The organism is Paenibacillus sp. J2L1-98, assembly GCF_056269405.1.
Genome location: NZ_JBWDNW010000002.1, coordinates 115,343 through 173,013, shown reverse-complemented (window position 1 = coordinate 173,013; position 57,671 = coordinate 115,343). Strand labels below are relative to the sequence as shown.

The window sequence follows — 57,671 nt, the reverse complement described above, 5'->3', positions numbered from 1 at the left end:
GTAACGCTCTGGGAAGGTTTGGATATTCCAGGGCCGTCTCTCTCGCAGGTCATCATGTGGGAGCTGCCGTTTCCGCCGAACGATCCTTTATTCGCGGCGAGACGGAATGATGCGGAATCACCCTTTGAGCAGGTGGACATGCCTTACATGCTGCTTCGTCTCAGACAAGGAATCGGGCGTTTGATTCGAACTCGGGAGGATAGCGGAAATATCGTTATTTTCGGCGAAAAAATGAATGACAGCTATGTGCGGGAACAGGTTGGGAGCGTACTGCCGAAAGGCGTATCGCTTAGTTATTGTTAATAAAAGTGAATAAAAAGATAATGCCAGAAGAAGGGATCCCCTTCTTCTTTTTTTATTTCATCGTAATTGCAATTATAGTGGTTTATAACCTTCTTTTTACGGCAAAAATGGTCGTAATTCGACAAAGCTTAGTGAGAAAAGGAGCAGATGGCCTTTGTTATACCGCGATATCATCCACATTCCTGAATGGTCCGTTTATCTGCAGGCTTTGATTTGCTTCTTGATTCCTCTCCTTATTTCTTATGTAACTAACAGGTTTCGTCAAACCGGGGATGAGTGATCCCGGTGCATGAAAATATGTTTGAGAAGCTTGCTGTCATTCGTGAACAAATGATGGACCACTCGGATGTCATGATTCGTGAGTTTTCAATTGGTAGCAAGGGCGTAGCGGCAGCTATTGTGTTTGTGAATTGCTTGGCTGATCACGAGCTTATCGATCAACATATTTTACGGACATTAATGTCCTTGCGTGACCAAGACCTGTCCCTTACAAAATCGTATATCAAGAATCAAGTATTATCCGTAAGTCATATATCGGAAACGAATGATATAGATGAGCTGATACCGAAGGTGTTAATCGGTACTACGGCGCTAATCATCGATGGCCTCCCGGAAGCCTTTATGATCAACACAGCAAAAAATAAATCAAGAAGCATAGAAGAACCGATATCCGAAGCGCTGGTTAGAGGTCCGAGGGCGGGTTTTGTGGAGACCTTGTCAGACAATACAGCTCTTCTGCGCAGACATGGTGAAAACGCCAGCTTAGCATTTATGAGTATGCAGGTCGGCGCAAGAGCCAAGAAGGAGCTGATAATTGCTTACATTAAAGATGTAGCCGATCCGGATTTAGTCGAAGAGGTTAGGCGGAGAGTCAGCAAAATCGATATCGATAATTTGCCGGAATCGGGGTATGTCGAGCAATTAATAGAGGACAATTTTTTAAGTCCATTCCCGCAGATTCAGAGCACGGAAAGACCTGATCGAGTAATCAGCGCATTGATGGAAGGGCGGGTCGCCATTCTGCTCGACGGTACGCCGTTCGCCTTAATCGCTCCTGTTACCTTTAGCATGCTGCTGCAATCGCCTGAGGATTACTACGAGCGTTGGCTGGCGGGCTCTTTGCTTAGAATATTGCGATTTTTCGCTGCATTAGTCGCATTATTGACACCAGCCATGTATATTTCCTTCATATCGTTCCACCCAGGCTTAATTCCAACCAAGCTGGCTATTACCATTGTAGGCGCTAGAGTTGGCGTTCCTTTTTCTTCGCTCGTAGAAGCTTTAATTATGGAGGTAGCCATTGAGATATTACGGGAAGCGGGACTTCGTCTACCCAAGCCTATCGGTCCGGCAATGGGCATTGTTGGCGGTTTGATCATCGGCGAAGCGGCGGTCCAAGCGGGTATCGTAAGTCCGATTCTTGTTATTGTTGTTGCTGTAACGGCGATATCCTCCTTTGCAATTCCGCAATATAGTGCAGGGATCGCATTACGTATGCTGCGTTTTGTTACGATGTTCTGCGCTGCTGTTTTCGGGTTGTTCGGCGTTGTGTTGTTTTTCTTATTGTTATGCACGCATATTGTCAAGCTGAAAAGCTTTGGGGTACCCTACGCGAGCCCGGCGGTTCCTTTTCGTGTTAGCGATTGGAAGGATTTGTTTGCTCGAATGCCTATTTTCATGATGAAACGAAGACCTGAAATGATGCATACAAAAAATCAGAGGAGAAAAACGAAATAAATATGGCGTTGAAAGAAGGCTCATCATGACAAATAGCACGAAGGATCGAATTACCACCGTCCAAACAGCTGTTATCGTATCGAATTTTATGCTCGGTTCAGGAATTCTGACGTTGCCGAGAGCGTCCGGGACAGAGGTAGGGACACCAGATGTATGGATATCCGTGCTGATTGGAGGAGTAATTGCGATTGCGGCAGGCGTGATCATGGCAGTGTTATCCAAATGGCATGTAGGCCGAACTTTATTTCAGTATAGCCAGGACCTCCTTGGAAAATGGATCGGAGGAGTCATCGGTATCGCGTTTGTTATTTATTTTTTTATGACAGCTGCGTTTCAGGTTCGTGCTCTGGCTGATGTAACAACTTTTTTCTTACTTGAAGGCACTCCGACGTGGGCAATCTTCATGGTATTTATGTGGGTAAGTCACTATTTGATGACTGGCGGCATTAATGCGATCGCACGTTTGTTTGAGATCATCCTTCCAATAACGATTGTCATCTATTTGTTAGTGATGTTAATGGCATTAAAAATTTTTGAGCTGGACAATCTGCGGCCTGTATTGGGACAAGGGATTATGCCTGTTTTAGCAGGCGTGAAAGCAACTTCGTTATCCTTTACCGGTTTTGAAATCATACTCGTACTGACTGCTTTTATGAATGAACCTAATAAATCGGTTAAAGCGGTTATTTATGGGATCGCGATCCCGCTATGTCTATATCTTCTAACCGTTGTCATCGTTATAGGATGCTTATCCTTGGATGGTGTTCTGAATAGAACATGGCCGACGCTGGATCTCGTCCGGAGCTTCGAACTTTCCGGCTTGATCTTTGAACGCTTCGAATCTTTATTGCTGGTCATTTGGATCATGCAAATTTTTTCAACCTATTCGATTGCTTTTTACGCAGCTTCCCTTGGAGTATCACAGGTTTTCAATATAACTATGAGTAAATGCCTGTACATCCTGATGCCGATTGTTTTTATCATTGCAACACTTCCACAAAATACAACGGTTTTATTTGCATACGGAGATTTTCTTGGCAACATTGCAATTTATTTATTCGTTATAGTACCTTTCCTATTGTTGCTGACGAAATGGAAGAAAAGGAGCTAAGGATGATGGTATACCTCATTATTAACCGAGGTCGTTGGTTTCTAACTTGTCTTTGCCTTCTTGCGCTGCTCGTCCAAACGGGTTGCTGGAGCAAAGATGAGATTGAAGATCAAAGTATTTATGTGGGCATGGGACTGGATATGGCGAATGAAACGGCTTTAGAAGCTAAATTGGACAAATTAGGATCAAACTACAGGAAAAAAAACTTGATGACATATACCGTGCAAATCGTTGATAAACAATCGGAAGCAAAGAGCGGAGATACCAAAAGTAATATAAACGCCAAGCCTTATTTAAATGTTTCTGTCACGGGAGATTCTCTCTTTGAAATGATTAGAGAATTTTCTATTCGTATGGAGCGTCCTGTTATTGGTCATCACCTGAAAATCATCGTCATTAATGAAGAGCTGGCACGACGTAACAATATGAATAATCTGCTCGATTTCATTTTAAGGGATAACGATATACGGCCCAATTGTCTCGTCTTTATGAGCAGCGGCTTGTCGAGAAAAGTGCTGGAGGCAAAAGGGAATTCGATTATTCCTTCCTTTCGCATTATTGGTATGGTCGATAACCGCTACCGGTCATTAAAAATATTGCCGTCCATGTCGCTGATAAAGCTTGAAGCTAAAATGAACGGCAAATCCAGTTACTTGCTGCAAAATATTATTGCTGCTGACGGTGAAGTAAAGTTTTCAGGAGCAGCGGTTATTAAAGGTAAAACACAAAAATTTAGGGGACGGTTATCAGAAGAGGAGTTGTTAGGCGTAACATGGCTAAGCGGAAACGGTAAAGGGGGAGTCGTCAAAGGCTATGAAGAAAAGACAAAGCAGGTCATGACATACGAACTGAAATCCATGAAAAGTAAAATCCATTCTTATGTGGATGGCGATAAAATAAAATTTCATGTAAACATACAATCCGAAGGGCGTTTGATCGAAGAATGGATCAACTTAAACGAACCAATCCAAGCTGATTTAAAGAAGAGAGCTGAGCAAGCAGCGGAGAAAGAGGTCAAGAGAGTAATAGAGCTAGGATTGAATAAAATACAAAAAGAATATAAAACCGACGTCGTCGGCTTCGGCACCCGATTAAGCATTGAACACCCTAAGATGTGGCAGAAGGTAAAGAAGAATTGGGATAATGTTTTTAGTGAAGTTCCAATCACCTATAGCGTAAAGCTTACCATTACAGATACAGGTGCGAAGCAGTCCCGTTAAACCGGTCGTTTTTATACGAAAATGGGCGGATTTTCGCTTCAAAAAAACTGCGTGAAATACATATTTCACGCAGTTTGCATTTATATCGGTTTTTCAGCTATGATACTAGAGTAGTTATCATATAAATAGAGTACATAGAAGCGATTTTGATGGAGGATTTGCCTTGCGAAAGAGACAATATGAGGTGACGGATTGCTATGGAATCGAAATAGAGCTCTTTTCCATTTGGATGAAAAATAAAGGGATGACCAAGTCTACGCATCAAGCCTACATAAGCGACGTAAGTGATTTTCTCCAGACTATGCATCCGAAGGAAACGAAGCATATTGCGAAAATGGATATTATGCGTTATATGGCCGTGTGCCGCGAGAAGGGAGCAGGGGATGAAGCACGCAATCGAAAGCTGTCATCCTTGCGTTCATTTTTTAAGGCGATGATTGAGATGGAGCATTTGGAAGCGAATCCTGCAGCGCTAATTGCGAAGTCAAAGCAGGAGAAAAACCGCATCCCGGTTTATTTAGAAGAAAATGAGCTGGAGGCGCTGCTTCATACGATCAAGGGCAAATATTATCTCCGTAATGTGGCCATCGTCCTATTGATGGCGTATGCCGGACTCCGCGTGGGGGAGGTACACCGGATGAACGTGCAGGACTTTCGCCAGGACGGTTCGATTCACATATTAGGCAAAGGGCGCAAGTGGCGCGTCGTTCCGCTGCCGGACGCCATACAAAGCGTTTTGAATGAAGCGCTCGCAGAACGCAAGGAATCCAGGCAGAATAAGGAGCAGCCGTTTTTTGTATCGCAATTCGGACGCAGGCTGTCGATTCGGATGATTCAGACCGTGGCCGACGATACGATTAAGCAGCTAAAGGAAACGATGCCGGCACTTGCGGATAAACGGCTGTCAAGCCATAAGCTTCGCCATTCATTCGCGACGATGCAAATTCGCAGCGGCACAGACATTCGGACATTGCAGGAGCTGCTCGGACATGCGAGCATCGAAACGACGCAAATTTATACGCATATCGACAATAAGCAGCTTCGGCATGCGATGAACAATATTTCAAGTAAGATTCCTCTGAAATTCCAAAAGAATTAACGTAATTATAATTATGTAAACAAATTAAAACGTAATGGTTTGCCATATATTCATTATGGAGAAATCGGAGATGTAAGGAAGTAAGTAACCAAGAAGCCAGAGTGAGATATTTCGCTCTGGCTTCTTTCTTGTGGATATCTGAATCGTATAAAAAACTGGAAAATAGATATGCTAAACAGATAGGTAATACATCGAACGCTTCTTTCGATGACACTATACACTTGGAGTGTTATAAGAAAATGAACAATGCATGGAAGCGGTTAACAAAAACGCAAAAAAAAAGAAAGCAGACACTACAGTATGAGGAAACAGAAATATACGCAAACAAACAGGAATTCAGTGAACACTTAGATGGAAACCTTACAAATATTAAAGAAGCTTTTGGAAACAGCAGCGATTTATTCATACGTGAATTTATAATGGGGGGAAAACCACCCCTGCATAAAGTTGCGATTGTTTATATAAATGGGTTAGCTGATAAACAGATTATTGGTAATTTTATTATAGAAAGACTAATGGGTTATGATGACAATACTGAAAGTGTTGAGCTGGAATCATCGATCCAATTATTTACATACATTAAGGAAAATATTTTAACAGTTGGGAAAGTTGAGAACATAACGGATTGGAACAAGATGCTGCACTTACTCATATCTGGACAAACGATTCTTCTGATCGATGGCTTGAATCAAGCCCTTAGCTGTGCGGCACAAGGCGGGGAATTAAGAGCCATTACAGAACCAACGATAGAACCCGCTGTCCGTGGGCCTAAAGAAAGCTTTGTTGAGTCACTTATAACAAATACAGCCATGGTTCGCCGTAGAATTAAAAGCCCTAATCTGTGGCTTGAAACCATGAAGCTGGGGAAGATCTCACAAACAGATGTGGCCATTATGTATGTAAAAGGGATTGTCAATGACAAGCTTCTTACGGAAGTCAAAGAGCGACTGGGTAAAATTGAAGTAGATGAGATTACTGGTTCCAATACGATTGAAGAATGGATTACTGACGACATATGGACACCTTGGCCAACTATGCTTACAACAGAACGACCGGATGTTGTGGCTGGAAATTTAATGGAAGGACGTGTCTCGATATTTGTTGACGGGACACCGATTCCTTTAATTGTACCAGCAACATGGAATCAGTTTCATCAAACGGCGGAAGATTATTACTTGTCTTGGCATGTTGCCAGCTTTTTGAGACTTCTGCGATTTGTTTCATTTCTAATTTCACTTTTTGGACCGGCGCTGTTCATTGCATTTATTACCTTTCACCCGGAATTGATTCCAACCTCTTTATTAGTAAGTCTGATGGCCCAGCGCCAGGGAGCTCCGTTTCCGGTATTTATAGAGGCTTTGTTAATGGAGATTACATTTGAGATTTTGCGAGAAGCCGGTGTTCGGATGCCGCGTCCGATTGGTCAGGCGGTTTCGATTGTTGGTGCGCTTGTATTGGGAGAGGCAGCTGTTGCGGCAGGAATTGTTTCAAGTTCCATGGTCATTGTGGTAGCCGGGACGGCAATCGCCAGTTTTACAATGCCCCATCATTCCCTAATGGATGCGACGCGTATACTTCGATTCGTAATGATGATATTGGCAGCTTCTTTTGGTCTGTACGGAATTGGACTCGGAGTCATTGTATTAGTGGCACACACTTGCAGTGTACGCTCCTTTGGTATCCCGTATTTGGCACCCTTTGCCCCGCTTATTATTGCTGATTGGAAAGATACCATTATGCGTATACCAAAACCGTATTTGTCAACACGTCCGCGATTAATCAATCAAACGAAAATCAAGAGGACAGGGAATATTCAGAACCGGGGGCCGTTACCGAGAGAAAATCAAACACCGGATATCGAATCAAAGAGGGACTCCAATGAAATATAGACCAATCATCATTGTTTTTATGCTTCTATCTACTGTATTGCTGTCAGGCTGTTGGGATCGTGCCGAATTGCAAGACCTTGACCTCGTAAGTGCTATCGGCATTGATGAGGGCCGGGATGATGTGAAAAACAGATATCGCGTTACGGTTCAAATTGTAAATGTAGGACAAATAGGTGCTGCGCGAGGGCAAGGAGGAAAAGCAGAAGCGGCTCCTGTTACGACCTTTTCGAATACAGGAAGCACCGTATCGGAGGCACTCCGAAAAATTACGTCAAAGACACCTAATGATCTTTTTTTCCCTCATGTCCAATTAATGGTGATAGGGGAGGAGTTGGCGAGAAAAAAAGGGATTCAAGATTTGTTTGATTGGCTTGAACGTGATTCCCAATTTCGTACTATGTTTCCCATTTTAATAGTAAGAGATGATACAGCAAGGAATGCTCTCCAAATCACTACATCTTTAGAGACCGTTCCTTCTGCCAATATTACTGGCAGCTTAGAAACTACAAAAAAAATGTGGGGTGAGTATGCAAGCACCCGCGCTGATCAAGTCATTCAACAATTAAGTGGAGATGTGTCAAATATAACGGGAGTTCAGATTATCGGCAACCCGGAAAAAGGGAACAGTTTGACAAACGTTCAACAAATATCGTCTAAAACAGCGATAGAGATAAAAGGGCTTGCCATTTTTAAAAAGGGTAAACTTATTAAATGGTTAGATGAAGACGAGGCACGCGGTGCTACATGGATTAATAACGAATTGAAAAAAACGATTGTGAATCTTAATTGTGAAAAGAAGAACCAGGGGATTGCCTTTGACATAATGCGCTCTAAAACGAAAATTAAAGTGGAAATGAATAACAAAAAACCCGTTTTTCATCTCACAATTCGATCGGAAGGTCATATCTCAGAAGCTCACTGTCCGATCGATCTCAGTAAACGTGAAACCATTGAAAAACTTCAGAAACAGATAGAGAAAGAAATAAAAGAGGAAATCATGATGGCCGTAGACGCAGCCAAAGAGCAAAAAAGCGATATTTTTCGATTTGGCGAATATGTCAACCGTGAGGACCCAAAATTGTGGAAGAAAATAAAGAATACATGGGATGATGAAATCTTTCCCGAATCAGAAGTCAACGTCAACGTACAAGTGTTTATTCGGCGGACAGGATTGCGGACGAAACCGTATATCAAATAAGGGAACACCAAGTTATAACGAAGAGAGGTTTTGAGACGATGGAGAAAGCCAAGATTAGCGTCATTCAATTATTTGCGATGATGTTTTTGTTTGACCTGGGAACCGCACTGGTCGTGAGTTATGGAATAGGTGCCAAAAAAGACTCCTGGTTGGCCATTTTATTAGGAATGGGCGGGGGGATAGTTTTATTTTCCATTTACTATTGTTTATTTCGTCAATATTCCAGCCTGCCGTTGACCGGTATTGTTAGAAAGATATTCGGTAAATACTTGGGGTGGATCATTGGTTTATTGTATATTCTATTTTTTTTATACATTTCTGCCAGGAATGTTCGTGAGTTTGGGGATTTGCTGCTTTCGTCGACCATGCCCAAAACACCTTTGTTGGCTCTCAATATACTATTAGTTCTTGCGATTTGTTATGTACTTTATCTTGGGATTGAAGTATTAGGGAGAACTGCAGAAGTATTTATGGTCACATTGATCCTGTTTGGGGCAGCAGGAAATTTGTTTGTTCTTGTTTCAGGTAATATTGATTCTCAAAATTTGCAGCCATTTCTTGAACATGGATGGAAACCAATCGTATCGACAGCCTTTCCTGTAATTATCTCATTTCCATTTGCAGAAATGTTTGTTTTCACCATGCTGCTTCCCTACTTAAATCGGCCTGAATTAGTGAAAAGAGTTTGGCTGTCTGCCTTAATTTCAAGCGGAATAGTATTAAGTTATACATCGGCTTTAAATATTGCCGTTCTTAGTGTCGAAGAAGTGGAAAGATCTACTTTTCCTTTGTTATCAACGATCGGAAAGGTCAACCTTTTCGAGTTTATCCAACGGCTGGATGCCATTGTTGTTTTTACTATGCTAATTACCGTTTTTTTCAAAGCTTCTATTTTTTTGTATGGTGCCGTAATCGGTATGGTGGATTTGTTCAAATTAAAAAATCATCAACAAATCCTTTTACCAGTCGGAGGTATTCTCATTTACTTATCAATGATAATTGCCTCCAATTATACAGAACATTTTGAAGAATGGTTGGAAGCAGCAACCTATTACTTTGTGATTCCATTGTTCATGATTATTCCATTGTTCATGCTGATTGTTGCCCTGATCCGTAACCGTTTCCGGAAGAAAGCTAATTAGAACCATTTTTTTTGTAAGCTTTATTTTTTATGATGATTACGATTTGTTGGCCAATTGTAAGCAATAGAAAAAATCCTAACATTACATATTCTCCAGTTTCTATTACCCAAAACGGGTTTAGCAAATGGAGCAATGCTTGAGAGAGCTTTAAGCCAACAATAAGGTCCAGCAATAAGCTAAGTGAAATGGTTAAAAGAAGAATGAATATAGATATTCCTAATACTTTCATATGTTTCTCCTTTTTTATCATGAGGTATATATAGGATTAGTCAAAAAGCAATCTTCTATGTATTTGCTTATCTAAAAGTGTACCTCCCTCATCCGATTCGCTAAGTGCTTTCCGAATGTAATAACGTAATTATAATTATGTAAACAATACGTTCGCAAAATGGCCATGATAAATATAAAAAGCTGTTGACGGATACGAGGGGTATCTGTCAACAGCTTTTTTGTCATTAGTGAGCCCGATCAGCAACTAGCTTGCTTCTTTCATCACGTTGTCGCTGTGAACGGCTCTACAATGCTTTTAACTCGTTCAAGCCCTTCCCACATATCCCCTGGACCATCATAAATGAGAACATAGGCGCCGTTGTAGCCTACTTCCTGCACCTTGTTCAGGTAGGAAATAAGCTCCTCTTTGTCGGGAAATCCAGCCGCATCATAGGTAGGCTTCACATGAACCGATACACTCAGATGGGCTGTCGCACCAATTTCCGTTATTTTTCCCGCACTGTGATAATTGCCGAAATCGGTTATAAACCCTACTTCCTTACCGGCTTTAGCAAGCAGCTTGAGGCTGCTCTCGGCTGTAGAGGTAAGAGATTTGAAATTTTCCGTAATGACGTGAACGCCTTTGGAAGCAGCATAGTTCGCGAGTTCAGCCATGGATGCAGCCGAAATTTGAAGCGCATTCTCATCGGTGGGCGCAGCTTCGCCGGCAATGACACGAATTTGCTTAGCGCCGCATAGAGACGCAATTGCTATCCATTCACGGACCAGAGAAAGGTCTGCCAGTCTTTTTGTTTCATCGCCTGCCGTTAAATCGCCGTAATCGAGAAGCAGCGTGTCGAATTTGACGCCAGCCGCGTGAAAAGAGCTGCGAAGCTGCTCTAAATAAGCCGGTTCTGTTGACGGAAAATGAAAATGACATACTTCGATCGCTTGGTAGCCTCTTTCAGCTGCTTCGGCAGGCAGCTCAAGCAGTGTCACAATTTGCGGCTGTTCCTGTTCCCTTGTCTGATGGCTGCCGGTTTCCGGATCCCACACCGTCCAGCGTAGAGGACCCAGTATTCGATGCAAGCTCCATGTGCTTATAGATAGGTATGACACTATTCATCCCGCCTCTTAATATAATGATTAAACTCATCAATAGCATAGCATTTAACGAGCCGAAAAAAAGTATCGCTTTTGGCTTATCATTCCTCTTGTTGGCGATTGTTGTCCAATAAGGCTTCATGCAGTGCAAGAATTATTGCTTATCATCATGAGAAACAAGAAGCAAGGGAGTGCTGGTCGACGATGGGGTTAAAAAGAGCGATCCAGGAGAAATTACTATTTCTGTATCATTTTTTTTATAAGCCGGGACAAATCGGAAGCGTGACGCCAAGCTCTAAATATTTGGCGCAAAAGATGGTCGAGAGTGTGCCCTGGCATGAGGTTAACTATATAGCGGAGCTTGGGGCGGGAACGGGAGCAATAACGAAACATATTCGAACGGCTGCCCAGCGTAATACGAAGGTTTTGCTTTTCGAGAAGGATCCGTCTATGTTAAAAACGCTAAAAGTTGAATTTCCGAATTTTTCGTGCTATCAGAATACGACGGAGCTTCAAGCGGCCGTGTATGAGGAAGGTATCGAACAGCTGGACTGCATTATAAGCGGTCTTCCGTTTTTTAACTTTCCCCAAACGCTTAGAGATAAGCTGATCGAACAAATAACTGCCACCTTAAAAGAGAATGGTTTGTTTATCGCCTTTCAGTATTCGCAGCAAATGAAAAAACAATTTAGCTATCATTTTCATTTGGAGGAAATTAAATTTGTGCCGTTGAATGTTCCTCCTGCGTTTGTGTACGTTTGCAGGAAGAAGGAGCCAATGAACTTTTTTGATACCGGATTGAACAAGACTGAACAGTAAAATGAAACTAGAAACCGTCAGCTTTTGCTTTCAGGCAATTAACCTTATAATAAAGCGTATGGGCTGCCCGTGCGCAGCATTTAGGGAAATTGCTATGGAGGGAAAGGGAAGCATGGAAACGAAACGTATAACGACAGAAGAGCAGCTGGATGAAGCTTTCCGAATTCGAAAAGCGGTTTTTGTGAAGGAGCAGGGCGTAGCGGAGGAAGCGGAGCTGGATGAGTTCGAGGATATCGCCAGCCATGTGCTTGTTTATTATGGGAACGAACCGGTCGGAACCGGCAGAGTCAGGATCGTTGATGATATGGCGAAGCTGGAGCGGATCTGCGTGCTGGCCACACATCGCAAGCACCGCCTTGGCAAAGCGATCATGGATGAGCTGGAGGCGATCGCGCTTGAGAAAGGGATGTCGAAAGCGAAGCTGCACGGACAGGTGCAGGCAGCTGCTTTCTATGAGAAACAAGGCTATGAAATAGCATCAGACGTATTTATGGAGGAGAACATTCCTCATGTTAAGATGGTTAAAGATTTATCACATTAAATAAAATATGCGGAAAGGAGCCTGCGGCATGCAGGCTCTTTTTTTAACCGTTAGACGATTTTTTTCGGTAGTGGGAGGGGGATACGCCCTTTATTTTTTTGAACATTTTCGAGAAGAGCAGCGGATCGGTATAACCGACGGAATGGGAAATGTCCGAGATAGACAACTGTTGATTGTTCATCAAATCGCAGGCTTTATCCATCCGATAATGCAATAAATACATTTGCGGCGAAAGCTGCTCGACCTCTTTGAATAAAGAAGATAAATAAATCCGGTCAATTCCAATCAGCTTGGCCAGCTCGGATATGCTCACTTTGTTGTAGTAGTTCATTTTTATATATTCGATCGCTTTGCTAACATATAGCTCCTTAGCCTTGGGCAAATAACCGGTTTGATTGGGGGCGGTCAGCATGTCGATCCATTCCGCAATGAGGCGGTACAGTAGGCTGTGAACGATAAGTCCGCTATTTTTCTCGAGCGATTGGGCGTCTTTAAACTGATCCAACCAAGGATCAAACCAGCCTGCCGGCGCAAATTGAAAATGAGGGCTTGATTTGCTTAAGTTAACTTGTGCAAGCAGACGATCGACGCTGTTGCCTTGGAAGGCGATCCACGAATAAACCCAAGGCTCGTGCTCATCGGCTTTCATCTGGCAAATCGTGTCCGGAAACACCATGAAGCCTTGCCCTTTTTTGAGCGCATACGTACAGCCATTAATATGATAGCTGCCTTTGCCCTCGTGGATAAACAGTATTTTATAATGATCCTTAACCCCGGGGCCCCAATTATAGCCTGGCACGCAATATTGTTTGCCATGATAATAATAAATCAGTTCATAACGCTCACACATCTATGTTCAGCTCCTGCTATCAGTCCGTTGGTATATTACATTATGCCATATAAAACTTGCTTGTGGACATTCCAATTATTTGAGCTGATAAGCTATACTTTGAAAGTGTTCATGGATGGCAGAAATCATAATAGCATGCTTCCAGCGATGAATCAATCCGATATTGCAAAAGGGGAATACTGACAAATGCCTTACGTTGCTGATCAAAACCGATATTCCGATATGAAGTATATTCGCTCAGGAAAGAGCGGTATCAAGCTGCCGGCCATCTCACTTGGCTTATGGCAAAACTTTGGCGGCAATCAGCCGCTGGAAAATTCTCGTGCAATGATTTTAAAAGCGTTCGATCTTGGCATTAATCATTTTGACCTGGCGAACAATTACGGACCTCCCGCAGGCTCTGCTGAGGAAACGTTCGGAGCGGTGTACAAGAAGGATTTGACGCCGTACCGGGATGAGCTGCTTATTTCGACAAAAGCAGGCTATTATATGTGGGAAGGGCCGTACGGCGAATGGGGCTCCCGCAAAAATTTGCTTTCGAGCCTGGATCGGAGCTTAACACGGATGGGACTTGATTACGTCGATATTTTTTATTCGCATCGTCCAGATCCGGAAACGCCGCTTGAAGAAACGATGGGCGCGCTTGACCAAGCCGTCAGACAAGGCAAAGCATTGTATGTCGGCTTGTCTAATTATAGTGCGGAGCAGACAAGCGCAGCGCTCAAAATTTTGAAGCAGCTTGGGACGCCATGCCTCATTCATCAGCCGAATTACTCAATGCTGAATCGTTGGATCGAAGACGGCCTGCAGGAAGTGCTGAATGACAACGGCGTAGGCTCGATTGCCTATTGTCCGCTCGGAAGAGGACAGCTAACGAATAAATATGTGGATAAAATCGAAGCGGAGTCCCAAGCTTCCGCCAGCACGATGAAGCCGGAGGCGATCACCGCGGAGCGTATCCAGAAATTCCGCAGCCTTGAGGCGTTGGCAGCCAGAAGAGGACAAACCTTGTCCCAAATGGCGCTGTCGTGGGTGCTGCGTGAGGGCGGAGTCACCTCGGCGCTCATCGGCGTCAGCCGCGTCAGCCAGATCGAAGAAAATGTGAAGGCGCTTGAAGGCGCGCCGTTATCGGCTGAGGAATTAACTGAAATCGACGCGATTTTGCATCAAATCGGCGATCTTCCATGGTAAAATCGAACCCAGGCACTTATGCCTGGGTTTTTTATATGGGCAGATAGCGGCAGATTAACTTCAATGCAGGAAATGAAGTCGCAGGCGCGCTGCAAGGCAGGGATTTGCAGGAGCACGCAGGAGCAATCGCTGCTGCCGGTGAAAAATAGTTTGTTTATTGGGTCGCTGCCGCCGTTGTGCGCTTTTCCGTCATAAAATGCAAGTTTCGACCATAAGTATGGTAACGGGAGACGTTTGTTAGGTTAGGTAAAACGGGAGGAGAGGCCGCAGCGAAGGAGCATTACCTGCAGCTGGGAGGGATTGCAATGAGTATCGAATTGCTCATTCAACTACTCGTGCTTATCGTAATGATCATCGATATGGCCAACAGATCGAAGGATTCTTAACCAATGTAGAAGACAAAGCATCCGGTAGGGGTGTTTTGTCTTTTTTTTAGTGCTTCATCAGTATTACAGAAAAAGAAACGATAGCGAAGCAACGAATTACTTAAATCAGTGTAATCAAGTTTTAGAATTTACAGGAAAAGTACGTGTAACTAAAGCGAGAAAGGAAGATAAAAATGATTGAATGTCCTTGGTGCAGCAGCCAGGTTCTATTAGATCAAAATGTTTGTCCGGCTTGTAAGCACGAGGTTCTAGCCGAGCATTTGGAGCCAGCCCTTCGTGATCAGGATAACTCTCCTTTAGAATCTGAAATCGCTCTGGACGAGCTTGACACGGAAGCTATTATCGCCAAAGCGTATAAATGCCCCAAATGTAAGCATGATGAGTGTGACATAAATGAAATTGCCATGACAGGTGCGGGACTAAGTAAAGTGTTAAATATTCAATACCATCATTATTTATATGTTTCTTGCTTGCATTGCGGATTTGTTGAGATATATAATCCGAACCTATTAAAACGTATATGATTGCCCACGGAGGTGTAACTTTTGTGAAATACGAGGTTATTTTGTTTGATGCAGATGATACCTTATTTGATTATTCGCTGGCAGAGGCGCATGCGCTTAAAAGTGTGTTTCTGGAACACCAAATCGAGCTGATGCAGTCTCATGTTGAGCAGTATCGCTTGGTGAATCAGCAGCTATGGAATGATTATGAGAAAGGGAAGGTTACTCTCGATTTTTTGCGTCATGAACGATTTAGAAGGCTATTCGCGGACATCCGGGTAGACCTGAATGCGGGTTATTTCAGCGAGCGATATGTGCAGTATTTGGGGGAGGGCTCTTTCCTCATAGAAGGCTCAGAAGTACTTATTCAGCAGCTGCTAAGCTGCGGTCACCGTACAGCAATTATAACAAACGGGATCAAGCAGACGCAGCATAGCAGAATCGGCAGATCGAGCCTGGCTAATTCATTCGAGCATATTATTGTTTCCGAGGAAACCGGCTATTCAAAGCCGCATACGGGCATATTTGATTACGCTTTTAATAAGCTGAACATATCGGATAAGTCAATGGTGCTTATGGTAGGGGATTCGTTAACCTCTGATATCCAAGGCGGGATTAATTATGGCATCGATACCTGCTGGTTTAATCCGAAGAATAAAACGAATGAATCCGCGCTTAACCCTACTTATGAGATCCAGCGTTTAGAAGAACTTCTTCGGATTATATAAAAAGAACAAATAATGGAGTGACTTTATATTTTGAAAAGGACGATCATGCCTCGGATGCGGGCGACAAAAATGCTGGAAAAGCCTTGAATCATCGGCGATGAAAGGACTGGTTTATAAACAAAACCCGACTCTGCCCAAATGAAGGGCAGCAGTCGGGTTTTGTTTTAATTCTCGCCGCCGCCCCTATTCTACTACAAAAATCGCAGGAACAGGTGGAGTCATTCCCTCGCCGAGGAAATAGCTTGTATGCGGGGGCTGATTATAGGCCACGTTCTGCCAAGCGATGCCCAGACGGTAAACGGGATCATGCATTAGAGTAGGCAGTCGGTATCCGGTAACGTCCGTAGTCGTATAAATGCGCAGTGCCATACTGTCCGCTGTACGCCATACAACTTCCTCCCGCCAATCTCCGAACAAATCCGCCTGGAGGCTCGGGGTGCCTTTGGTATAATTATTCGAGAGTGTTCCGTCCGCAACTAATAGAGTCTCAGGCTGGCTGTTTACGTAATCCCACTTTTCGATCTTGCCGACGCCAGTGGCGGTTGTAGCGTTCCAATTATGGTCAAGCAGCTCGCGCTGAAGATCGCCATCCCACCAAATTCCGAAGTTGATGGAATTCGGCTGCGTAGCGCTGATCTTAACTCCGGCTGCACTGAAAAGCCCGTATCCGCCAGAAGCCCACACTTCCTCGCCCGGATAACCGGGATGGATGTCCGCTGACATTCCGCGTCCGGTATCTTTACCGGTGAACAGACCCCAAATGGTTTCCCCGGAATCGGCATCACGGTATTCCAAGCCGTATGCAGCCGTTTTTGATTCATGGACTTGGAAGAATTCCATCCCTGGCCTGCTCGGATCAAGATCCCCTAGATGCATCGCATCGCCATGTCCAAGCCCCGTGGTATACAAGCCTTTGCCGTTATTATCAATGGCACAGGCGCCGTATATGATTTCGTCTTTACCGTCGCCGTCCACGTCGGCCACACTCAGGTTGTGATTCCCTTGACCGGCGTATCCGGACAGTCCAAGGGTATTGGAATCGAAAGTCCACACTTCGGAAAGCTGACCTTCGCGCCAATTATATGCGGTAATCACCGTCCGTGTGTAGTACCCTCGGGCCATGATCAAGCTTGGGTGCTTTCCGTCCAGATAAGCGATGCCAGCCAGGAACCGGTCCACCCGGTTGCCGTAGCTGTCTCCCCAATCGCTGACATTGCCGCGCGGCGGGTTGTAAGGAATGGTCACAAGCTCCTTGCCGGTGGCCCCTTCGAATATGGTCAAGAATTCCGGTCCCGACAAGATGCGGCCGGATGAATTGCGGTAATCGGCATTTGGATCGCCGATTGCTTTGCCGGTCCCGTCAATGGTGCCGTCAGCCGTTTTGAAAGCCACTTCCGCTTTGCCGTCGCCATCCAAATCATAAACCATAAACTGCGTATAATGGGCACCTGCGCGAATATTTCGTCCCAAACTGATTCTCCACAGGAACGTTCCGTCCAGCTTGTAGGCATCCATATAGACGGGCCCGGTAGTCCCGTCCTGGGAATTATCTTTCGAATTAGACGGATCCCACTTGACGATCAATTCGTATTTGCCGTCTCCGTCCAAATCCCCGACGCTTGCATCGTTCGCGCTGTACGTGAAGGCTGAACCGTCAGAATTGATGCCGTCCGCTGGCTTCTGAAGAGGTACATCGCGAAAGGCTTGCCCCCATACGGAGGCCGGTTCCGACGGCTTTCGTTCCTTCCCGCTCCATATCGGCCTGACGGTATAGCTGGACTCTGTCGTACCTTCCGGATCAAGGAGGTTCGTGGAGGAAGTGATAGCCGTATCAGTCAATCTTACTCCATCACGGTATACATGGAAGGAAATACTAGCCGGATCCGTGCCGAGCAGCCGCCAGCTTACAAATACTCCGCTGTCCGTTTTAACAGCTGTAACACCGCGGTCCAGAAACTCCATCTGCCGTTTTCCCTCTGCTGTAGCCAATGTTAACGAACCTGATTCCGCAACCGCTTTCAATGGAGCGCTTACCGAGACGATTTGCAGCGATGCAAGCAGACACACTCCGGTAAGGGCAGCCTGCCGTTTCCACGACGCCTTCTGTTTTTTCTTCATCATCATTAAATCCTCCTCTATGGAATGCTGTCCTTATTGCGACAAGCTTAAAGTAAATTATGGAACCATCTTTCGTAAATAGGAGATATTTAAACGGTTTGAATTCTGTTGCTAACAAGAAAGTGCGAGTCGAGCAAAAAAATACTAAACCGTTATAGGCTGTCCATTCATTGCTTATTCGTGAGGTGCAAAAAGTTCTTATTGATGGAAAATACTTACTAGTATTAATTTGTTTAAAGAGATGCAGGGAGGTGAGAAGGCGTGTGCGATTTGGATTTGCCGATTAAGGCTTACGCATTGCAAAGGAGTGATTACGAATGAAAAAAAGAAAATGGATGAAAGCGTTAAGTACGCTTCTTATGACAGCTTTATTACTTGGAGGGATGCCGAATTTGCATGTGGAGGCGACAACGAGCGAGTTAAAGTATGATTTTGGCAGCGGAGGTGTGGAATCGGGTTATATTGGCGTCAGCGCTTCTGAAAGCTACAATCAGACAAAAGGTTATGGATTTAATACGCCGGAAAACATGCTGAATGTTACGGCGTCTGGTACAGGCGCGGCAAGTGATGCCGTACAATTTCTAACTTATGGAACGAAAAGCACAAACACGTTTAATGCAGATCTCCCGAGCGGACTCTACGAGATTAAAGTTACATTAGGAAATACCGCAAGAGCAAGCGTGGCGGCAGAAGGGGTTTACCAAGTCATCAATATGACAGGAAACTCCGCTACGGATAAATTTCAAATTCCGATTACTGACGGTCAATTAAATATACTTGTAACGGAAGGTAAGGCAGGGACGGCTTTTACCTTAAGCACTCTAAAGATTAGAAAGCTGTCGGATATTCCAGTCTCGAATAGAACCATTTATATAGGCGGGGATTCGACTGTATGTAACTACTATCCCTTAGACAGCAGTGTGCAGGCCGGATGGGGACAAATGTTTCGGGACTATGTTAGTGCAAAAACATTTCAAGTAAGAAATATGGCTTCAGGCGGACAGATTGCAAGGGGGTTCCGGGATGATGGACAACTGGAAGCCATACTGAAATACATTAAGCCAGGTGATTACTTTATACTGCAGTTAGGAATAAATGACACAAATCCCAAAAACAATACAACCGAAGCACAATTCAAAGAGATTATGCGCGATATGGTTCAACAAGTCAAAGCAACAGGGGCTGCTGTTGTCTTATCCACTCCGCAAGGCAGAGCAACAGACTTTAATTCAGAGGGCGTACACACGTCCGTGAACAGATGGTACCGACATGCCACGCTTGCGTTGGCGCAAGAAGAGAATGTTCCACTCGTTGACCTTAATGTTTTGAGTTCAACATACTTTTCATCAATCGGTCCGGAAGCTACAAGTGCGCTTTATATGACGGGAGATAGTTTACATCCTAATCGTCAAGGAGCAACGGAACTTGCACGAATGGTAGCTGAGGAGTTGCAAAAACAAGGCTTAGACGGTTTCCATTGATTTAAAGTCTAGCAAACTTCTACGATATCTATCAAAAAAATAATGGATGGTGATTGAGAAATGGTGTTAAAGAAAGCTCCACTTGCTAGAAAGATGCTAACCGGCGCTTTGGTCATTCCTCTGCTGCTTACCAGTATGGCCTTCACATCGGCTGCCGGTATGGAAAGGGAAAGTGGTCTTGCCAAAGGAGTTCAGCTTGAATATCTTGATCGAGGTTTGGCTGCTGCTTCTACATCAGAAGGTGTATTCCTAAGCTGGAGGCTTCTCGCTAATGAAGTGACTGGTTATTCGGAAACAGGTCTGACAGGAGCAAGCTTCAACGTATACCGTGATGGCACAAAGATTGCAACTATAGATAACAGCACAAATTACTTAGATAAAGAAGGAACCGCTGTCTTGAGTACTATGTAAGCGCTGTCGTTAAGGGGCAGGAAGTGGATCAAAGCTCTCCGGTTAAGCCTTGGGGGAATTCCTATTACGAATTGCCGCTTAAGAAGCCTGAAGACGGGATCACACCCGCAGGCGAAGCTTATACCTACTCTGCGAACGACATGAGCGTGGGCGATGTCGACGGCGACGGGCAGTATGAGTATTTTGTCAAGTGGGATCCATCCAATTCGAAGGACGTATCTCAAGTCGGGTATACCGGCAGCACCTATATTGACTGTTACGATTATGACGGAACGCTTCTATACCGTATTGATTTGGGTGTGAATATTCGATCGGGCGCTCATTATACGCAATTCATGGTGTATGATTTTGATGGAGACGGCAAAGCAGAATCTATGTTTAAGACCGCTCCAGGCACTAAAATTATAAATTATGATAAAGAAGGCAATGTCTCCTCCGAGAAATACATAACGATGCCTAAAGAGGATATCGAGGCTGGTTACAGCAATACGGATGATTACCGGATGAGCAGAGATGATTATTATGAGTATATGGTCGAGATGTTTATGGGCTGGTCTGAGCATGATGAAGTTAAGAATGGCCATTGGCCGGCAACCCTTGAAGAGAGCTTCGGGATAGAAAAGAAGTACCAATATCCGCTGTCCAGAGTAGATGCGGAGAGCTTAGTCGATTATTTCATGGATGTTTATGCTCCTGGCCGGAGCAGCCGTAACAATTTGAGGGCGTTCGAGGGCTTTATTGTGAAAGGGCCAGAATATTTAACCGTATTTAACGGCGCAACCGGCGATGAATTGGAAACGGTTCGTTATAAACCTGGGCGTGGGGACGATGGTCTCATGTGGGGCGATTATGCGATGGGAAGAATCGAGCCGGGTAATCGGGTAGACCGGTTCCTGGCCGGTGTGGCCTACCTTGACGGTGAGAAGCCTTATGCGGTTTTTGCCAGAGGGTATTACACGCGAACTACGCTGGTATCTTATAGCTGGGATGGCAAGCATCTTAAGGAACATTGGTACGTAGACAGCGGATGGGTTCCGATGACTAATCCGTTCAACGATGGTCCTCACGGCAGAGACGGGACGGATCCTGAGTTCGGCTCCATCACTACGCAAGGCGCCCATTCCCTAAGCGCAGCGGATGTTGACGGCGACGGCAAGCAAGAAATTGTTTACGGATCTGCTGCGATTGATCATGACGGCACTTTATTATACAGCTCGACGGATGTCATGCCTCCGCAGAGCGCAGCTCCAGGAACCACAGCCAGACTAGGGCATGGCGACGCGCTTCATGTGACGGATATCGATCCGGACAGGCCCGGGCAGGAAATCTTTATGGTGCACGAAGGCGGCGTTTGGGCTCCATACGGCTACTCCTTACGTGATGCAAAAACAGGGGAAGTCATCTATGGCGGCTATACCGGCAAAGATACAGGGCGCGGCATCGTTGGCGATGTTGATCCTAATCACAATGGTCTTGAAACATGGGCGGTTGGCTTGTGGACGGCGGCTGGAGAAAAAATCGGTACGACTGCGCCCGGTACAAATATGAATATCAAGTGGTCAGCGGATATGACGACGCAGATTGTGAACGGCGCTATTGATGCCACGCCAACGATTGAAGATTGGAAGAAAGGAACACTTCTAACAGCAGAAGGGACTAGGACAAACAACTATACGAAGGGAACGCCAGGTCGGTAGCGGATATTCTCGGTGACTGGAGAGAAGAAATGCTAGTTAGAACAACAGACAGCTCAGCTATTCGTATTTATCTCAGCACAGAGGTAACAGACCGCAAGTTATATACGTTAATGCATGACGCTCAGTACAGAGCAGAGGTTGCAAGGCAGAACACTGCGTATAATCAACCTGCATATACAAGTTTTTATTTTGCTTCCGACACCGATTGGGCAAATGTTCCGATACCGGATATCCAAACTCCGGGTGCGTTGTCAGCGATGGAGAAGCTTATGGAAGATTATATAGCTTCGGGTGAGTTGACGGGGCCTTTAGTGCCGCAGTTGAACAACACATTAAAGCAGGCCATACATCATCAAGAGAAAGACTCCGTGAAGGATGCGGTCAAGTCTATGGAGAAATTTATTTTCCAGCTCGAAAATAATTCGAATCAGAACGCGGTTTCCACACGGGCAAAGAAGAACTTGACCTATCGCGCTCAATTATTAATTGAGATGTTGCAATAGTAGAATGAGCAGGAACGGGCAGGACGCTACGTCGGTTTGCCCGTTTTGTTGTGAGGTAGGATCGAGCAACGAAATGCAGAACCTCATAATTGGTATGAACCTATAGGACACTATTGGTGGAACTAGCCACGGATACTACTACGAATACACGCGGCAGACTATCATTTTTCTTAGCCGGTTATCATATATGAATTATTCCGGGAATAATTATAAAAGATTGTGAGTTGCTCAGCGGTATGAGTGGAGGTGGCAATAATAAAACCGGGTGTATTTCTCAATTATGTCTTCAGTCGTATGTCATTTGAGGAAGCGCTGGATTTTGCCAAAATCAACGGATTAGAAGCCATTGAACTGGCTACGGGGAATTATGCTGGAGTCGGGCCGGTAGATCCGCTTGAACTATGGAGTAATGAAGGAAAGCGAAAAGCTCTGCTGCGTGCTGTTGAATCGCGCAGCTTAATCATCAGTTCTTGCAGTGCGCATGGCAATCCCCTTCACCCTAATAAGAGTCATGCCCGTCTGCATCATGAAACTTTTATGAGAACGATTGATCTTGCTTATATGCTCGGTGTTGGAGTTGTTACCGGCTTTTCAGGATGTCCCGGAGATTCTGACAACGCGATATATCCGAATTTTCCGATCAACGCATTCCTGGAAGATAGCATTAAACTATTCAACTGGCAGTGGGAGGCCAAAGTAATCCCATATTGGCTGGAAGTAGGACGCTACGCTGCCGCCCGCGGTGTAAAAATAGCAATTGAACCGTTTGTGGGTATGTCCGTATATTCCCCATATACTCTTCTTAAATTGCGGTATGCGGTGGGTGAAGTCATTGGTGTCAATCTCGATCCCAGCCAGTTGTTCTGGCAAGGCATCGATCCGGTGGAAGCTGTTAAAATTCTCGGTTATCACGGAGCAATCTTTCATTGCAGCGGTAAAGATACACAGTTGTTCCCAAATAATATCAATATGTATAGTGTTTTGGATATGCAGCCATTTAACAAAGTGGGTACTCGTTCATGGATATTTCGAACGATCGGATACGGTCATGATGCGAAGATGTGGGCCGATTTCGTGACTGCGTTGAAATTGTCAGGCTACAATCATGTCATCAGCATCGAACATGAGGATGAATTGATTGAAGGGTTGGAAGGCGTCTCAAAAGCAGCGAAACTGTTGAGGGAAGTTATCATCCGTTAATGCACGAGATGAGGTAAGGAGAGTATGAAAGAGAATGCTTTAGAAAAGGCATTCTCTTTCATAAATTGAGTACGAACCCGTCGTTGAAATCCTGGACAACAATCCGTCAATTAAGCTCCCATTCCTGCAGCAGCATAATAGCCGCGCCGGCGGTAACCGCATCCTCTGTCAGCTGTCCTTGCGTAAATTTCGGTTCATATTGCGGAGAATAATAAATATTGCTGCGGGCGACCTGTATGACCGTTTCATAAATGGACTTGTGTACATTGACGAGCGGACCGCCTAAAATAACAGCCTCGGGATGCAAAATGTTGATTAGATTCGCAATTCCAATGCCTAGGTAGGTTGCCGTTTGCAAAAATTGCTCCGTTACAAAAGCATCCTTCTGTATAAAAGCTTTCCGCAGAGCGTCAAATTGAATTTGCTCCGGCGGTATGCCTTTTAATGAACTTTCCCTACCCAGCTTCAGCTGGGAGCGAATCTTCTTCTCTAGCGCAGGAATGGAGGCAAATGCTTCAAGCGCACCGTAGTTGCCCTCATCGCCGAGCCGCGGACCGTCTGTCTGAATGATCATTTGCCCGAAGGAGCCTTCCATGTCCACGGCACCTCTCACAATTTGGCCGCCCGACATCATCGAGGTCCGTAAGCCAACGCCGGCATGTACATAAAGCATATGCTTCACTTCTTCATTTCGCAGCGCCCAATGCTCGCCAATAATAGCTGTATTCGCTCCATTATCGAGCATAGCCGGCAGTCCTAGCCTCTCCTCCAGCCAGTCACAGATCGGTACATTGCTCCAGCCTTCCGCCGGAAAATAGCGAGGCTTCAGCATAATTCCTTGTTCGCTGCTCAGCGGACCGACTGCACCGATTCCGATTCCTATCACTTTCTCGCGTTCAATCTGACATTCACTCATCATGTGCTCTGCGCGCTGCGTTATTTTGGTTAGCAGCCTCTCCGGCGTCATTCGTTCATCCATCTTCCATCTCTCGAACGCTAGGGGCCTTAGGTTTAAATCGTATAGTCCGATAGAGGAGGAGAAACGTGATATTTCCAAACCGAATACGGCGCGATGGGAGGGATTCACACAATAAAGGATCGGCTTTCGACCGCCGGTAGACCGGCCCAGTTCAGAAGCAAGGATTAAATCGTCAGTTTGCAACTCCTCGAGAAGTCTTGATAAGCTGGTGCTTGTTATCTTTAGGCGTTCCATTAAGGCAGCTTTGGATACTAAACCATTGCGGATAATAAAATCAAAAACTTGTTTTTTGATTGTCGGCTTCTTCAAGTTCATCATAAAATCTCCAATTGTCCAAGTAATTTTATCGGATATAAACCAATCTCTATTATATGCTGTAGTTGGAAGCGTGACTAGATGCTTGCAATAAATAAGTTGGACAGTTCAATAAATCAAGAATATGACGATATAAGGCGCTGAACCGGTACGGCCAGCAAGTTTGCTAAAATTCGACAATATAATCGGTTGTCTCAACGTGAATTAAGCTCTATAATAACGCTATGGAGCAAATTATCGATAATCTGAAACGGATGGGAGGTAAATAGCGCTCACTCTTTATATGAATGATGGCAACGCTTTCTTTTTTTGATCTGTATTATCGATAATCGATAATATGAAATGGAGATGTGAGTGCGATGAATGGTAACATGCCTATTTCACCAGTTAACTCGATAAGCGAGCATGTATATACCAATTTAAAGAAAGAAATTCTTGCAGGCGATTTGCAGCCGGGCGCACGCTTACTCGTACTTGAAATCGCCAAAAAATTCAATATAAGCCAGGCGCCTGTTCGCGAAGCGCTGGAGAGACTGAAGTCAGCCGGCTTTATTACAAGCATTCCGAACAAGGGGTCAGTCGTCTCCAACATTACGTCCAAGGAAATTAAAGATATTTTCGAGCTAAGGGAAATTATTGAGGGCTTTGCGGTCCGGCAGTCGATGCTGCATTTAACCGAAAGTGATTTTAGCTATTTAGAAGGAATTACCCGGCAAATGCATCTTGCTCATGAGCAAAATGATATTTTGAACATATTGGAGCTTGATATGGAGTTCCACGGCTTCTTTTATAGACGCTGCGATAATCATATGATCCTTGAGATGTGGAATCGTATGCGGATCAAAGTAATGCGGTTTATGGCCATCTCCAATCGCCATTACACAACGGATGGGCTCGCTGATTGGCATCTCCGTCTCGTTGAAGTGCTGCGCTCCGGCGATGCGGACCTGGCGGAACAAACGTTCATCGAACATATGCACTCTTACAAAATGATTCATCTTGGTTAATGTCATGCATCTCGTAAGTCATCCTTACAAAAGGGGAAATGGAGCATGCTGCAAGAGGGTTTATTGTTTAAAGAGGATGTCATCCTTACTTGGATGAGAGATCGTTTTTTGCGAAATTTGGTGTCGGATAGCGGTGCCGCGAAGTCGGATCTAAAGGAAGGCCTGGCTCGGCTGCAGCTAAATCCGTATTACACCTTTCCTGCTTTGGCTCTGCTTACGCCGACCGCTCATTTTGACGACGAGCATGAAAAAATCCTTTACTTAGAGCAAATGCGGGATTACTTGCAGAAAAATATATCAGATGGCAGCGTCGTATTCGTTGATGAGGAGGGCAGAGTCGGCCTGCTCTTCTCATGGGTGTCGAAGGCTTCGATCGAAACGATTCAGGCAATGCTAAAAGAGCAGTTTCAGCAGCCGTTCAATATCGGAGTAGGGAAGCCATGCAGCCATTTGTACGATATCGTCCATTCCTACCGGCAGGCTTCGCGCGCGCTGCAGTTTAAATTTTACCGTGGAACGGGCAAGATTATTTATTACAGCGAGCTTGGAAGGTATGAAACGCTGCAGCACTATCCTTCAGATAAGGAGAAGGAGCTGTTCGACGCTTATAAAGCAGCGGAGACGACTGCTGAGATTGAAGATTGCGTTCTGCTTTTTTACGGCGAGATGCTTCGAAAGGGGCCGCTTGATACGCAGAGCGTATACGATTTGACGGTTAGGCTGCTCGTCGGAATCGAAAAGCGGGTGCTTGCGGAGGCAGAGAATGTAAGCGCATACGAACGATTCGACGTTATGTCGATTGTAAAGCTTGAGACGCTGGAGGAAATCAAGCATTATGTCATTCACTTTCTGATCGGGCTTAAGGATGTGCTCTCGCACAGCCAGAAGGAGAGCCACCGCAGCATCATCAAAAAAACGATCCATCACATGGAGCAGGAATGCCAATTTGCCTCTCTGCAGAGCGTCGCTCAGAAGGTGTATATGACGCCGACCTATTTGAGCCTCTTATTCAAAATGAACACCGGAAAAACATTTATCGAGCATTTAACCGATATTCGCATTGATAAAGCGAAGGACATGCTGAAGAGCACCCATTTCAAAAATTATGAGGTCGCGGAAAAGGTCGGGTATCAGGACCCGCGATATTTTAGCCAAATCTTTAAGAAGAAGGTCGGATTGTCGCCCAGTGAATACCGGGAATCCGTCGGTAAATAGAATATCAATCTATTAAAGAAGGACTCTATCGGCAGGTCGTCTGCCAGCGAGAGTCCTTTTTGCGATAATCTTGATCCATACACGATGCTGCTAGCTCACTGCGAAAGTAAGCCATTGCCGTCATTTGACGGCAACGGCTCTTTTTTATAGACGAACATCGCTTTGAGGACCGTTTCGTTCCGTATTGCGCGCATTCTCAAGTTCGGCTTCCCACGTAAGATGACGGTATTCTTCCGCTGCGGCATCATTTTCGAACCAATTTAAGAAATCCGTCCAGAGCGCTACGTCCCAAGCCGCATCGATTTGTGCAGTCGAATATACGCTGTCGCGCAGTCTAACGAATCCGAACACATCGCGTACTTGCGATTTCTCCGCTTGAACGACGGTCAGCTCCGCAAGGTGAGGAGGGATGAAGATGACACCGGAAGGTGTACCGAGCACAACATCGCCGGGCATGCAAATGGCTTTGCCTATGCGCGTCGGCACGTTCATGCCTACCATCGTTACATCCGCAATGGCGGTAGGGTCGCTGCCACGATAGAACACATTGATGTTTTCGATTTCTACCACCTGCTGATTATCGCGGATACCGCCCCAGATAACCGCTCCGCCGCGCTTTGTGCGGGTGGAGATTGCCGTCGATAAATTTCCGCCTACATAGGTGCCGAGATGCACTTTATCGAACATGTCCACAACTGCGACATCATCCTCGACCAGAGCATCGATGACCCATTGATTGAAGAAGCCTTTGCGATCCTCCTGCTCGTGACCGTATTTAAGCAGAGTATCATGCAGATCGGGCCGCTTAGGTACCATCACGGCCGTTACGGCGCGGCCGACCATCACTTTATCCGGATGGATGATTTTGAAATCGCCTTCGAATTGAAAGGCATAGCCTCTGTTCCATAGAGGGCCCCATGCTTCTTCCAAAGTAATTTTACGCATGCGGCGAAGTACATCCTCAGACACTTTAGGGCGGCCATTGGGAAAGCGTTCTCCCTCCCAGTGCGGCGTAAGCTGAATCATATCTTCCGGATTATCAAATTTCATGTGAGCACCTCTTTCGCATTTGTGTTTTGCAGGCTGGCTTGACTCGGTTTCTAAGTCTTATTGTTAGGGACATCCCAATATTTGTCGATGCGACTTTCTTAAGGCGTTTTTGCGGAAATCTATGAATTTTTCACACTATATAAAATCAAACAATTTCATAATTTCTTCTCCTTCAATCATGTAACCGCTTTCGATTACAGTTAGGGAACATTATCCACGAAGGGGGAGGAGATTATTGGGGTGAAAGCGGAAACGGTGTCTATCACAGGATTGAAAAGCAAGCTGGCAAAGCCTGCGTTAAAGCAAAAAGGGGCTAATCATTTAGCAGGTTACGTTTTTATATCTCCATGGCTGATCGGTTTTTTACTACTGACGCTTTGGCCAATCGCACAATCATTTTATTTGTCATTCACCGACTATTCTTTATTAGAGGATCCGGTTTGGACGGGGACGGACAACTATACGAAAATATTCACAAGCGATGCCACCTTCACGAAGTCGCTCAGCGTCACGTTTATGTTTGTCCTGGTTTCCGTTCCGCTCAAGCTGTTTTTCTCGTTAATGGTTGCTTTGGCTCTGAGCAAGAGCATCCGGGGCATGAACATTTACCGTACGGCTATCTATTTTCCATCCTTGATCGGAGGGAGCATAGCGGTTGCGGCGCTTTGGCGCAATATGTTTGGAATCGACGGCTATATCAACCAGGTGCTGGCCTGGTTCGGGATTGAAGGAGTAGGGTGGATCTCCAATCCGGATACGTCGCTCGGTACGCTGATTTTGCTCAATACGTGGCAATTCGGCTCTACGATGGTTATTTTTCTGGCAGGGTTAAAACAGGTGCCGCAGGAACTCTATGAATCGGCATCCGTAGACGGAGCGGGCAAGGTGAGGAAGTTCATCAGCATTACGCTTCCTATGCTCTCGCCGGTCATGTTTTTTAATCTTGTGCTGGGAATTATCGGTTCATTCCAAACGTTCACGTCTGCTTTCATCATCACGAAGGGCGGACCGATTAATTCGACCTACATGTATGCGATGTTTCTATACGAGAAAGCGTTCAAGCATTATCAGATGGGCTATGCGTCGGCGCTTGCTTGGATATTGCTCTCAATCGTAGCAATCCTTACGGTCATTAACTTCATGGCTTCGAAATATTGGGTGTTTTACGAGTCGGATGGGGGGAAAACGAAATGAATTCGCTGCGTTCAAAGCTGTCGAGCCATTTGTATTTGTCGCTTTTCTCCTTTCTGATGCTGTATCCCGTCATCTGGTGGGCTGGAGCATCCTTGAAAAAGACGGAGGAGCTTAGCCTGCCGACCATTTGGCCGTCAACGCCCATGTGGAGCAATTACTGGGATGGCTGGCACTTCTCAGCCGAATATACGTTTGCCCATTTTTTCGGCAACACGCTGCTCATGGAGCTGGGCAATGTCCTCGGCGGCGTTGCCACGGCAGCAATCGTCGCTTACGGATTTGGAAGATTGCACTTTAAGCTGCGCGGTTTCTGGTTCTCCATCCTGCTCCTGACGATGATGCTTCCCGGACAGGTAACGGTCGTCCCGCAGTACATATTGTTTAATAAGCTCGGGTTTGTCGATAGCTACGTACCGTTAGTGCTTCCGCATTTTTTTGGCGGGGGAGCCTTCTTTATCTTCTTGCTCGTGCAATTCATCCGCGGCATTCCGAAGGATCTCGATGAGGCTGCAACGATAGACGGCGCGAGCGTTTACGGTATCTTTTTACGCGTGATATTGCCTTTGCTAAAGCCTGCGCTTGTAACGGTTGCAATCTTCACGTTCATCTGGAGCTGGGATGATTTCTTCGCTCAGGTGCTTTATTTAAGCTCCGTCGATAAATTTACTGTCGGCCTCGCGCTGCGTATGTTCATTGATCAGTTCGACATTCAGTGGGGGCAATTGCTTGCCATGTCTTTACTGTCGATCTTTCCTTCGGTCATTATCTTTTTCCTTGCACAGAAGCACTTTGTCGAAGGAATAGCTACTACAGGCTTAAAAGGGTAACGGCTTCACATTTTACTGACATAAAAGGGGATGTGTGGGAATGAACAACGGATGGTCGAAGAGCTTCGGATTGCTAATGCTGGCACTGCTGCTTGTGTTGACCGCATGCAGCGGAGGCGGAGGCGGCAATAACGGCAAGCAAACGAATGATGCGGCGAACAACACTGCTAAGCCGGACAATAATGGCGGTAAGGAAGCGGGAAGCGCTACTACGCTGAGCATTATGTGGTGGGGCCCGGATGCACGTCACGAGGCGACGAAGAAAGCGCTGGAGATTTATTCGCAGCAAAATGCAAACGTGACGTTTAAGCCGGAATTTATGGCATGGGATGCGTTCTGGCAAAAGCTTCCGACACTTGCCGCGTCGAAATCGATTACGGACGTGCTGCAAATGGATGCTGCCTACATTCAAGAATATGTGTCACGCGGGCAGCTGGAGGATCTCTCCGATATCGATCTAAGCGGCATCGTCGATCCGTCGGTCATCGAGAACTTGAAAATTGACGGAAAGCTCTATGGTATCCCGCTCAGCCAAAATGCGCAGGGAATCGCTTTCAACAAAGCCGAGCTGGAGCAATACGGCATTCCTCTGCCGCATAAGGATTGGACTTACGATGAGTTTTTTGAGTGGGCAAGGGATGCAAGGGCCAAGCTTCCGGAAGGGAAGTATCCAATCGGCGATACAACGACATGGGACAGCTTCAACTACTATCAGACGTCGATGGGCAAAGCTCCGGTTATGTCCGATGGCGGCAAAACGTTCACGCTCGACAAAGAGTTGTTTATGACCTTCTATCAGACGTATGAGGAGTTCCGTAAAGCAAAAATTGTACCTCCAGCTGAGAAAGCAGCCGCATTCCTGGAAAATGACCCGCAAGCCGATCCTATGGCATCCGGAGTCGTCATGACAAGAGGCGCGACAACCGGTTCCGTAAGCGCATTAGAGCAGTTAATGCCAGGAAAAGTAGGCGTCGTGAATCTGCCTGTAGGACCGGCTGGCGGCGGCTGGGCGCAATCAACGATCTTTTTGAGCGTCAGCGCCAATTCCAAAAATAAAGAAGAAGCGAAAAAATTCGTGAAATGGTTTATTACCGATAATGAAGCCGGTAAGGCGCTTGGCTTAACGCGCGGCATTCCGATTAATCCTGAAATTTATAGTGCGCTTGAGCCTACACTTGAGGCGAAGGATAAGCTGGGCAAGGAAATTTATGACCTGTCGCTGGATAAGGCTTTGCCGTTCTACCCGCCTGCAGCAGGGTTCTCGGAATGGGTCGATACGTATAAGAAGGAGATGGAGGCTGTTACGTTCGGCCAGCAATCCATCGAAGACGCCTTTAACAAGATAGAAAAAATGGGTAAGGAGCTTGCAGCTAAAGCAGGCGGCCAATAAACGAATTAGAGAGAGGTGTACTTAAATGCAGCTTGCAGAATTTTTCTCGTCTCAACCAAACCGGCTTTGGCATTTGGCCAAGCAGCTCGATGTGAATCATGCAGTTGGAGGATTACCTTGGGAGGAAAAGCAGGAGAAGCCATGGGATCTGATGCCGCTTATCCGTATGAAACAGAGATATGCCGATTCTGGGCTGGAGCTGGCGGTTATTGAATCGATGCCGCCTAGCAATGAGATTAAGCTTGGAACCGCCGGACGGGATGCCGAAATAGAAGTGTTTCAACAATTCATCAGAAATATGGGGGCAGCCGGCATTCCCGTTCTCTGCTATAACTTTATGGCACAGTTCAATTGGTTCCGGACCTCTACGACAACGCGGGCACGCGGCGGAGCGCTAGTCTCCAGCTACGATCATAGCCTGATGAAGGATGCTCCAATGACGGAAGCTGGGATCGTGAGCGAGGAGCAGCTATGGGAAAATCTCCAATACTTTATGGAGCGCATCGTTCCGGTAGCGGAGCAGGCGAGGGTGAAGCTGGCGCTTCATCCCGATGATCCTCCGATAACGCCGATCAGGGGCGTATCGCGAATTTTGACCAGCGCAGCAGCCTTGCAGCGGGCGATAGACTTAGTTCCGAGCAAGTATAACGGCATTACGCTATGCCAAGGTACATTGGCTACAGCTGGAGAAGACATTCCAAGCGTTATCCGGCATTTTGCCAAGCAGGATAAACTGTTTTTCGTACATTTCCGCGATGTAAACGGAACGCCGGAGAAGTTTGAGGAAACTTTCCATGATAACGGTAAAACGAATATGCTCGAGGCGATGCACACGTACTACGAGGTAGGCTTTAGCGGACCGGCCAGACCGGATCATGTGCCGACTATGGAAGGCGAGGACAACGCGAATCCAGGCTATGAGCTGTTGGGCCGTTTATATGGAATCGGTTATATTCGCGGCTTAATGGAAGCAGCCGCGGCTGCCCGGCTGGTGAGTGGATCTAAGGTAAGTGCCGGTATTTAAGCAGCAGGTAGTGAAGGATTGCCCAATAAGGGTACGCCCGTTTACGTTCACAACATAATTTGCAAAAGGACCTTCAAATCCACTTTAGCAGTGGAGCTGAAGGTTCTTTTTATGACCGAAGGGGACAAGAGCATACATTCATTACGTATAATTATGCTCTGTAAGGTATTATTGTTGATACTCAGCATGATTATGGCGTGTGCAACCAAATAGATAACATGCTGTCTGGATAGATGTATCAAATTTCATGATAGGAATGTAACTAGACGAGATTTTTTGATACATTTGTTCATACTCTTTATAAATCCGCCACTTGAACTTCACCGACAAACTAGAAGAAAATATTTTGAAGCATCTTCTATGTTTCCAAGATGATAATTAGCAACCGCTAAATTATTATAAGCAGTCTTGGTAGGATGGATAGAAATTGATTTTAGCAAAATCTTTTTTGCGCAGTTCCACTTTTCTTGCCTAATATAAATTTCACCTAATAAACTATATGGAAAATGTGAAGAAGAATTCATATTTATAGCTTCTTCTACTAAACCAAGAGCTTTTGTGTCATCATATTCTTCATAACAATATATCCAAGCAAGATTAGTTAAAGATTGTACATTTCTTGATTCATCTACTGCTTTTTGAAATAACTTTACTGCTTCTTCATATTTATTTTTTTCAAGAAAATCAATAGCTTTTTGATTGATATTCAATTATTTTCTCCTCTTATTTACAGTGTATATTTAAAGTTCAAAGAATGGCAGCCTTAGCTTATCATAGCTTACATCAAAACAATTATCTCAATTTAAAGAATACGTCCAGGTGTACATTTTTTGCTTTAGACGAGAGGAGATCAAGAGTTGGACATGCAATTTATTTACGAAGATGAAACACTGGCGCTAACCGTTGTACAAGCGATCCACAGTGGCGATATCACGTTGCTGAAGCAACTGCTTGCCAATAACCCGGGCTTGGCCGCGGCAAGAATTGTCAGAAGAGACCATATGAACAAAAGTGAAAGTTGCGGAATGTCCCGATCACTGTTGCATGTGGTGACCGACTGGCCTGGTCACTTTCCTAACGGTGCGGCTACTGTGGGTACGTTAGTCAAGTTCGGCGCGGAGGTGAATGCTCGTTTCACTGGTTCGCACACCGAGACACCGCTTCATTGGGCTTCGAGCTGCGATGACATTGAAGTGCTTGACGCGCTACTTGATGCTGGCGCCGATATCGAAGCATCAGGTGCAGTGATCGCCGGTGGGACACCGCTTGACGATGCAGTGGCGTTCGCACAGTGGCGGGCGGCGCATAGGTTGGTTAAACGTGGAGCTCAGATCGCACTCTGGCATGCGGCAGCGCTAGGACAGATGGATGCAATTGAAGCCTACTTCGCGGGTGCCGCACTTTCGGAGCGATACCCTTGGGGAGCAAGCTGCTCTTCACCCCCGGACACGATTACCGTCGCCTTCTGGTGCGCTTGCCACGGTGGACAGCGGCACTCTGCAGAGTACCTTCTAAACCGTGATGCTGAAATGAACTGGATATCGGTTTGGGATGGATTGACCCCACTAGACGCAGCGCAACGAAGTTCCGCTGCTGATCTGGTTCAGTGGCTGCGCAGTCAAGGCGCCAAAGCTGCCAATGAACTGGGAAGGAGGCCATGAAATCGCAACGCAAAAAGCGAAACGCAGGTTCACGTTCCGCTTTTGAACTGCTTATGTTATGTCGAGGTTCACGTTCCGCTCTTGGAGTGTATACGCTATACCTAGGTCAGCTCCAAAGCCGATCGTTGGAGTGGTAATGATTCCAGTTGTCTGTCGACTCCCACAGACCTGGAATTTGCGGATGGAGATGCTGAGCCAGCACTTCATCATTCAAATCGTCAATGCCGAGTCCGGGTGCATCGGTCATGTGGATAAAGCCCTTCTGAACGAGCTTCTCCGGAAGCTTGCTGCTGATGATGATATCATCCCACCAAGGGACTTCGCATGAGTGATACTCAAGCGCCATGAAATTCTCCGTAGCTGCGGCGACATGGGCGGCTGCGAGGCAAGCGATCGGGCTTTCCGCCATATGAATCGCCATGGCAACACCGTATTCCTGCGCCATATCACCGATTTTTTTCGTTTCCAAAATACCGCCGGTCGTCAGCACGTCAGGATGGATAACGGATACGCCGCCAGCCTGGAGAAGAGGGCGGAAGTTTTCCTTCAAATAAATATCCTCGCCCGTACATATCGGGGTGGCGACCGCACGCGACAGCTTGGCATATTGCTCAGTGTACTGCCACGGCAGCATATCCTCCATCCAGGCAAGATTGAATTTATCGACGCGTCGTCCAAGCTTAATGCAGTCCTCAAGGCCGATATGTCCGAAATGGTCGACTGCAAGCGGAACCTCGTAGCCGATAACCGCACGCACATCCGCAACGTATTGCTCAAGCATATCCAGCCCTTTTTCAGTTACATGAATCGCTGTGAAAGGATGGGGGATGTTGTAAATATCAAAATGTTGGTTGCGTATATCACGAATTTCTTCCTCCGTTAGCGTATCTGTCTTCGCTTGATAACGATTTTTCGATTTACTGCGCATTTCCTCCAAAAAACCGAGCGGGGCGCTTAACGTGCCGGGCTCGTTAATAATTTGACCAATGCCGAGATCCATTTTCAGAAAGGTGAAGCCTTCCTCCATACGCTTCTTAAGCGCTAAGCCCATGGCCGTGCCCGTATCCTTGCCGACTACCTCGGTATCGCAGTACATCCGGATTTTTTCACGGAATTTGCCGCCCAACATTTGATAGATAGGGACACCATAAGCCTTTCCTGCCAAATCCCATAATGCGATTTCGAGCCCGCTGACACCGCCGCCTTGCCGGGCATGACCGCCAAACTGCTTGATGCGGCGAAACAGCTTGTCGATATTGCAAGGATTTTCACCTAATAGCCGACCCTTCAACATTTGGGCATACACCTTATCCGCGCCGTCACGCACCTCGCCAAATCCGACCAGTCCTTGGTTGGTGTATACCTTAATTAGACTGCTATGAAACGGACCGCCAACAATATCGGTAAACCGAATATCGGTAATGCGAAGCGTAGAAGGGCTGGAAAAAGTGCTGACATGGGCAATCGTTTCTTCGTAGGACTGGCTATTAGACATGGAATATCACTCCTTGATTTTTATTGTTTTGCGTTTATATTCAACTGCTCCGGATTAGAGCAGCATGCTGCCGCCGTCAAGCCTGATGGAAGAGCCCGTCATGAACTCGCTCTCATCCGATGCGAGATAACAAACGAGCTGAGCTACATCGAGAGGACGGCCGACTCGGCCAAGCGGGAATTTGTCGCGAATAGAGCGGGTCGTTTTTTTGTTTTTCCGGGTATCTTCAGCGGTCATAATTGGCCTGGATTCCCTGGCGCTCTGTTTGCCGACATCAACAGCGCCAGGCTCGATCGTATTGACGGTAATGCCATATTGGGCGAGCTCAATTGCGCTTTCTCTGCCAAGCATACGGATGCCGCCCTTGGTCATGGAATAGACGACGTCGAAGTCGGTTGGCCGTTTACTATGAACAGAAGAAATATTTATGATGCGGCCGGATTGTTTCTGCTTCATGTAAGGGACTACGGCCTGAATGCATTGCCAATAGCCCTTCAGGTTGATGCTCATCATGCGATCGAATGAGGATTCGTCATAGTCGAAGAAATCATAGTTGAGCTGCAGGGCCGCATTATTAACGAGGATGTCAATGCCTCCGTATTGATCCGCGACTGTTCCGACCATCTGATCAATTTCCTGCTTATGCGCGACATTAGCCTGTACGATCATGGCGTCACCGCCGAAGTCATCAATTTGCTGCTTCGTATGAAGCGCCCCGGCATCGCTCTGATTGTAATGAATCGCGACCAGGACACCACGGCGCGCGAGCTCGACGGCTACACCCTTGCCAATACCCGTTCCGGCGCCGGTTACTAAAGCGATTTTGCCTCCAATACTCATGCTACACCTCCATAACGGCGGTTAAGGTCGTTTCATTTTGAAATTCATATAGTGCAGCAGAAAACCCCCGTCAAGCCTAATATCCGATCCGTTTATGCAGCGCGCTTCGTCCGAAGCGAGGAACAGGACAAGCTCGGCAAGATCTTCATTTCTGCCTAAAACAGCGTTTGGAACCTTATATTCATATTCGTTATATAACGTGGAGATCGTACTTTGAAAAAGTTGATCGTCGCCGTCCATCGGACCTAATTCAATCGTATTCACGCTGACACCGAACCGGCCCAGCACGAGGGCGGCCTCCTTCGAGAGCATTTTGACCGCGCCTTTGGAGAGGCTGTAGGTGAAGGCGGAGCCTGTCGGCTTCTCGGCGTGAATGGAGGAGACATAGATAATTTTTCCGGCCTGCTTCTCCCGCATCTGCTTGCCTACCGCCTGCGTGCAAATAAAAGCGGATTTCGCATTTACAGCTAAGCTTTGCAAAAAAAGCTCTTCTTCACCGTGTTCGACCGTGCTTGGGTAGACAGCTTTATTGTTATGTATGAGCACATCAACCTTACCTAGCTGCTGCTCCGCAAATTGAAGCATGTCTGCAACCACGGCGCTTTTGCAAAGATCAATATTGACAACGATTGCTTGTAAGCCTGCCTCACGGATAAGAGCTAACTCCCGAGTGAGCTCCACGCCTCCTGAATAACTATTCAATATAAAATGAGCGCCATTTTGAGACAACCGACTTAATACAGCTTTGCCGCTGCTGCTATCCGAATCCGTAATAAAGACAATTTTATTTTGCAGATTCATAGATCCCCTCCATAAAAGCAGACGTTGGTTGATGAAAGCCCTTGCAGCTAATTTTAGTAAGTTTGACCCTCGCATGGCGATGCCGTAAAGTTATGATTTTGTTTGTTTTTTTTCAAACCGTCATATTGACTCATAAGCCTATCATTTTAAAATATTAAAAGATTTGCGCATATGGTACTATAAATGGAGCGAAGCGGTCATTATGGGCGCGAGCTCTATTCAATCCGGCAAGTGAAGCAAGCCTGCTGAAAAGTCATACACCATAAGCCAGCTATTTAGATCGTAACGGATTCTATTGAAAAAGAGGAGCGAATGACGATGAAGGTATTGTTTATTGGTGGAACGGGTTTGATAAGCGAAGCAGTGTCCAAGCTTGCAATCGCAAGAGGAATTGAGCTCTATCTATTTAACAGAGGGAAGCGGGACGGCTTTGTACCTGAAGGCGCAAAGGTAATAACTGGCGATATCCGCGATGCCCAATCTGCGGCTGCGGCGCTCGAAGGCCATATTTTCGACGTTGTTGTCGATTGGATAGCTTTTACGCCAGAGCATGTCAGCGTTGACATCGAGCTGTTTCGCGGACGCACGAAGCAATACATATTTATAAGCTCGGCCTCTGCATACCAGAAGCCGCCAAAGCACTATATTATAACGGAGGAAGCAACGCCGCTCGAAAATCGCTACTGGCAATACTCGCGCGATAAGATTGCATGCGAGCAGCTGCTAGAGGAGCAGGCGGAAGCGGGGTTTCCTGTCACGATTGTTAGACCATCCTTTACATACGGTGACACGATGATCCCGGCCGCACTCAACAGCTGGCCGCACCCTTGGTCGCTGATCGCTAGAATGCGCGCGGGACGTCCAATTATTGTACATGGTGACGGTTCATCGCTCTGGACGATGACGCACAATACCGATTTCGCCAAAGGGTTTGTCGGGTTGCTCGGACGAGAAGAAGCGATTGGGCAAGCCTATCATATTACCTCGGATGAAGTATTAACCTGGAATCAAATTTATGAAGCGATCGGCGCTGCAGCCGGCGTGGAGCCGAAGCTCGTACATATTTCAAGCGATTTTCTCGCAGCGCACGACCCTGAGCTTGAAGGCGGCTTGCTGGGCGATAAATCAGTTACAAGTGTGTTTGATAACAGCAAGATCAAGAGCTTAGTTCCCGAATTCGAAGCAACCCTATCGTTTGCGGAAGGCATTAAACGTACGGTCGCTTGGTTTGAAGCGCATCCTGAGCGCTGCAGCGTGGACGAGGCTTGGAACGAGCAGATGGACTCAATCATTGCTGCCCATGCGGCTGGCTTTAAAAAATAAATTTATTAATCAAAAAAAGCTCTTATTCTCCAGGGAATAGGAGCTTTTTTGTGTCTAAATATGCACTCCGCAGGCTTGACTATAACCATGAGGATTTAGTTTAAAATTTTCTCATAATTAGCTTTTGCACGGAAATCCGTATAAAAACTCGTCTTTTGGAGGAGACAGCGACATATACTCATCACAGACCGTCCACTTATTACTCTTACTTATGAATTCAATCCATCTAACTTATATCGTGACAGGTATACTTCATTAACTTAAAAGGAGAGATATCTACATGCGAAAAAAGTTAAATCAGCACTTGTTCATTTATTTGCTTATTTTATCCTTAATCATTACACTAGGAATGTATGCGAAGCCTTTAAATAAAGCCGAGGAAGCCGATTTGTCAGAGGCGCCGCAGAAGTTAACGGCTGCAGCCGCAAACTTGATAATGACTGCTGCACCCAGCATAGATCCAAGCGTTTCCTCCGTCCATTTAGCGGTCCCCTCTTCCACCTCGATTCCAACATCTGCCGGTACGCCGGATATCCCGATCGAACAGCCCCCGAGCACCCTTCCAAAGAAGCAAATCCAAGCTGAAAAAGAACAGGCTATCGTCGAAAAGCCTGATACATACAAGGTAACTGCGTATTACCTTAACGTTCGTACAAAACCGAGCGCGCAATCAGAAATTATAAAGGTCGTTAAGCAAGGGACGCGGTTAAAGGTAACGGCAAAAACCGAGAATGGCTGGCTCGAGCTGCAAGGCGGCGGTTACGTTCATGGAGGCTATGCCGCGAAAATAAAAGGGGAAGTATCCGCGTTATCCTTCCCGGCTGCGAGCAAGCGTGGTCCTGCAATTGAAATTAATGATACCGGTGCGGAGAGAGCGCGGCAATCCGAAATAACAGAAGAGCCAGCAGAAGCGGAGGAGGAGCTTAACCAGCCGACTTCGATCGTTGAGTCTGATTCCGGCCTGACCGAAGCGCATATCGCAAAAATATTCGAAGGCACTGCGCTATCCGGCCACAATTTGGAACAAGCTATCCTAGAGATCGAGGAGGAGTACGGCATTAACGCTTATTTTACGATCGCCGTCATGAAGCTGGAGAGCGGCAACGGTAAAAGCTACTTAGCCAAAAAGAAAAATAATTTATTCGGCTTGAATGCGATAGATGGCAATAAATATAACAAAGCCTTCAGCTTTAAAACGAAAGGAGACAGCGTCCTGAAATTTGGACAGCTTCTTTCTAGAAACTATGTCAACAAAGGGCTGACCACAATTGAGAAGGTAGCTAGAAAATATTGTCCCGCCAATTCGAGATGGTCGAGCTTAGTTAAAAATATTATGAAAAGAGATTATAAAAAGCTTTAACATGGCATTTTCACATCAAGTATGTTATTTTCATCTCCTAAGTAACTTTTGCAAAAGATACATAGGAGGTCACCAGCATGAAGGAAACCGTTCAAAAGATGCCGTTCGGCTATGAACCGCCAAAGGATGAACGAAAGGGTACGATCGTTTATTATGATTCATTCGAGCATACGACGGAACGGGAGCTTGATCTAGCGGCTTACATTGCCAAAGAACGATTATTTCTAAAGCTTGTTCTCTATCCGCTGCATGAGCAAAGTGTAAAACGGATGACGAGGGAAGAGGTTAGTCCGTTCTATAAGCGGGAAGACCGGCTGCATGAATGGAAGCGTGATCGCCAAGAGGAGAATGTCATCGTTGAGCGGCTCGAAATTAAACGGAAAAAATATACGCCAATCGATTCTGCGCTGCGGCATTTGGCGGAAACCTATCCTAAACCGCTATTTCTGCTCATGACCGGGGAGATGGCTAATTTATTCGCGTCTTTCTCCTCTTTCGAGGAATGGATCGTGAAAATCAGATTGTTGTTGACGGAGGAACCGGCACGGCTTCATCCTCGGCTCATTCAATACCGGCATCGGTGGGAGCCTGTTATCGATAAATGATGTCAAAGCAATAGAAGTGCAAAGAGCTGCCCGCGAGAGAACCTCACGGACAGCTCTTTGCCATTACATCATCGCTGCTGCAAGCTAGCCCGTAGAAGGGCTGTTAGGCACATGGCCTTTTTGATTGCGGTTATCGTCTGTTGAAGCTGCCACGCTATTCTCCGCATCCTTGGAGCTTGCTTCAAATGCCTGATTTTTACTTGCAATCGACTTATTTTTGTTGCGAGCCATCGTATAACCTCCACAAGCTTAATTGCCCTAAACAATGAGGCAAGTATAGGTTAACCAAGTTTTATTGAATTAATCTGCCGCGTCTTATTTATTGGATAGGAAGCATACTAATGAAAAATAATAAGAGGATAACGAGTACTGCTCCGAGCCAAAAAAAAGCTGCGCTTCATTAAAGAAGCACAGCCTTGTTTCTGTTCACATTATTTTACGCTACGACATGCTCTTCGCATTCAGACGAGCAGAAGCCATGCTTCGTCTCTTCACATTCTGTACATACGATGTGCTGACGATGGCAGGAATCATCCGCACAGTTGATGTAAGTGTCCGCCGGCTGATCGCAGTGGTAGCATTTGCCGACAACGACCGCTTCATCCGTCTGATTAATGCCAACAGATGTTCTCTCATCAAATACGTAGCATTTGCCGTCGAATAGTCTGCCTTGTACATCCTCATCTTTGCCGTAGGTTACAATTCCGCCCTCTAATTGATAAACGTCACTGAAACCCTCGCTGAGCATTACACCCGTCAGCTTCTCGCAGCGAATACCGCCCGTGCAGTACGTGAGAATCGGCTTGTCTTTCAAATCGGCCATATTCTCCCGGAGCCATTCCGGAAATTCCTTGAACGTCTCCAGATTAGGTCTGATCGCATTACGGAAATGCCCAAGATCGTATTCGTAGTCGCTTCTTCCGTCAAGCACGATGACATCTTCTCTTTGCAAATATTCATGAAACTCTTTAGGAGAAAGACGTGTGCCGCTTAGCGTGTTCGGATCTAACGGCTTATCGTAACGCAGTGTAACAAGCTCTTTCTTGTAGCGGACGAATATTTTTTTGAAAGCATGCTTATCGGTCTCATCGATTTTGAACACAATGTCCGAGAATAGCGGATTGGCACGCAAGTCCGCCATGTATTGCTCGGTTTGCTCGAATGTACCGGAGAGCGTACCGTTAATGCCTTCATCGGCAATGAGAATACGGCCCTTCACGTTTAATTCCTTACAATATGCAAGATGCTCAGCAGCAAATTGCTCCGCATCGGGTACAGCTACAAATTTATAATACAATAAAACTCGAAAATGATTAGCATCGCTCATCGTAGTCTTTCCTTTCCGGTAAACAAATAAAAGCATACTATATTATAGTTGACCGAATTGTTTTTTTCAACAGATAACAAAAAATCGAATCACTTGAACTTTTCTAGGTTCATCTGATTACTTTTTGCTGTTTTATCACGCTATAAAGTAAGCCCGAAACGTTTAAGCTCAATAAGGACCGGTTCTAATTGCTTTCCTTTGTCCGTAATGGTGTATTCGACTCTTGGCGGGACCTCCGGATAGACCGTCCGGATAACGATGCCTTGATCCTCAAGTTCTTTCAAGCGGAGGGACAGCGTCTTTGGACTGATGCCATCGAGCGATTTCAACAATTCGCTGAACCGCATCGTATGTTCAATGAGCAAATCGCGAACAATGAGAAAAGTCCATTTTGTGCCGATCATATCAAGCGCCTTTCCAATCACGCAAGGAACACCAGGAGTTCCAAGCTCCAAAACGATCGGTTCTAAATCATTCAACGAAGCACCTCCTCATTCGTTTTATCGATTTTAATCAAGTATAGTACAAAAGTAACTTTTCGGAAACTATGTGAAAAAAATATCACTACTTTCAAAACTTCGCTTGCTATGGTTACAATAGGGCTAGGAATGACAAATATATATAATCAAGAGGAGAGAGATAAATGACCGTCAACCATTTAGATACGCCCTTTGCGCTTAAAAATTTGGAACTAAAAAACAGAATCGTAATGGCGCCGATGTGCCAATATTCCGTAGAGGCGAAGGATGGGGCACCGAATGATTGGCATTTTGTTCACTATGTATCGCGTGCGGTAGGCGGAGCCGGACTTATTATAATGGAGATGACAGACGTAGATCCCGATGGACGTATTACGGACCTTGATCTAGGATTGTGGTCGGACGAGCAAATACCTGCTTTCAAACGGATTATTTCCGAGGTCCACAATTACGGCGCCAAAATAGGCATTCAAATTGCTCATGCAGGACGTAAAGCAGAGGACGCGGACCAACCGGTTGGACCATCTGCCATTTCGGCCGGACCCAGATACAAAACGCCAAGGCCGCTCACCTCGGATGAAATTAAATTGATCGTACAGCAATTCAAAGAGGCTGCGAGAAGAGCTGTTGAAGCGGGAGTCGACACGATCGAAATTCACGGGGCGCACGGCTACTTGGTTCATCAATTCCATTCTCCCGGCATAAATATCCGCGAGGATGAGTATGGTCAAGATCCGGCGAGGTTTGGAGTGGAAGTCATTCAAGCGATCAAGAGCGTAATGCCTGCGGATATGCCGCTCATTATGCGAATTTCTGCGATTGAATATATGGATAACGGCTATGATTTGAACCACGGCATACAAATGAGCAGGCAATATCTTGCAGCAGGCGTTGACGTATTCCATGTATCAAGCGGCGGAGAAGGAGGTCCGGCCGGCAAGCTGCAGCCCGGCAACTATCCGGGCTATCAGGTGCCATTCGCGCGCGCAATTAAGGAAGCGTTAAATGTACCCGTCATTGCGGTAGGCATGCTGGACAACCCGAAGCTGGCGGAAGCCGTTGTTGCGAATGAGGATGCCGATTTGGTGGCTGTCGCGCGCGGCATGCTGCGTGACCCATACTGGGCGCTGCATGCTATTCAAGCCGTTAAAGGCGAGGCGGTTCCGCAGAAACAATACGCAAGAGCATACTAATCAACAGCATTAAGCAGATAATAGTAACAACAGCCTCTCTGTATGCAGGGAGGCTGTTTCTATGAACCGAGCAGCTGAATAAAGCGCTTTGCAATGATCGGTAAGGAGGATTCCTTTCTTGCAGCAAAGCCGACGGTACGTGCAGGAATCGGTTCAAGGGTATGTAATTGAAATAATCTCCCGTCTTCGAGCTCCTGTTCGATAAAGGATTTCGTAACGAATGCAGCACCATAGCCGCGTCCGGCCAGCTCAATCAGCATATCCATACTGCTAAGCTCCATGTCGGCTTCCGCGGAAGTGCCTTGGGAAGAAAACCAGCTCTCGACAAACTGTCTGGTACTGCTTCCTTCGGAGAGAAGCAGCAGTGGAATTTGGGATAACTCCTGCGAGGTTAAAGGTGCTCCGGCCAAATGCCGAAACGCCTCACCCACCACAAAGCAGTCCTGAATATCGGTCAAATGTGAAACGGCAAGCTCTTCATCCGAAAAAGGCAAATGGACAAGTCCAACATCGATCTGACCCGATTTTAAGCGTGTTCGAATATCGGATGTTTTTCCTTGCGAGAGACGTATGCGTACAGTCGGATGCTCCTTATGGAACGTATCGAGAAGCGGGAGCAGCAGATGTTTAATAATAGGGCCGCTTGCACCAATCCGCAGTTCACCGGCTGTTAAGTTTTTGAGGGATTGCAATTTGCTTTCACCGGCTTGCAGGATCGTGAAAGATTTCTCCACGTAATGAAGCAGTTCCACGCCCTCGGGTGTAAGCTTCACGCCTTTAGAAAGCCGGTCAAACAGCTTCACCTCCAGCTGTGCTTCCAGCTGTTTAACGGCGTAGCTGACCGAAGGCTGAGTAATATGCAGCTCCTGTGCCGCTTTCGTTAAGTTGCCTAATTTAGCCGTATGCAAAAATATGCGGTACCACTCCATATTCATCATCATGATATAGATCCTCTCTATGACATTGATCCGATATTTAAATTTCATTAATTTCACTATAGAAATTATAATGGACATATAAAGGATGCGTCAAAGCATTGACTCGGGAGGAATTGACAATGGCAGGAAATACGTACGGAAACAGCTTTAAAATTACAACCTTCGGTGAATCACACGGTGAAGCGGTAGGGGTCATTGTAGATGGCGTAACGCCAGGCATCGAGCTGGATGAGCAATATATTCAGACGCAAATGGATCGAAGGAAGCCGGGGCAATCCTCCGTTACTACGCCGCGCAAGGAATATGATGTCATTCGCATTCTTTCAGGCATGTTTGAGGGGAAGACGACGGGAACACCCCTTTTCATTATGCTTCACAACACGGATATGAAGCCCGAAGCCTATAACGATATACAGAACTCTTTCCGGCCTGGACATGCCGATTTCACCTACTTGAAGAAATATGGCATTCGCGATCACCGCGGAAGCGGCAGGGCATCGGGAAGAGAAACGGCAGCCCGCGTTGCGGGAGGGGCGGTTGCGCGAAAGCTGTTAGAAAATAGGGGAATAAGTGTTGTAGCCTATACGAAGGAAATTGGCGGCATTAAATGCGAAACGTATATCGAGGATCAGATTGAAAAAAATGCGGTTAGAGCTTGCGACCCGGAAGCGGCACTTCGCATGATCGAGAAAATCGAGCATTTAGCATCCATGGGGGATAGCTGCGGCGGTATTGTTGAATGCAGAATAAGGGGCGTGCTGCCTGGTATTGGCGAGCCCGTGTTTGATAAGCTGGATGCGGAGCTGGCAAAGGCGATGCTGTCCATCGGCGCCGTTAAAGGCATCGAATTCGGCGCAGGATTTGCGGCAGCCGAAATGCTGGGCAGCGAGCATAATGACGAGATGAGTAAGGGCGGCTTTTTAAGCAACAACGCGGGTGGAATCGTTGGCGGCATAAGCACGGGCGAAGAGATTGTATTTCGGTTGGCGGTCAAGCCGACCTCGTCGATTTCATTGCCGCAGCATACGATAGATGTCCATGGTCAGGAAAAAATGATTGAGACCATCGGCCGGCATGATCCTTGTATTTGTCCGCGTATTATACCGGTCGTAGAAGCAATGGCTTGCATCGTAGTTGAAGACCTCATTAAGCGGCAAGCAGCTATGTTCGGATAATCTAAACTTCACGATCATCGCTCCCGATGTGATATGCTATTTAATGACGATCACTGAGAGGAGAATGTATATGAAACCATCTGTATTTATTGATCGGCAGATACCGAGCGAGGTAGAAGCGTACATAGCCGAGCATTGTACTGTCGACAAATGGGAGGGCTTGACTCCGATTCCGCGCCAGTTGCTGCTCGAAAAAGTCGCGAATGCGAACGGCTTGCTGACGGCAGGCGCGAAAATCGATTCCGAACTGCTGAAGCAGGCTCCGCATTTGAAAGTTGTAAGCAGCATTAGCGTCGGATACAATCATTTTGATCTTGCCGCAATGAAAGAACGGGGCATTATCGGAACGCATACGCCGCATGTTCTGAACGATACGGTCGCGGATCTTGCATTCGCTCTATTATTAGGAACGGCAAGACGTGTAGCGGAGTTGGACCGTTATGTAAAAGACGGACAATGGAAAACTGGCGACGGCATAAAATTGTTCGGCACAGACGTGCATCATGCTAAGCTCGGGATTATCGGCATGGGACGAATCGGTGAGGCGGTGGCCCGCCGGGCGAAGTTTGGGTTTGAGATGGATGTTGTCTATTATAATCGCAGCCGCAAGCTGGAAGCGGAAGAGAAGCTTGGCGTTCGTTATGAAGAATTAAATGAGCTGCTTGCATCTTCGGATTTTGTCGTGTTGCTGGCGCCATTAACGGAGGAAACGACTAAGCTGATCGGACGCCAACAATTTCAGCTAATGAAATCAACATCGATTTTTATTAATATTTCGCGCGGTCAGACGATCGACGAAGAGGCTTTAATCGAAGCGCTTCAGGCAGGAACGATTGCAGCTGCCGGTCTTGATGTCTTTGAGAAAGAGCCGATCAATGCCGATCATCCTTTTCTAAAGATGGCGAATGTGTTGACTCTACCGCATATTGGCTCGGCTACGACAAAAACAAGGTTTGATATGGCCATGCTTGCTGCGCAAAATCTGGTTAGCGGAGTAACCGGACAAACAGCTCCAAATATTGTGGACGAGCTGAAATAATTCGAGCATGTAACAACCTTAAAAACAATATACTTGTTTCCACTCTTTCGCATCCTCGCGCAGGCAGCTTCGCGGCTCGGCGGCGCTGCCTGACACGGTTGCCCGTAAAATGAAGAATGTTGATGGCATCGGCAGTATTGGACTTTATTTGAGTGTCCAATGCCGCCGGTGCTTTTTATTTCGTTCAGTTTTAACGATACGCTTTCTTCGTGTACGATGAGGTCGTTTCATCACGAAAAAACGTGTTTCACCAGGCGAGATACGATAAACTTTCATGCAAGCAACAACCTTAAAAACAATATACTTGTTTCCACTCTTTCGCATCCTCGCGCATGCAACTTCGCGGCCCTGCGGCGCTGTCTGCCACGTTTACCCGTTACGCATTCCTATTTCGCCAGCCCGTCTGCCGATGCTTATCCATTAATACCGCATCCTGCTGCATACCACTTCCTTAGTTTCTTTCCCGCTTCCTGGACTATTATCAAATTTCGATTATGCCGCCTGCTGCCGACCGCTGACTTTGCAATCTTAGCGATTCGCACCTGGCCTGCATCGTATGTTGCACTTCGATATACATATGTATTGACTTCTACTTTGGGGTTTGGTAAGCCAGTTTCGGCCATGTTTTGATTTTGCGCAAAGCGCGCGGCGGCCCCCCCGACGAACGAAAATTGCTGCTAGATTCGGATCTAGTTGCAGAGATGATATGTGCTGCTAGAAAAAAGAAAAGCAAAAAGATAAAACCGGATAAAGCAGCAGAGAAGAAATCTGCAATCTAGGTACGAATCTAGATACAGAAGAAGTAGAAAACCGGGTAGAAAGGGGATAGATATGGAAAAATCGAAATGGTGCGCGAGCGGAAATCGAAAGAGTGGTAACAAGTATATTGATTGCAGCCTTATTTGTGGTATAATATGGATATGCGAATGTACGTTCGCGTTCTTCTTTTCAGTCGACGGCGCGCTCGGTTAAATGGGGCAGGAGGAGGAAAAGGCGTTGTCGAATTATAGTTCATACAGGTTTTCTGCCCCTCCCTCTTCTTATAAGCTGGATTTACTAGCTGCAGTCTGATCTCATTCGGAAAGCTGTTGTAACCTCAGATTCATCAATTTGAAAGGGTGAATACTATGGCTCGCAATGAACATCCCATCGAGAAAACGGAATCTCTAGGCCACGTCGTCAAAGTACAGCAGGTCATCGACTTTATTGTGTTGTCTGAGCTTCAGAACGGACAAATGTACGCAAGTGAACTAGAGCAGCGGATCGTTCAAACGCTTGGCAACCATGTAGGTGTTAATGACGCTTACCTTAGCCAGCGTCTTAAGACACTTGCTGAGCACGGTCATGTTTTTCGAAAATGGGAGGGAGACAGCCGTTATAACCGATACTACCGGATCACGGATACCGGCATGGAGTATTTCAAGGGGCTTCTCCGCGAGCTGCCTGATCGTGTCAAGAAAGCCCAGCAGGTCTACAGCAGCTTCGATAGCTACATGAGCAAGTTTGGGAAAATGAGCACGAAATAGGGAGAGGAGCAGGGGATGGAGGAATTTGACTATAAGGAAGCAATCGAACGCATCAAGGCTGCGTTTCCTCCCGGCACCGTCCAAAAACGCGGGGACAATGGCCGGGCATATATTCCGAATCAGGTCTATACGGACCGCGTCGAGGAAGCTACAGGCAGCCGCTGGAACAGAGAGATAAGAGACGTCGAAATCAATATCCCTCACGGATTTGTAAAAGTTGTGGCGCGCGTTACGATCGGGGAGCATTACAGGGACGGCATCGGGTTTTCCGAGATTGAGACGGATGCGGGTGGAAAAGGGAAGTCCGTCTCGAATAAGGTAGATCAAGCATATGCCGAAGCGGTCCGTGAAGCGCTCGATACGTGGCAAATCGGCTGGAAAAATCTAGCGCCCTATTATCAAGAAGAAAAGGATTGGGCAAGGAATCCTGCGCTTCATCATTTGCTTCAATCTCAGGCGCCTGGTGAAGCTGGCAGCAAGTCCGGGATGCAGTCACGCGCTGTCGTAGAACATTACTGCATATTCGCGAAATGCGGAAAGCAGCTGTCGCGCGACGAGTGGGATTTTCTTAGCTTGATTCCAGCTCTCAACAGAGAAAAAATGAAATTCTGTTTTGAACATGTTCCGAATCATCTTAAGAAAAAGGCTCCGGCTGACGTACTAAAAAGCTATGAAGAAAAGATTATGCCTAAATAATGATCTCTCAAATAAGAAAAAGGGGCATGCCTTGATGAAGCTGCTGCTAATTGGATCTACAGGCAAGACCGGACAATTTATCCGCCGCTTCTTGGAGGAAAAGAGCGTACAGGCCCTGCGATTCGTGCGCTCTGCTGAGCAAGTGGAGCCAGGATGCTTTCTGGGCGATATTCGAAATCGACATGATGTGTTTGAGGCGATGGAAGGCGTGGACGGAGTCATTAGTGCGTTAAATACGGAAGGAAACGGCACGCTTGCCAGCGGAATGAACCATATTATCGCCGCGATGCTGGAGTTTAAAATAAGGAGGCTCGTTACGATTGGTACCGCTGGCATCTTGCAAAGCGAGATTCAGCCCGAATTACTGAGGTATCAGTCGATCGAAAATAAACGGGTCAATCACGAGGCTGCTATGGAACATGAGCATGTATACCGGCAATTAGCTAAATCCGCTCTGGATTGGACGATCATTTGCCCGACGAGACTCGTACAGGAGGAGCGGAGAGGCAGCTATCGTGTTCAGAAGCATGTGCTGCCAACCGGCGGCTCGCATATTTCATTTGCTGATACAGCCGAGTTTGCTGTTACCGAATATTTAACACCTGCTTTTATCCGCGAACGGGTAGGAATTTGCTATTAATCGATTACTATAATAGAAAAACCTGAGTTCCCTAATAACAGGAGTTCAGGTTTTTCCTTTACAGATGGATTAATCCTGATAAACACGCAGCACTTCCACGCGGTTGGAGAAAAAGGTGGCGCCGCCGCCCATATCCGCAAGCCGCTGCGGCGTCAGGGCATTGACAGCTTGCCGGCCTCTCCGATGATCTTCCCACCACAAGCCCTGTGTAACGAGCACGCCCGGCAGTACATCGTTGCCGATTCGCAGCTTCATTTCGACTGCGCCTCGACCGTTACGAATTTTTACGCGTTCCCCGTCGATGAAGCCAAGCGCTTCTGCATCATCTGAATGCATATGAAGCAGCGGCTCTTTCTCAAGTTTCTGCAAGAGTTCTTGATTAGCGAAGGTGGAGTTGATGAAGCTGTGGTTCGGGCCGGTTATCAGCCAAAACGGATAGGAAGCAGGCTCGTGCAGCGGCGAATGACTTGGTACCGGCGCCAAGCCGTTCTGCAGCATGGACTCCGAATAAAGCTCGATTTTGCCGGATGGCGTCGGAATGATCGTCGTGAAAGGAGGCAGCTGACCGCCACCAGCCTTCATCCTCGTTTTAGCCTTTAGCTCATCGAACGTGATGCCTTTCAGGAACGGATTATGATCACTATCCAGCGCCTCGCGTATCATTTGCTCTTCGCTAATGTCAAATAGCTCTCGCTCAAAGCCTAGCCGAAGCGCCAATTCCTTAAAGAGAGTAAAGTTAGATTTGCATTCTCCCATAGGGTCCATAATCGGCTCATGAAGCTGCAAATACAGATGCCAATAAGACGTGTATAGATCCAAATTTTCAAAATGAGAGGTCGCCGGAAGCACAATATCGGAATATTTGCAGGTGTCCGTTAAAAATAAATCATGCGTAACCGTATAGAGGTCACTGCGCAGAAGTCCTTCACGCACGCGGTTCTGATCCGGCGCTACGATTGCCGGGTTGCTGTTATAGACGAACAACATCCGGACTGGAGGAGCCAAATCGAGAAGGGCATCTCCAAGCTGGTTCATGCTGATAGAACGGACATCCGGGTCCGGCAGTAAATCCGGCCGCTCGATTTTTTTGCCGTTAAGCCGCGAGTACCAGCTGTTTCCTTTCACGGCGCCTCCGCCGCGAACACCCCATTGACCGGTTAGGGCAGGCAAGCACGAAATCGTTCTAACGATCATGCCTCCGTTGTCGTGATGCTGTAACCCGTTGCCAATTCGAATAAAGGAAGGGCTGGTTGTGCCGTACAGGCGGCCGAGCTCTTCGATCTCTGCTGCAGGTACGCCGGTAATCGTTTCGACCCGCTCAGGCGTATAACCTGCTGCTTGAAGAGCCAGTTCTTTGTAGCCTATTGTGTGCTGCTCGAGAAATGCCGTATCCGCGAGTCCATCTCGAATGATGACATGCATCATACCAAGCGCAAGTGCAGCATCGGTTCCCGGCCTAACATGGATGAAGCGGTCCGCCCATGAAGAGGTGCGGTTGCGGTGAACGTCGATATGAACAACTGTTGCTCCGTTTCTTCTAGCTTCCGTTGCCAGCATTGTCTGATGCATATTGGTAGATACCAGGTTACAGCCCCAAATCAGGAATAGCTTCGTATGTACCGTATCCTCCGGATCAATACCAATGGAACCTCCCATCGTATATGAATATCCGGCAGCACCAGCCGCGTTACAAATCGTCCGATTGAGCTTACTCGCGCCAAGACGGTGGAAGAAACGGCGGTCCATGCCTTCGGCATTCAGCACGCCCATGTTGCCATAGAAGCTGTAAGGCAAAATCGCGTCGGCGCCGTGCTCCGTCATGATGCTCTGCATACGTGCCGCAATTTCCTCGTACGCCTCCTCCCAAGTGATGCGTTCGAAAGAAAGATCTCCCTTAGGCCCGGTTCGGCGCATCGGGTACAGCAGCCGCTCCGGATGGTAAACCCGGTCACTTAATTGTCTAACCTTGTTGCATATCGCGCCGCGAGTGACGGGATGTTCCGTATCGCCGTTTATTTGCGTAATTTTTCCTTCTTCAAAGGTGACGCTAAGCCCGCAAGTATCGGGACAGTCAAAAGGACATACAGAACGTACGGTTCCTTGAAATTCAGATGTGCTCATGACCCGTACCCTCCTTTCAACAGCCCATTTCATATCCTTTCTATCATAACATAGGAGAAGCAGATAATGGTTCCATTTTGCCCGCCGCGAACGAAAAGTCAAGCCGCCATTGATGTTTCCAGCTATTTATCAGTTGACAGTACCTCACTTGTCATGTAAGATTTAAACTGTTAAACATGAAGCCATACAACTAAATCATTCGTATAACCTCACAGATTTGAGCTTGAATAGGGTGAGGGTATCTACGGGAAGCCTTAACTTCCTAACTACGAATATGCGATCATTTATTATGATCCTGTATTCGTCGTTAGGATTTTTTTGTGCATTCATATGGTCATTTAATACTGCAGGAAGGAGAAATGTAAGGGATGAAATATTTATTATCGGTTTTTCTGGGTGCCGCAAGTTATGGCATTTTATCCACCATCGTCGTTCTGGCTTACGGCAACGGCTATGCGCTCGGCGAAGTGGTTGGCAGTCAGCTGCTTACGGGCTTCGTATTGGCATGGGTGCTTGCTTTATTTATGAAGTGGAGGGAGAAGCGCAGCAATGGAGACAGCAAAGAGTTAGGTGCTTTTGCTTCAGAGAGCATGACGAAGCTAACCTGGAAGCAACGTTTGCTCCTGATGGCGGCGGGAATGCCAACAGCTGTAACCGGCTTGCTCTATTATCAATCTCTTCGTTACATTCCAGCTTCATTAGCCATTATTTTATTATTCCAATTCACATGGATCGGTGTTCTCATTCAAGCGGTAAGCCAGCGGAAACGTCCTAATGGCATTATGTTTTTCACGATTGCCATCTTGTTTGGAGGAACGATGCTTGCTGCCGGCATCATGGAACAAGGCGCAGAAAAGTTCAATATATCAGGGATGATTTTGGGCCTGCTGTCCGCGGTGAGCTACTCGATGTTTATTTTATTTAGCGGAAAGGCAGTTCCCGCCGTACATCCGGCTTATCGCAGCGCTTGGATGATAACCGGCGGCATGCTGCTCGTATTTATTTTGTTTCCGCCGATGTTTTTGTTCAATGGTCTCTTTTGGAGTCATTTAATGCTTTACGGTTTTTTGCTTGGTTTGTTCGGCGCATTTATTCCGCCAGTTCTCTTCGCGGTCGGTGTGCCGCATATCGGTGAGGGGATGGCCGGCATTGTTGGCGCATCGGAGCTTCCTGTCGCGGTGCTGCTATCGTCCTTTATTCTCAATGAGCATGTGAGTATGCTGCAGTGGACTGGAGTTATCATCGTGCTGATCGGAATCGTGCTGCCAGAGCTGTTGAAGCGAAGACGAATAAGCATGCAGTAGCCTTACAGCCAGCAAGCTCTTCCCAATTGAGCTGCTGGCTTTCTTCTGTTAAGGGCATAAGCGGATCATATATTCATTGAATAACAGGTCCTCATTTCATTAATAATAAAGAATCATTTGTTATTGAATACAATTAACTGGCAGGGCAGGAGGATTTAGGGTGCAATTTGACTGTGTGATTGTAGGGGGAGGCATTGCAGGTCTGCAAGCTGCCATACAATTAGGAAGATATCGGCATCATGTGGCCGTCATTGACGGTGCCGATGGACGATCTACTCTATGCAGAAGCTACCATAACCTAATCGGCTTTCCGGATGGCATTAGCGGAGCCGAGCTTCTTGCTTCAGGAAAAAAGCAAGCAGAGCAGCTAGGCATAGAATTTATAAAAGCTACAGTCGTTCGTGCGGAGAGGGATGCCGAAGGATTGCGGCTAATTACCTCCGATGAAATGAGCTTTCGGGGTAAACGTCTGCTGCTTGCAACGGGCGTAAAGGACCGGCTCCCTAATTTCCCCAAGCTTATTCCTTGCATGGGGATTAGCGTTTACGTTTGTCCGGACTGCGACGGTTACGAAGTGTCCGGCAAGCAAACGCTTGTGCTGGGAGCCGGAAATACGGGTGCGCAAATGGCTCTAACCCTCACGCATTGGACGGCGGATCTCATTTATGTGAATCATGAACGGTCACCGGTTGATGGTGAGCTTCACCAACGTCTTGCAGACAAAGGAATCCAATACATAGAAAAGCCGGTTCAAACGGTCATTGCCGAGCAGGCTCAGTTTCAAGGCATTATATTGGAAGACGGCTCGAGCATTTACCGCGAGCGGTGCTTTGTCGCTTTCGGAGGCAACGAAGTGCGCTCAGCCATCGCCAAACAGCTTGGCGCTCAGCTGATGGATAATAAGCATGTAGTCGTTGATCCGCGTACAAAGCTCACTAGCGCCGAGCATGTATGGGCTGCGGGGGACGTCACCGCACATTCCGAAATGGTAACCATTGCGATGGGAGACGGCAGTCAAGCAGCCATTTGGATTCACAAAAGTCTAATTGCTACATAGATGTAATCACCTTGTCGATAATTCCGTATTCCAACGCTTCTTCAGATGACATATAATAATCACGATCCATATCCTTTTCGATTTTTTCCAGCGGCTGACCGGTTCTTTCGGCAGAAATTTGGTTTAATTTAGCCCGAATGTTCAAAATCCGGTTTGCACTAATCGCGATATCGCTAGCTTGCCCTTGTACACCACCGTGAGGCTGATGAATCATAATCTCGCTATTAGGCAGTGCGGATCGATGGCCCTTCTCGCCTGCAAGCAAGAGGATGGCGGCGAAGGAAGCCGCAAACCCGGTACAAATCGTATGCACAGGCGGCTTCACGAATTGCATCGTATCCAGGATAGCGAAGCCGGCAGAGGTGGAACCCCCGGGACTGTTAATATACATTGAAATTTCTTTATCCGGATCCTCCGCTGCCAGAAACAATAATTGAGCAATGATGCTGTTCGCGACATTATCGTCAATGGCAGAACCTAAGAATACAATCCGATCTTTCAAAAGTCTGGAATAAATGTCATAAGATCTTTCGCCGCGGCTTGATTGCTCGACCACATAAGGAACATAATTACTCATCATTTTAACCTCCCGATAAATTTTGCTGCTTTCCATATGTAAACGATTTGGAGCCGGTAAAGGATACGGATCTTTTTTTACGGTCTTTGCGTATCCTTTGTAATTGTCCATTCGTTTACTTAAGTAAGGATAACTCCCTTTACCTAGCGTAAGACGGGATAGAGCTGAGGAGGCTGGAATATGATTTTTGCGGATACATTAAAAAATGAGGAAACGCGCAGCGATGAAAAAAACATAGAGCAGCTGCAAGCAGCCGTATATCGTTATTGCTTGTCTCTTACAAAGTCAAGATGGGATGCCGAGGATTTAGCGCAGGAAACTTGGTTAAAAGGAATGCGGGCCGCAATAGACTCAACCCATAAAAACCGTGAAGCTTTCTTGCTGCGGATTGCCAAAAATACATGGATCGATCAATTGCGCAGACGAAATCAATACGCTCGTCTCTTATTGCAAGAGAAACAAGTGGAAGCAGCATCTAATTCGAGCAGCCTGGAGCTTGAGGAGGTTTTGTATGCGGTCATGAAGCATTTATCGCCGCTGCAACGCACCGTTTTTCTGCTTCGAGATGTTTTTGGCTACTCCATTCTGGAGACGGCGAAGCTGCTAAACTCGACGCCGGGAGCAATAAAAGCAGCGCTGCATCGTGCTCGGGAAGCCTTGCATGAGGTGAGACGGGAACTGCAAGGAGAAGCAGGCCTATCCACTATAGATGAGGATACGAGAAGCTTCATATGGGCGATGGCAATGGCGTATCAAGCTGGGGATCTGGTTCTGCTTATCGAGCTCGCTCAAAGGGAAATCGAGGGAGCCGCGATAATCACGGGAATTGTCCAAAACAACCGGCTGCAAGCGATCAGTCGTGGTCAGCATGCCCGAGTAAATTACAATAAACCGTATACGATAGAAATGGCTGCTTAAGCTGTTCTTTTTTAATAAATGGAACCCGATTATCCCGCTTCGTGTCTATAAAATAAGCTGATGCCTATTGGTGTCGGTTTATTTTGTTTTTCTCGAATGTGACGCGGACGTTCATGAAATGAGCTATAATTAAGCAAATGAAAAAATAGGATTGAGGCAGATGGTTATGACGAAAAAGCTTATTTTTTTTGATATCGATGGCACATTGGTTGATCATGAGAAAAAAATTCCGCCGTCGACAGAGCAAGCCATTGCGGAATTGAAGGAAGCTGGACATGAAGTTGTCATTGCAACAGGCAGAGGACCCTTCATGCTGAAACCGGTCAGCGAAGCGCTTAGCATCGAATCCTACGTTAGCTTTAACGGATCGTACGTCGTCTATAACGGTGAAGTGGTATACAGTCATCCGATTGATCCTGTTCGTTTAGCAGAGCTTTCCCGAATTACGATAGCGAATAAGCATCCTTTAGTCTATATGACTCCGGAAGGGATGCGAACGAGCACGCATCAAACAGCGTATACGGATGATGCTAATGAAGCCTTGAAATTAAGACTCCCGCCACTCGAGCCCGATTATTATTTAGGAAAAGAGATTTATCAATGCTTGCTTTATTGCAAGGAAGAAGACGAAGGCTACTACAAAGAAAACTTTTCGGAACTCGGGTATATCCGTTGGCATCTATACGGCAGCGATATACTCCCGCCCGGAGGCTCGAAGGCAAGAGGCATTCAAGCGCTAATCGAGCGTGCAGGTTTTAAAAATGAGGATGTTTACGCTTTTGGCGATGGTTTGAATGATCTCGAAATGCTGCAATATGTTTATCATAGCGTCGCCATGGGCAACTCGCCTGACGAAGTGAAGAACGCAGCCCGTTATGTGACGAAGGCTGTGACAGAGGATGGAATTATGCATGGTCTGAAAATGCTGGGCTTACTAAAAGATTAGATTTTTAGCGCGGTTAAGAACGTCTTTCCCATAATTGGTAAAGTTCTTTTATAAATGTTTTTGCACTTTCGCTAGTCTCCTGTGTCGATATATACTGATGAAGTCGGGCCGACAATTGATGAAGAAAGGAGCTGATCGAATTGATTAACCAAATGGAGGTGATCTCCGTTTAGACGGAGATCACCCATATGAAGGAGACCGCAGGGTCTCCTTCTTTTTCTGAACTTCATCACATAAAATTTTAATGGAAATATTGTTAAACATTTCTTGTCAACTGAAAAGGCTTACAATATACTTGTAATGTAATTATATGAAAGAGCTCGCATGAAGGACAAACCTTCATGGATTTTTTGTTTTTCAGGTTGGATTTACTTTACAAATAATCGAAGGGAGGCAGCAAAGATGTTGATAAATAACGCAACGACTAATCTTACACAGATAAGCCTGTTCGAGGAGGACGTTTATTGTGAACTACAAAAATGGGAGAGATGTGCTTCCCCCTAGTTTATTGAAAGAGCTGCAGAAATACATCCAAGGTGATTTGATTTACGTCCCAAAGGCAGCGGAGAAACGAGCAAATTGGGGAGAGGTTAGCGGAACACGGAAGCTGCTGGCCGAGCGTAATAAGGAGATATATCTCTTTTACACAAATGGGTGGTCTGTAGCCGATCTGGAACGCAAATATCATTTATCGGGCGAGAGCATCCGCAAAATTATCGTAAAAGCGCGATAACGGGATAGAAGCAAGAGGCAGGCGGCATAAAGTTGTCTGCCCTTTGCTTTTTTTAGAATTTTTAACCAGAACCAGATAAGAGCTCCGCGAGCAAAACGATATGGATGAATCAACTGGCGTTTGTCGAATGACATTATGTAGATTTACCGCGTTATTTGTCGAAAAAAATTAACATGCACCGTGCTGATGATGATTGCAAGCATTCATGCGTTTGTATAGTCATGCAGTCAAATAAGAGCAAAAACAAAAACCGCATTCCAATCGGAATACGGTTTTTTTATGTGTAACAAATCAACCCGGAATAGAAATATAATTGTTGATGGTTGCAGGTTTGAAACCTCTGGCGGAATCCTGTTAACGAATCGTTGCGGCAGGCAGTTCCACAACGGAATGCGGGTACTTATAATCATTCCGATAGCAATTAGTATCCGAATCATACGTCGATTGCGAGAGCTTATGAGAGATCGCAAATATA

Annotated in this window: 53 protein-coding genes, 2 pseudogenes and 1 riboswitch (2 of these 56 running past the window's edge); of the genes and pseudogenes, 38 read left to right on the top strand and 17 right to left on the bottom strand. The window is 46.3% G+C overall.

The genetic code is table 11. The features are described from left to right. From AC0YNZ_RS05460 to AC0YNZ_RS05425, 8 genes and pseudogenes are all read left to right on the top strand, one after another. A protein-coding gene (locus AC0YNZ_RS05460; RefSeq protein WP_475825669.1) for an ATP-dependent DNA helicase crosses the window boundary here: on the top strand, positions 1-303 show its end. 1,641 nt of this gene lie to the left of the window's left edge; 303 of the gene's 1,944 nt are visible here — the last part of the coding sequence; its start codon lies beyond the left edge, outside the window; its stop codon occupies positions 301-303. 309 nt (positions 304-612) lie between these two features. Then, a pseudogene (locus AC0YNZ_RS05455) lies at positions 613-2,040 on the top strand (spore germination protein); the annotation flags it as partial. 25 nt (positions 2,041-2,065) lie between these two features. Further along, positions 2,066-3,151 carry a spore germination protein gene (locus AC0YNZ_RS05450; protein ID WP_475825668.1) on the top strand — a complete coding sequence of 362 codons (1,086 nt, stop codon included), beginning with the start codon at positions 2,066-2,068 and terminating at the stop codon, positions 3,149-3,151. A 2-nt stretch (positions 3,152-3,153) separates the two neighbouring features. Beyond that, positions 3,154-4,371, top strand: a complete 1,218-nt coding sequence (locus tag AC0YNZ_RS05445) for a Ger(x)C family spore germination protein (RefSeq protein ID WP_475825667.1) — start codon at positions 3,154-3,156, stop codon at positions 4,369-4,371. Positions 4,372-4,534: 163 nt separating this feature from the next. Further along, positions 4,535-5,470, top strand: coding sequence for a tyrosine-type recombinase/integrase (locus AC0YNZ_RS05440; protein ID WP_475825666.1), 936 nt, complete (start codon positions 4,535-4,537; stop codon positions 5,468-5,470). 239 nt (positions 5,471-5,709) lie between these two features. Further along, on the top strand, positions 5,710-7,359 hold the full coding sequence (locus tag AC0YNZ_RS05435; protein ID WP_475825665.1) for a spore germination protein: 1,650 nt from the start codon (positions 5,710-5,712) through the stop codon (positions 7,357-7,359). After that, entirely contained in the window at positions 7,349-8,557 is a 1,209-nt protein-coding gene (locus AC0YNZ_RS05430; RefSeq protein ID WP_475825664.1) for a Ger(x)C family spore germination protein, read from the top strand. Before AC0YNZ_RS05435 ends, AC0YNZ_RS05430 begins: the two co-directional genes overlap by 11 nt. A gap of 38 nt (positions 8,558-8,595) precedes the next feature. Continuing rightward, a complete protein-coding gene (locus AC0YNZ_RS05425) occupies positions 8,596-9,699 on the top strand; it encodes a GerAB/ArcD/ProY family transporter (RefSeq protein ID WP_475825663.1) in 1,104 nt (367 codons plus the stop codon). Here the strand turns inward: AC0YNZ_RS05425 and AC0YNZ_RS05420 are convergent. Both AC0YNZ_RS05420 and AC0YNZ_RS05415 read right to left on the bottom strand, forming a co-directional pair. After that, positions 9,692-9,928, bottom strand: coding sequence for a YczF family membrane protein (locus AC0YNZ_RS05420; protein ID WP_475825662.1), 237 nt, complete (start codon positions 9,926-9,928; stop codon positions 9,692-9,694). The two genes, AC0YNZ_RS05425 and AC0YNZ_RS05420, sit on opposite strands and share 8 nt — an antisense overlap. A gap of 263 nt (positions 9,929-10,191) precedes the next feature. Next, positions 10,192-11,028 (bottom strand): sugar phosphate isomerase/epimerase family protein, encoded by an 837-nt coding sequence (locus AC0YNZ_RS05415; RefSeq protein ID WP_475825661.1) that lies wholly within the window; start codon positions 11,026-11,028, stop codon positions 10,192-10,194. Between the two features lie 189 nt (positions 11,029-11,217). Here AC0YNZ_RS05415 and AC0YNZ_RS05410 point away from each other — a divergent pair, with 189 nt between their 5' ends. Both AC0YNZ_RS05410 and AC0YNZ_RS05405 read left to right on the top strand, forming a co-directional pair. Next, on the top strand, positions 11,218-11,832 hold the full coding sequence (locus AC0YNZ_RS05410; protein ID WP_475825660.1) for a class I SAM-dependent methyltransferase: 615 nt from the start codon (positions 11,218-11,220) through the stop codon (positions 11,830-11,832). Between the two features lie 112 nt (positions 11,833-11,944). Then, positions 11,945-12,373, top strand: a complete 429-nt coding sequence (locus AC0YNZ_RS05405) for a GNAT family N-acetyltransferase (RefSeq protein WP_475825659.1) — start codon at positions 11,945-11,947, stop codon at positions 12,371-12,373. 43 nt (positions 12,374-12,416) lie between these two features. On the opposite strand, the gene AC0YNZ_RS05400 is transcribed toward AC0YNZ_RS05405, so the two are convergent. Continuing rightward, complete coding sequence (locus AC0YNZ_RS05400) at positions 12,417-13,223, bottom strand: AraC family transcriptional regulator (protein ID WP_475825658.1); 807 nt, start codon at positions 13,221-13,223, stop codon at positions 12,417-12,419. 186 nt (positions 13,224-13,409) lie between these two features. On the opposite strand from AC0YNZ_RS05400, the gene AC0YNZ_RS05395 reads away from it, so the two are divergent. The 4 genes from AC0YNZ_RS05395 to AC0YNZ_RS05380 all read left to right on the top strand — a co-directional run bounded on the left by AC0YNZ_RS05395 (position 13,410) and on the right by AC0YNZ_RS05380 (position 16,031). After that, the gene (locus AC0YNZ_RS05395) at positions 13,410-14,414 is read left to right on the top strand and encodes an aldo/keto reductase (protein ID WP_475825657.1); all 1,005 of its coding nucleotides are present in this window, start codon (positions 13,410-13,412) and stop codon (positions 14,412-14,414) included. A 63-nt stretch (positions 14,415-14,477) separates the two neighbouring features. Beyond that, on the top strand, positions 14,478-14,609 hold the full coding sequence (locus AC0YNZ_RS05390) for a hypothetical protein (RefSeq protein ID WP_475825656.1): 132 nt from the start codon (positions 14,478-14,480) through the stop codon (positions 14,607-14,609). A 364-nt stretch (positions 14,610-14,973) separates the two neighbouring features. Further along, on the top strand, positions 14,974-15,324 hold the full coding sequence (locus AC0YNZ_RS05385; RefSeq protein WP_475825655.1) for a zinc ribbon domain-containing protein: 351 nt from the start codon (positions 14,974-14,976) through the stop codon (positions 15,322-15,324). Positions 15,325-15,347: 23 nt separating this feature from the next. Next, positions 15,348-16,031, top strand: a complete 684-nt coding sequence (locus AC0YNZ_RS05380; RefSeq protein ID WP_475825654.1) for a YjjG family noncanonical pyrimidine nucleotidase — start codon at positions 15,348-15,350, stop codon at positions 16,029-16,031. Positions 16,032-16,214: 183 nt separating this feature from the next. Here the strand turns inward: AC0YNZ_RS05380 and AC0YNZ_RS05375 are convergent, their stop codons facing one another. Then, positions 16,215-18,149: a rhamnogalacturonan lyase gene (locus AC0YNZ_RS05375; RefSeq protein ID WP_475826146.1), complete on the bottom strand. Its 1,935-nt coding sequence runs from the start codon at positions 18,147-18,149 to the stop codon at positions 16,215-16,217. A 317-nt stretch (positions 18,150-18,466) separates the two neighbouring features. On the opposite strand from AC0YNZ_RS05375, the gene AC0YNZ_RS05370 reads away from it, so the two are divergent. The 3 genes and pseudogenes from AC0YNZ_RS05370 (at position 18,467) to AC0YNZ_RS05360 (ending at position 23,441) form a co-directional block, all read left to right on the top strand. Continuing rightward, a complete protein-coding gene (locus AC0YNZ_RS05370; protein WP_475825653.1) occupies positions 18,467-19,630 on the top strand; it encodes a rhamnogalacturonan acetylesterase in 1,164 nt (387 codons plus the stop codon). Between the two features lie 60 nt (positions 19,631-19,690). Beyond that, positions 19,691-22,241: pseudogene (locus AC0YNZ_RS05365) on the top strand (rhamnogalacturonan lyase). Positions 22,242-22,496: 255 nt separating this feature from the next. Next, on the top strand, positions 22,497-23,441 hold the full coding sequence (locus AC0YNZ_RS05360) for a sugar phosphate isomerase/epimerase family protein (RefSeq protein WP_475826145.1): 945 nt from the start codon (positions 22,497-22,499) through the stop codon (positions 23,439-23,441). Between the two features lie 106 nt (positions 23,442-23,547). Here the strand turns inward: AC0YNZ_RS05360 and AC0YNZ_RS05355 are convergent, their stop codons facing one another. Beyond that, entirely contained in the window at positions 23,548-24,738 is a 1,191-nt protein-coding gene (locus tag AC0YNZ_RS05355) for an ROK family transcriptional regulator (RefSeq protein ID WP_475825652.1), read from the bottom strand. Between the two features lie 356 nt (positions 24,739-25,094). Between AC0YNZ_RS05355 and AC0YNZ_RS05350 the strand changes: the two genes are divergently transcribed. Both AC0YNZ_RS05350 and AC0YNZ_RS05345 read left to right on the top strand, forming a co-directional pair. Then, the gene (locus tag AC0YNZ_RS05350) at positions 25,095-25,742 is read left to right on the top strand and encodes a GntR family transcriptional regulator (RefSeq protein ID WP_475825651.1); all 648 of its coding nucleotides are present in this window, start codon (positions 25,095-25,097) and stop codon (positions 25,740-25,742) included. A gap of 45 nt (positions 25,743-25,787) precedes the next feature. Further along, a complete protein-coding gene (locus AC0YNZ_RS05345) occupies positions 25,788-26,957 on the top strand; it encodes a helix-turn-helix domain-containing protein (protein WP_475825650.1) in 1,170 nt (389 codons plus the stop codon). A gap of 144 nt (positions 26,958-27,101) precedes the next feature. On the opposite strand, the gene AC0YNZ_RS05340 is transcribed toward AC0YNZ_RS05345, so the two are convergent. Further along, positions 27,102-28,007, bottom strand: a complete 906-nt coding sequence (locus tag AC0YNZ_RS05340) for an RraA family protein (RefSeq protein WP_475825649.1) — start codon at positions 28,005-28,007, stop codon at positions 27,102-27,104. Positions 28,008-28,268: 261 nt separating this feature from the next. Here AC0YNZ_RS05340 and AC0YNZ_RS05335 point away from each other — a divergent pair, with 261 nt between their 5' ends. The 4 genes from AC0YNZ_RS05335 to AC0YNZ_RS05320 are packed head-to-tail and all read left to right on the top strand — an operon-like array spanning position 28,269 to position 32,442. Continuing rightward, positions 28,269-29,201, top strand: a complete 933-nt coding sequence (locus AC0YNZ_RS05335; protein ID WP_475826144.1) for a carbohydrate ABC transporter permease — start codon at positions 28,269-28,271, stop codon at positions 29,199-29,201. After that, entirely contained in the window at positions 29,198-30,028 is an 831-nt protein-coding gene (locus AC0YNZ_RS05330) for a carbohydrate ABC transporter permease (protein ID WP_475825648.1), read from the top strand. The genes AC0YNZ_RS05335 and AC0YNZ_RS05330 overlap by 4 nt, the downstream gene beginning before the upstream one ends. Before the next feature lie 40 nt (positions 30,029-30,068). After that, a complete protein-coding gene (locus tag AC0YNZ_RS05325) occupies positions 30,069-31,418 on the top strand; it encodes an ABC transporter substrate-binding protein (RefSeq protein ID WP_475825647.1) in 1,350 nt (449 codons plus the stop codon). A 25-nt stretch (positions 31,419-31,443) separates the two neighbouring features. After that, a complete protein-coding gene (locus AC0YNZ_RS05320) occupies positions 31,444-32,442 on the top strand; it encodes a mannonate dehydratase (protein WP_475825646.1) in 999 nt (332 codons plus the stop codon). Positions 32,443-32,762: 320 nt separating this feature from the next. Here the strand turns inward: AC0YNZ_RS05320 and AC0YNZ_RS05315 are convergent, their stop codons facing one another. After that, entirely contained in the window at positions 32,763-33,152 is a 390-nt protein-coding gene (locus AC0YNZ_RS05315) for a tetratricopeptide repeat protein (protein WP_475825645.1), read from the bottom strand. A gap of 153 nt (positions 33,153-33,305) precedes the next feature. Here AC0YNZ_RS05315 and AC0YNZ_RS05310 point away from each other — a divergent pair, with 153 nt between their 5' ends. Further along, positions 33,306-34,103, top strand: a complete 798-nt coding sequence (locus tag AC0YNZ_RS05310; protein ID WP_475826143.1) for an ankyrin repeat domain-containing protein — start codon at positions 33,306-33,308, stop codon at positions 34,101-34,103. A gap of 106 nt (positions 34,104-34,209) precedes the next feature. On the opposite strand, the gene AC0YNZ_RS05305 is transcribed toward AC0YNZ_RS05310, so the two are convergent. From AC0YNZ_RS05305 to AC0YNZ_RS05295, 3 genes are read right to left on the bottom strand one after another with little or no spacing between them, the layout of a single operon-like run. Beyond that, a complete protein-coding gene (locus AC0YNZ_RS05305) occupies positions 34,210-35,598 on the bottom strand; it encodes a mandelate racemase/muconate lactonizing enzyme family protein (RefSeq protein WP_475825644.1) in 1,389 nt (462 codons plus the stop codon). A gap of 54 nt (positions 35,599-35,652) precedes the next feature. Continuing rightward, a complete protein-coding gene (locus AC0YNZ_RS05300) occupies positions 35,653-36,438 on the bottom strand; it encodes an SDR family NAD(P)-dependent oxidoreductase (RefSeq protein WP_475825643.1) in 786 nt (261 codons plus the stop codon). A 21-nt stretch (positions 36,439-36,459) separates the two neighbouring features. Beyond that, positions 36,460-37,239 (bottom strand): SDR family NAD(P)-dependent oxidoreductase, encoded by a 780-nt coding sequence (locus tag AC0YNZ_RS05295; RefSeq protein ID WP_475825642.1) that lies wholly within the window; start codon positions 37,237-37,239, stop codon positions 36,460-36,462. Positions 37,240-37,557: 318 nt separating this feature from the next. Between AC0YNZ_RS05295 and AC0YNZ_RS05290 the strand changes: the two genes are divergently transcribed. The 3 genes from AC0YNZ_RS05290 to AC0YNZ_RS05280 all read left to right on the top strand — a co-directional run bounded on the left by AC0YNZ_RS05290 (position 37,558) and on the right by AC0YNZ_RS05280 (position 40,527). After that, positions 37,558-38,562: an SDR family oxidoreductase gene (locus AC0YNZ_RS05290; RefSeq protein WP_475825641.1), complete on the top strand. Its 1,005-nt coding sequence runs from the start codon at positions 37,558-37,560 to the stop codon at positions 38,560-38,562. A gap of 280 nt (positions 38,563-38,842) precedes the next feature. After that, positions 38,843-39,922: an SH3 domain-containing protein gene (locus tag AC0YNZ_RS05285; RefSeq protein WP_475825640.1), complete on the top strand. Its 1,080-nt coding sequence runs from the start codon at positions 38,843-38,845 to the stop codon at positions 39,920-39,922. 77 nt (positions 39,923-39,999) lie between these two features. Beyond that, positions 40,000-40,527: a hypothetical protein gene (locus AC0YNZ_RS05280; RefSeq protein ID WP_475825639.1), complete on the top strand. Its 528-nt coding sequence runs from the start codon at positions 40,000-40,002 to the stop codon at positions 40,525-40,527. 84 nt (positions 40,528-40,611) lie between these two features. On the opposite strand, the gene AC0YNZ_RS05275 is transcribed toward AC0YNZ_RS05280, so the two are convergent. The 3 genes from AC0YNZ_RS05275 to AC0YNZ_RS05265 form a co-directional block, all read right to left on the bottom strand. Continuing rightward, entirely contained in the window at positions 40,612-40,758 is a 147-nt protein-coding gene (locus tag AC0YNZ_RS05275) for a hypothetical protein (RefSeq protein ID WP_181426302.1), read from the bottom strand. A 205-nt stretch (positions 40,759-40,963) separates the two neighbouring features. Beyond that, entirely contained in the window at positions 40,964-41,854 is an 891-nt protein-coding gene (trhO, locus tag AC0YNZ_RS05270; RefSeq protein ID WP_475825638.1) for an oxygen-dependent tRNA uridine(34) hydroxylase TrhO, read from the bottom strand. A 140-nt stretch (positions 41,855-41,994) separates the two neighbouring features. Beyond that, on the bottom strand, positions 41,995-42,333 hold the full coding sequence (locus AC0YNZ_RS05265) for a winged helix-turn-helix transcriptional regulator (protein WP_475825637.1): 339 nt from the start codon (positions 42,331-42,333) through the stop codon (positions 41,995-41,997). A gap of 164 nt (positions 42,334-42,497) precedes the next feature. Here AC0YNZ_RS05265 and AC0YNZ_RS05260 point away from each other — a divergent pair, with 164 nt between their 5' ends. Beyond that, a complete protein-coding gene (locus AC0YNZ_RS05260; RefSeq protein ID WP_475825636.1) occupies positions 42,498-43,526 on the top strand; it encodes an NADH:flavin oxidoreductase/NADH oxidase in 1,029 nt (342 codons plus the stop codon). Positions 43,527-43,585: 59 nt separating this feature from the next. Here the strand turns inward: AC0YNZ_RS05260 and AC0YNZ_RS05255 are convergent, their stop codons facing one another. Continuing rightward, positions 43,586-44,467 carry a LysR family transcriptional regulator gene (locus AC0YNZ_RS05255; RefSeq protein WP_475825635.1) on the bottom strand — a complete coding sequence of 294 codons (882 nt, stop codon included), beginning with the start codon at positions 44,465-44,467 and terminating at the stop codon, positions 43,586-43,588. 116 nt (positions 44,468-44,583) lie between these two features. Between AC0YNZ_RS05255 and aroC the strand changes: the two genes are divergently transcribed. The 5 genes from aroC (at position 44,584) to AC0YNZ_RS05230 (ending at position 49,540) form a co-directional block, all read left to right on the top strand. Continuing rightward, entirely contained in the window at positions 44,584-45,639 is a 1,056-nt protein-coding gene (gene aroC / locus AC0YNZ_RS05250) for a chorismate synthase (RefSeq protein WP_475825634.1), read from the top strand. A gap of 70 nt (positions 45,640-45,709) precedes the next feature. Then, entirely contained in the window at positions 45,710-46,678 is a 969-nt protein-coding gene (locus AC0YNZ_RS05245; protein WP_475825633.1) for a 2-hydroxyacid dehydrogenase, read from the top strand. A 1,127-nt stretch (positions 46,679-47,805) separates the two neighbouring features. Beyond that, positions 47,806-48,204, top strand: coding sequence for a PadR family transcriptional regulator (locus AC0YNZ_RS05240; protein WP_475825632.1), 399 nt, complete (start codon positions 47,806-47,808; stop codon positions 48,202-48,204). A 15-nt stretch (positions 48,205-48,219) separates the two neighbouring features. Further along, entirely contained in the window at positions 48,220-48,900 is a 681-nt protein-coding gene (locus AC0YNZ_RS05235) for a hypothetical protein (RefSeq protein ID WP_475825631.1), read from the top strand. A gap of 34 nt (positions 48,901-48,934) precedes the next feature. Continuing rightward, positions 48,935-49,540 carry an NAD(P)-dependent oxidoreductase gene (locus AC0YNZ_RS05230; protein WP_475825630.1) on the top strand — a complete coding sequence of 202 codons (606 nt, stop codon included), beginning with the start codon at positions 48,935-48,937 and terminating at the stop codon, positions 49,538-49,540. A gap of 69 nt (positions 49,541-49,609) precedes the next feature. On the opposite strand, the gene AC0YNZ_RS05225 is transcribed toward AC0YNZ_RS05230, so the two are convergent. Further along, positions 49,610-51,661 (bottom strand): molybdopterin-containing oxidoreductase family protein, encoded by a 2,052-nt coding sequence (locus AC0YNZ_RS05225; RefSeq protein WP_475825629.1) that lies wholly within the window; start codon positions 51,659-51,661, stop codon positions 49,610-49,612. 179 nt (positions 51,662-51,840) lie between these two features. Further along, a riboswitch (purine riboswitch) is annotated at positions 51,841-51,950 on the top strand. A 79-nt stretch (positions 51,951-52,029) separates the two neighbouring features. On the opposite strand from AC0YNZ_RS05225, the gene AC0YNZ_RS05220 reads away from it, so the two are divergent. Together AC0YNZ_RS05220 and AC0YNZ_RS05215 are read left to right on the top strand one after the other, a co-directional pair. Further along, positions 52,030-52,965: an EamA family transporter gene (locus AC0YNZ_RS05220; RefSeq protein WP_475825628.1), complete on the top strand. Its 936-nt coding sequence runs from the start codon at positions 52,030-52,032 to the stop codon at positions 52,963-52,965. A gap of 160 nt (positions 52,966-53,125) precedes the next feature. Beyond that, a complete protein-coding gene (locus tag AC0YNZ_RS05215; protein WP_475825627.1) occupies positions 53,126-54,022 on the top strand; it encodes an NAD(P)/FAD-dependent oxidoreductase in 897 nt (298 codons plus the stop codon). Here the strand turns inward: AC0YNZ_RS05215 and clpP are convergent. Continuing rightward, positions 54,015-54,599 (bottom strand): ATP-dependent Clp endopeptidase proteolytic subunit ClpP, encoded by a 585-nt coding sequence (gene clpP / locus AC0YNZ_RS05210; RefSeq protein WP_475826142.1) that lies wholly within the window; start codon positions 54,597-54,599, stop codon positions 54,015-54,017. The genes AC0YNZ_RS05215 and clpP overlap by 8 nt on opposite strands. 180 nt (positions 54,600-54,779) lie before the next feature. Between clpP and AC0YNZ_RS05205 the strand changes: the two genes are divergently transcribed. From AC0YNZ_RS05205 to AC0YNZ_RS05195, 3 genes are all read left to right on the top strand, one after another. Beyond that, entirely contained in the window at positions 54,780-55,517 is a 738-nt protein-coding gene (locus AC0YNZ_RS05205) for an RNA polymerase sigma factor (protein ID WP_475825626.1), read from the top strand. Between the two features lie 160 nt (positions 55,518-55,677). Further along, entirely contained in the window at positions 55,678-56,463 is a 786-nt protein-coding gene (locus AC0YNZ_RS05200; RefSeq protein WP_475825625.1) for a Cof-type HAD-IIB family hydrolase, read from the top strand. A gap of 466 nt (positions 56,464-56,929) precedes the next feature. Further along, positions 56,930-57,196 (top strand): CD3324 family protein, encoded by a 267-nt coding sequence (locus AC0YNZ_RS05195; protein ID WP_110773087.1) that lies wholly within the window; start codon positions 56,930-56,932, stop codon positions 57,194-57,196. A gap of 354 nt (positions 57,197-57,550) precedes the next feature. On the opposite strand, the gene AC0YNZ_RS05190 is transcribed toward AC0YNZ_RS05195, so the two are convergent. After that, positions 57,551-57,671: the end of a hypothetical protein gene (locus AC0YNZ_RS05190; protein WP_110773088.1), read on the bottom strand. Its footprint extends 170 nt past the window's final position; only the last 121 of its 291 coding nucleotides appear in the window; the start codon falls outside the window, past its right edge; the stop codon is at positions 57,551-57,553.

Bases quoted from the DNA above. Each gene is read 5' to 3' on its own strand.
- AC0YNZ_RS05435 (WP_475825665.1), top strand. From the start codon at position 5,710: ATGAACAATGCATGGAAGCGGTTAACAAAAACGCAAAAAAAAAGAAAG.
- AC0YNZ_RS05395 (WP_475825657.1), top strand. From the start codon at position 13,410: ATGCCTTACGTTGCTGATCAAAACCGATATTCCGATATGAAGTATATT.
- AC0YNZ_RS05260 (WP_475825636.1), top strand. From the start codon at position 42,498: ATGACCGTCAACCATTTAGATACGCCCTTTGCGCTTAAAAATTTGGAA.
- AC0YNZ_RS05310 (WP_475826143.1), top strand. From the start codon at position 33,306: ATGCAATTTATTTACGAAGATGAAACACTGGCGCTAACCGTTGTACAA.
- AC0YNZ_RS05285 (WP_475825640.1), top strand. From the start codon at position 38,843: ATGCGAAAAAAGTTAAATCAGCACTTGTTCATTTATTTGCTTATTTTA.
- AC0YNZ_RS05345 (WP_475825650.1), top strand. From the start codon at position 25,788: ATGCTGCAAGAGGGTTTATTGTTTAAAGAGGATGTCATCCTTACTTGG.
- aroC (WP_475825634.1), top strand. From the start codon at position 44,584: ATGGCAGGAAATACGTACGGAAACAGCTTTAAAATTACAACCTTCGGT.
- AC0YNZ_RS05290 (WP_475825641.1), top strand. From the start codon at position 37,558: ATGAAGGTATTGTTTATTGGTGGAACGGGTTTGATAAGCGAAGCAGTG.
- AC0YNZ_RS05410 (WP_475825660.1), top strand. From the start codon at position 11,218: ATGGGGTTAAAAAGAGCGATCCAGGAGAAATTACTATTTCTGTATCAT.
- AC0YNZ_RS05205 (WP_475825626.1), top strand. From the start codon at position 54,780: ATGATTTTTGCGGATACATTAAAAAATGAGGAAACGCGCAGCGATGAA.
- AC0YNZ_RS05240 (WP_475825632.1), top strand. From the start codon at position 47,806: ATGGCTCGCAATGAACATCCCATCGAGAAAACGGAATCTCTAGGCCAC.
- AC0YNZ_RS05390 (WP_475825656.1), top strand. From the start codon at position 14,478: ATGCAGGAAATGAAGTCGCAGGCGCGCTGCAAGGCAGGGATTTGCAGG.
- AC0YNZ_RS05425 (WP_475825663.1), top strand. From the start codon at position 8,596: ATGGAGAAAGCCAAGATTAGCGTCATTCAATTATTTGCGATGATGTTT.
- AC0YNZ_RS05300 (WP_475825643.1), bottom strand. From the start codon at position 36,438: ATGAGTATTGGAGGCAAAATCGCTTTAGTAACCGGCGCCGGAACGGGT.
- AC0YNZ_RS05340 (WP_475825649.1), bottom strand. From the start codon at position 28,007: ATGAAATTTGATAATCCGGAAGATATGATTCAGCTTACGCCGCACTGG.
- AC0YNZ_RS05420 (WP_475825662.1), bottom strand. From the start codon at position 9,928: ATGAAAGTATTAGGAATATCTATATTCATTCTTCTTTTAACCATTTCA.
- AC0YNZ_RS05220 (WP_475825628.1), top strand. From the start codon at position 52,030: ATGAAATATTTATTATCGGTTTTTCTGGGTGCCGCAAGTTATGGCATT.
- AC0YNZ_RS05235 (WP_475825631.1), top strand. From the start codon at position 48,220: ATGGAGGAATTTGACTATAAGGAAGCAATCGAACGCATCAAGGCTGCG.
- AC0YNZ_RS05275 (WP_181426302.1), bottom strand. From the start codon at position 40,758: ATGGCTCGCAACAAAAATAAGTCGATTGCAAGTAAAAATCAGGCATTT.
- AC0YNZ_RS05295 (WP_475825642.1), bottom strand. From the start codon at position 37,239: ATGAATCTGCAAAATAAAATTGTCTTTATTACGGATTCGGATAGCAGC.
- AC0YNZ_RS05370 (WP_475825653.1), top strand. From the start codon at position 18,467: ATGAAAAAAAGAAAATGGATGAAAGCGTTAAGTACGCTTCTTATGACA.
- AC0YNZ_RS05400 (WP_475825658.1), bottom strand. From the start codon at position 13,223: ATGTGTGAGCGTTATGAACTGATTTATTATTATCATGGCAAACAATAT.
- AC0YNZ_RS05355 (WP_475825652.1), bottom strand. From the start codon at position 24,738: ATGATGAACTTGAAGAAGCCGACAATCAAAAAACAAGTTTTTGATTTT.
- AC0YNZ_RS05450 (WP_475825668.1), top strand. From the start codon at position 2,066: ATGACAAATAGCACGAAGGATCGAATTACCACCGTCCAAACAGCTGTT.
- trhO (WP_475825638.1), bottom strand. From the start codon at position 41,854: ATGAGCGATGCTAATCATTTTCGAGTTTTATTGTATTATAAATTTGTA.
- AC0YNZ_RS05200 (WP_475825625.1), top strand. From the start codon at position 55,678: ATGGTTATGACGAAAAAGCTTATTTTTTTTGATATCGATGGCACATTG.
- AC0YNZ_RS05230 (WP_475825630.1), top strand. From the start codon at position 48,935: ATGAAGCTGCTGCTAATTGGATCTACAGGCAAGACCGGACAATTTATC.
- AC0YNZ_RS05280 (WP_475825639.1), top strand. From the start codon at position 40,000: ATGAAGGAAACCGTTCAAAAGATGCCGTTCGGCTATGAACCGCCAAAG.
- AC0YNZ_RS05255 (WP_475825635.1), bottom strand. From the start codon at position 44,467: ATGATGATGAATATGGAGTGGTACCGCATATTTTTGCATACGGCTAAA.
- AC0YNZ_RS05325 (WP_475825647.1), top strand. From the start codon at position 30,069: ATGAACAACGGATGGTCGAAGAGCTTCGGATTGCTAATGCTGGCACTG.
- AC0YNZ_RS05330 (WP_475825648.1), top strand. From the start codon at position 29,198: ATGAATTCGCTGCGTTCAAAGCTGTCGAGCCATTTGTATTTGTCGCTT.
- AC0YNZ_RS05385 (WP_475825655.1), top strand. From the start codon at position 14,974: ATGATTGAATGTCCTTGGTGCAGCAGCCAGGTTCTATTAGATCAAAAT.
- AC0YNZ_RS05305 (WP_475825644.1), bottom strand. From the start codon at position 35,598: ATGTCTAATAGCCAGTCCTACGAAGAAACGATTGCCCATGTCAGCACT.
- AC0YNZ_RS05320 (WP_475825646.1), top strand. From the start codon at position 31,444: ATGCAGCTTGCAGAATTTTTCTCGTCTCAACCAAACCGGCTTTGGCAT.
- AC0YNZ_RS05445 (WP_475825667.1), top strand. From the start codon at position 3,154: ATGATGGTATACCTCATTATTAACCGAGGTCGTTGGTTTCTAACTTGT.
- AC0YNZ_RS05405 (WP_475825659.1), top strand. From the start codon at position 11,945: ATGGAAACGAAACGTATAACGACAGAAGAGCAGCTGGATGAAGCTTTC.
- AC0YNZ_RS05350 (WP_475825651.1), top strand. From the start codon at position 25,095: ATGAATGGTAACATGCCTATTTCACCAGTTAACTCGATAAGCGAGCAT.
- clpP (WP_475826142.1), bottom strand. From the start codon at position 54,599: ATGAGTAATTATGTTCCTTATGTGGTCGAGCAATCAAGCCGCGGCGAA.
- AC0YNZ_RS05225 (WP_475825629.1), bottom strand. From the start codon at position 51,661: ATGAGCACATCTGAATTTCAAGGAACCGTACGTTCTGTATGTCCTTTT.
- AC0YNZ_RS05245 (WP_475825633.1), top strand. From the start codon at position 45,710: ATGAAACCATCTGTATTTATTGATCGGCAGATACCGAGCGAGGTAGAA.
- AC0YNZ_RS05375 (WP_475826146.1), bottom strand. From the start codon at position 18,149: ATGAAGAAAAAACAGAAGGCGTCGTGGAAACGGCAGGCTGCCCTTACC.
- AC0YNZ_RS05430 (WP_475825664.1), top strand. From the start codon at position 7,349: ATGAAATATAGACCAATCATCATTGTTTTTATGCTTCTATCTACTGTA.